This window comes from Larsenimonas rhizosphaerae, assembly GCF_023700005.1.
Lineage (GTDB): Bacteria > Pseudomonadota > Gammaproteobacteria > Pseudomonadales > Halomonadaceae > Larsenimonas > Larsenimonas rhizosphaerae.
In genome coordinates this window covers 1-56,065 of sequence record NZ_JAMLJK010000006.1, presented here as the reverse complement: position 1 = coordinate 56,065, position 56,065 = coordinate 1, and the positions used below count along the sequence as shown (strand labels likewise).

At 54.7% G+C, this 56,065-nt stretch carries 64 protein-coding genes and 4 tRNA genes (1 of these 68 cut by a window edge); 10 read left to right on the top strand and 58 right to left on the bottom strand.

The genetic code is table 11. The features are described from left to right. On the top strand, positions 1-10 hold the 3' portion of the coding sequence (gene rapA / locus NAT21_RS15110) for an RNA polymerase-associated protein RapA (RefSeq protein WP_250939718.1). The gene continues 2,933 nt to the left of window position 1, outside the view; only the last 10 of its 2,943 coding nucleotides appear in the window; its start codon lies off the left edge, out of view; the stop codon is at positions 8-10. Positions 11-30: 20 nt separating this feature from the next. Here the strand turns inward: rapA and NAT21_RS15105 are convergent, their stop codons facing one another. Continuing rightward, on the bottom strand, positions 31-930 hold the full coding sequence (locus NAT21_RS15105; protein WP_250939716.1) for a TIGR01777 family oxidoreductase: 900 nt from the start codon (positions 928-930) through the stop codon (positions 31-33). 139 nt (positions 931-1,069) lie between these two features. Here NAT21_RS15105 and NAT21_RS15100 point away from each other — a divergent pair, with 139 nt between their 5' ends. The 6 genes from NAT21_RS15100 (at position 1,070) to fabB (ending at position 6,959) form a co-directional block, all read left to right on the top strand. Further along, positions 1,070-2,080 carry an NAD(P)/FAD-dependent oxidoreductase gene (locus NAT21_RS15100; protein WP_250939714.1) on the top strand — a complete coding sequence of 337 codons (1,011 nt, stop codon included), beginning with the start codon at positions 1,070-1,072 and terminating at the stop codon, positions 2,078-2,080. A gap of 13 nt (positions 2,081-2,093) precedes the next feature. Beyond that, on the top strand, positions 2,094-2,474 hold the full coding sequence (locus tag NAT21_RS15095) for a sirohydrochlorin chelatase (RefSeq protein ID WP_250939712.1): 381 nt from the start codon (positions 2,094-2,096) through the stop codon (positions 2,472-2,474). A gap of 185 nt (positions 2,475-2,659) precedes the next feature. After that, entirely contained in the window at positions 2,660-3,586 is a 927-nt protein-coding gene (locus tag NAT21_RS15090; protein WP_250939710.1) for a MerR family transcriptional regulator, read from the top strand. Between the two features lie 45 nt (positions 3,587-3,631). Further along, complete coding sequence (gene phrB / locus NAT21_RS15085; RefSeq protein ID WP_250939708.1) at positions 3,632-5,041, top strand: deoxyribodipyrimidine photo-lyase; 1,410 nt, start codon at positions 3,632-3,634, stop codon at positions 5,039-5,041. A gap of 162 nt (positions 5,042-5,203) precedes the next feature. Further along, on the top strand, positions 5,204-5,719 hold the full coding sequence (gene fabA, locus NAT21_RS15080; protein WP_250939706.1) for a 3-hydroxyacyl-[acyl-carrier-protein] dehydratase FabA: 516 nt from the start codon (positions 5,204-5,206) through the stop codon (positions 5,717-5,719). A gap of 13 nt (positions 5,720-5,732) precedes the next feature. Continuing rightward, complete coding sequence (gene fabB / locus NAT21_RS15075) at positions 5,733-6,959, top strand: beta-ketoacyl-ACP synthase I (RefSeq protein WP_250939704.1); 1,227 nt, start codon at positions 5,733-5,735, stop codon at positions 6,957-6,959. Between the two features lie 73 nt (positions 6,960-7,032). Here the strand turns inward: fabB and NAT21_RS15070 are convergent, their stop codons facing one another. The 3 genes from NAT21_RS15070 to ssb all read right to left on the bottom strand — a co-directional run bounded on the left by NAT21_RS15070 (position 7,033) and on the right by ssb (position 9,402). After that, entirely contained in the window at positions 7,033-7,761 is a 729-nt protein-coding gene (locus NAT21_RS15070; protein ID WP_250939832.1) for a lysophospholipid acyltransferase family protein, read from the bottom strand. Further along, positions 7,761-8,639, bottom strand: coding sequence for a sugar nucleotide-binding protein (locus NAT21_RS15065; RefSeq protein WP_250939702.1), 879 nt, complete (start codon positions 8,637-8,639; stop codon positions 7,761-7,763). The genes NAT21_RS15070 and NAT21_RS15065 overlap by 1 nt, the downstream gene beginning before the upstream one ends. Positions 8,640-8,823: 184 nt before the next feature. Then, the gene (gene ssb, locus NAT21_RS15060; RefSeq protein WP_250939700.1) at positions 8,824-9,402 is read right to left on the bottom strand and encodes a single-stranded DNA-binding protein; all 579 of its coding nucleotides are present in this window, start codon (positions 9,400-9,402) and stop codon (positions 8,824-8,826) included. A 202-nt stretch (positions 9,403-9,604) separates the two neighbouring features. Between ssb and uvrA the strand changes: the two genes are divergently transcribed. Continuing rightward, positions 9,605-12,436, top strand: coding sequence for an excinuclease ABC subunit UvrA (uvrA, locus tag NAT21_RS15055; protein ID WP_250939698.1), 2,832 nt, complete (start codon positions 9,605-9,607; stop codon positions 12,434-12,436). On the opposite strand, the gene NAT21_RS15050 is transcribed toward uvrA, so the two are convergent. The 54 genes from NAT21_RS15050 to cyoA form a co-directional block, all read right to left on the bottom strand. Beyond that, on the bottom strand, positions 12,433-13,188 hold the full coding sequence (locus NAT21_RS15050; RefSeq protein WP_250939696.1) for an EAL domain-containing protein: 756 nt from the start codon (positions 13,186-13,188) through the stop codon (positions 12,433-12,435). The genes uvrA and NAT21_RS15050 overlap by 4 nt on opposite strands. 135 nt (positions 13,189-13,323) lie before the next feature. Next, positions 13,324-13,707 (bottom strand): 50S ribosomal protein L17, encoded by a 384-nt coding sequence (gene rplQ / locus NAT21_RS15045; RefSeq protein ID WP_250939694.1) that lies wholly within the window; start codon positions 13,705-13,707, stop codon positions 13,324-13,326. Between the two features lie 40 nt (positions 13,708-13,747). Further along, a complete protein-coding gene (locus NAT21_RS15040; protein WP_250939692.1) occupies positions 13,748-14,746 on the bottom strand; it encodes a DNA-directed RNA polymerase subunit alpha in 999 nt (332 codons plus the stop codon). A 51-nt stretch (positions 14,747-14,797) separates the two neighbouring features. Continuing rightward, a complete protein-coding gene (rpsD, locus tag NAT21_RS15035) occupies positions 14,798-15,418 on the bottom strand; it encodes a 30S ribosomal protein S4 (RefSeq protein WP_250939690.1) in 621 nt (206 codons plus the stop codon). A gap of 12 nt (positions 15,419-15,430) precedes the next feature. Beyond that, positions 15,431-15,817, bottom strand: coding sequence for a 30S ribosomal protein S11 (gene rpsK, locus NAT21_RS15030; protein ID WP_250939688.1), 387 nt, complete (start codon positions 15,815-15,817; stop codon positions 15,431-15,433). A 36-nt stretch (positions 15,818-15,853) separates the two neighbouring features. Further along, entirely contained in the window at positions 15,854-16,210 is a 357-nt protein-coding gene (gene rpsM, locus NAT21_RS15025) for a 30S ribosomal protein S13 (RefSeq protein ID WP_250939686.1), read from the bottom strand. Between the two features lie 130 nt (positions 16,211-16,340). Beyond that, positions 16,341-16,454 (bottom strand): 50S ribosomal protein L36, encoded by a 114-nt coding sequence (rpmJ, locus tag NAT21_RS15020; protein ID WP_250939684.1) that lies wholly within the window; start codon positions 16,452-16,454, stop codon positions 16,341-16,343. A gap of 29 nt (positions 16,455-16,483) precedes the next feature. Continuing rightward, positions 16,484-17,818 carry a preprotein translocase subunit SecY gene (secY, locus tag NAT21_RS15015; RefSeq protein WP_250939682.1) on the bottom strand — a complete coding sequence of 445 codons (1,335 nt, stop codon included), beginning with the start codon at positions 17,816-17,818 and terminating at the stop codon, positions 16,484-16,486. Beyond that, a complete protein-coding gene (rplO, locus tag NAT21_RS15010) occupies positions 17,819-18,253 on the bottom strand; it encodes a 50S ribosomal protein L15 (RefSeq protein WP_250939680.1) in 435 nt (144 codons plus the stop codon). 3 nt (positions 18,254-18,256) lie between these two features. Beyond that, on the bottom strand, positions 18,257-18,439 hold the full coding sequence (gene rpmD / locus NAT21_RS15005) for a 50S ribosomal protein L30 (protein ID WP_250939678.1): 183 nt from the start codon (positions 18,437-18,439) through the stop codon (positions 18,257-18,259). Positions 18,440-18,444: 5 nt separating this feature from the next. Then, positions 18,445-18,948, bottom strand: coding sequence for a 30S ribosomal protein S5 (gene rpsE / locus NAT21_RS15000; RefSeq protein WP_250939676.1), 504 nt, complete (start codon positions 18,946-18,948; stop codon positions 18,445-18,447). An 11-nt stretch (positions 18,949-18,959) separates the two neighbouring features. Then, positions 18,960-19,310: a 50S ribosomal protein L18 gene (gene rplR, locus NAT21_RS14995; protein WP_250939674.1), complete on the bottom strand. Its 351-nt coding sequence runs from the start codon at positions 19,308-19,310 to the stop codon at positions 18,960-18,962. 9 nt (positions 19,311-19,319) lie between these two features. After that, positions 19,320-19,850, bottom strand: a complete 531-nt coding sequence (rplF, locus tag NAT21_RS14990; RefSeq protein ID WP_250939672.1) for a 50S ribosomal protein L6 — start codon at positions 19,848-19,850, stop codon at positions 19,320-19,322. Positions 19,851-19,859: 9 nt separating this feature from the next. Then, on the bottom strand, positions 19,860-20,252 hold the full coding sequence (gene rpsH, locus NAT21_RS14985; RefSeq protein WP_250939670.1) for a 30S ribosomal protein S8: 393 nt from the start codon (positions 20,250-20,252) through the stop codon (positions 19,860-19,862). 24 nt (positions 20,253-20,276) lie between these two features. Continuing rightward, a complete protein-coding gene (gene rpsN / locus NAT21_RS14980) occupies positions 20,277-20,582 on the bottom strand; it encodes a 30S ribosomal protein S14 (protein WP_250939668.1) in 306 nt (101 codons plus the stop codon). Positions 20,583-20,591: 9 nt separating this feature from the next. After that, positions 20,592-21,131, bottom strand: a complete 540-nt coding sequence (gene rplE / locus NAT21_RS14975; RefSeq protein WP_250939666.1) for a 50S ribosomal protein L5 — start codon at positions 21,129-21,131, stop codon at positions 20,592-20,594. A gap of 18 nt (positions 21,132-21,149) precedes the next feature. After that, positions 21,150-21,467, bottom strand: coding sequence for a 50S ribosomal protein L24 (gene rplX / locus NAT21_RS14970; RefSeq protein WP_250939664.1), 318 nt, complete (start codon positions 21,465-21,467; stop codon positions 21,150-21,152). 16 nt (positions 21,468-21,483) lie between these two features. Then, positions 21,484-21,855, bottom strand: a complete 372-nt coding sequence (gene rplN, locus NAT21_RS14965; protein WP_250939661.1) for a 50S ribosomal protein L14 — start codon at positions 21,853-21,855, stop codon at positions 21,484-21,486. A gap of 44 nt (positions 21,856-21,899) precedes the next feature. Beyond that, positions 21,900-22,160 (bottom strand): 30S ribosomal protein S17, encoded by a 261-nt coding sequence (gene rpsQ / locus NAT21_RS14960; RefSeq protein ID WP_250939830.1) that lies wholly within the window; start codon positions 22,158-22,160, stop codon positions 21,900-21,902. A 1-nt stretch (position 22,161) separates the two neighbouring features. Beyond that, positions 22,162-22,353 carry a 50S ribosomal protein L29 gene (gene rpmC, locus NAT21_RS14955; RefSeq protein WP_250939659.1) on the bottom strand — a complete coding sequence of 64 codons (192 nt, stop codon included), beginning with the start codon at positions 22,351-22,353 and terminating at the stop codon, positions 22,162-22,164. Then, positions 22,353-22,766, bottom strand: a complete 414-nt coding sequence (gene rplP, locus NAT21_RS14950) for a 50S ribosomal protein L16 (protein WP_250939657.1) — start codon at positions 22,764-22,766, stop codon at positions 22,353-22,355. The genes rpmC and rplP overlap by 1 nt, the downstream gene beginning before the upstream one ends. Before the next feature lie 11 nt (positions 22,767-22,777). Then, positions 22,778-23,479 (bottom strand): 30S ribosomal protein S3, encoded by a 702-nt coding sequence (rpsC, locus tag NAT21_RS14945; protein ID WP_250939655.1) that lies wholly within the window; start codon positions 23,477-23,479, stop codon positions 22,778-22,780. Between the two features lie 11 nt (positions 23,480-23,490). Further along, on the bottom strand, positions 23,491-23,826 hold the full coding sequence (gene rplV, locus NAT21_RS14940) for a 50S ribosomal protein L22 (RefSeq protein WP_250939653.1): 336 nt from the start codon (positions 23,824-23,826) through the stop codon (positions 23,491-23,493). Positions 23,827-23,837: 11 nt separating this feature from the next. Beyond that, positions 23,838-24,113: a 30S ribosomal protein S19 gene (gene rpsS, locus NAT21_RS14935; RefSeq protein ID WP_250939651.1), complete on the bottom strand. Its 276-nt coding sequence runs from the start codon at positions 24,111-24,113 to the stop codon at positions 23,838-23,840. 23 nt (positions 24,114-24,136) lie between these two features. Continuing rightward, a complete protein-coding gene (gene rplB, locus NAT21_RS14930; protein WP_250939650.1) occupies positions 24,137-24,964 on the bottom strand; it encodes a 50S ribosomal protein L2 in 828 nt (275 codons plus the stop codon). Between the two features lie 16 nt (positions 24,965-24,980). Continuing rightward, the gene (gene rplW / locus NAT21_RS14925) at positions 24,981-25,280 is read right to left on the bottom strand and encodes a 50S ribosomal protein L23 (protein ID WP_250939648.1); all 300 of its coding nucleotides are present in this window, start codon (positions 25,278-25,280) and stop codon (positions 24,981-24,983) included. Continuing rightward, positions 25,277-25,885: a 50S ribosomal protein L4 gene (rplD, locus tag NAT21_RS14920; protein ID WP_250939646.1), complete on the bottom strand. Its 609-nt coding sequence runs from the start codon at positions 25,883-25,885 to the stop codon at positions 25,277-25,279. The genes rplW and rplD overlap by 4 nt, the downstream gene beginning before the upstream one ends. 13 nt (positions 25,886-25,898) lie before the next feature. Then, complete coding sequence (gene rplC, locus NAT21_RS14915) at positions 25,899-26,537, bottom strand: 50S ribosomal protein L3 (RefSeq protein ID WP_250939645.1); 639 nt, start codon at positions 26,535-26,537, stop codon at positions 25,899-25,901. 139 nt (positions 26,538-26,676) lie between these two features. Beyond that, entirely contained in the window at positions 26,677-26,988 is a 312-nt protein-coding gene (gene rpsJ / locus NAT21_RS14910; RefSeq protein WP_250939644.1) for a 30S ribosomal protein S10, read from the bottom strand. A gap of 163 nt (positions 26,989-27,151) precedes the next feature. Further along, positions 27,152-28,345: an elongation factor Tu gene (gene tuf, locus NAT21_RS14905; RefSeq protein ID WP_250939643.1), complete on the bottom strand. Its 1,194-nt coding sequence runs from the start codon at positions 28,343-28,345 to the stop codon at positions 27,152-27,154. Between the two features lie 29 nt (positions 28,346-28,374). Further along, positions 28,375-30,495, bottom strand: a complete 2,121-nt coding sequence (gene fusA / locus NAT21_RS14900; protein WP_250939642.1) for an elongation factor G — start codon at positions 30,493-30,495, stop codon at positions 28,375-28,377. 18 nt (positions 30,496-30,513) lie between these two features. Beyond that, on the bottom strand, positions 30,514-30,984 hold the full coding sequence (rpsG, locus tag NAT21_RS14895) for a 30S ribosomal protein S7 (protein ID WP_250939641.1): 471 nt from the start codon (positions 30,982-30,984) through the stop codon (positions 30,514-30,516). An 89-nt stretch (positions 30,985-31,073) separates the two neighbouring features. Then, positions 31,074-31,448 carry a 30S ribosomal protein S12 gene (gene rpsL / locus NAT21_RS14890; RefSeq protein WP_250939640.1) on the bottom strand — a complete coding sequence of 125 codons (375 nt, stop codon included), beginning with the start codon at positions 31,446-31,448 and terminating at the stop codon, positions 31,074-31,076. A gap of 146 nt (positions 31,449-31,594) precedes the next feature. Further along, complete coding sequence (rpoC, locus tag NAT21_RS14885) at positions 31,595-35,809, bottom strand: DNA-directed RNA polymerase subunit beta' (RefSeq protein ID WP_250939639.1); 4,215 nt, start codon at positions 35,807-35,809, stop codon at positions 31,595-31,597. Positions 35,810-35,892: 83 nt separating this feature from the next. After that, positions 35,893-39,969, bottom strand: a complete 4,077-nt coding sequence (gene rpoB / locus NAT21_RS14880) for a DNA-directed RNA polymerase subunit beta (RefSeq protein ID WP_250939638.1) — start codon at positions 39,967-39,969, stop codon at positions 35,893-35,895. A 241-nt stretch (positions 39,970-40,210) separates the two neighbouring features. Further along, positions 40,211-40,579, bottom strand: coding sequence for a 50S ribosomal protein L7/L12 (rplL, locus tag NAT21_RS14875; RefSeq protein WP_250939637.1), 369 nt, complete (start codon positions 40,577-40,579; stop codon positions 40,211-40,213). Between the two features lie 85 nt (positions 40,580-40,664). Next, positions 40,665-41,168 carry a 50S ribosomal protein L10 gene (gene rplJ, locus NAT21_RS14870; RefSeq protein WP_250939826.1) on the bottom strand — a complete coding sequence of 168 codons (504 nt, stop codon included), beginning with the start codon at positions 41,166-41,168 and terminating at the stop codon, positions 40,665-40,667. Between the two features lie 213 nt (positions 41,169-41,381). Beyond that, positions 41,382-42,074: a 50S ribosomal protein L1 gene (gene rplA, locus NAT21_RS14865; RefSeq protein WP_250939636.1), complete on the bottom strand. Its 693-nt coding sequence runs from the start codon at positions 42,072-42,074 to the stop codon at positions 41,382-41,384. 1 nt (position 42,075) lies between these two features. Next, positions 42,076-42,507 carry a 50S ribosomal protein L11 gene (gene rplK / locus NAT21_RS14860; RefSeq protein WP_250939635.1) on the bottom strand — a complete coding sequence of 144 codons (432 nt, stop codon included), beginning with the start codon at positions 42,505-42,507 and terminating at the stop codon, positions 42,076-42,078. 80 nt (positions 42,508-42,587) lie between these two features. After that, positions 42,588-43,121, bottom strand: coding sequence for a transcription termination/antitermination protein NusG (gene nusG / locus NAT21_RS14855; protein WP_250939634.1), 534 nt, complete (start codon positions 43,119-43,121; stop codon positions 42,588-42,590). An 8-nt stretch (positions 43,122-43,129) separates the two neighbouring features. Further along, a complete protein-coding gene (gene secE, locus NAT21_RS14850; RefSeq protein ID WP_250939633.1) occupies positions 43,130-43,498 on the bottom strand; it encodes a preprotein translocase subunit SecE in 369 nt (122 codons plus the stop codon). Positions 43,499-43,580: 82 nt separating this feature from the next. Then, positions 43,581-43,656: transfer RNA gene (locus tag NAT21_RS14845), tRNA-Trp, on the bottom strand. A 118-nt stretch (positions 43,657-43,774) separates the two neighbouring features. After that, positions 43,775-43,849, bottom strand: a tRNA-Thr gene (locus NAT21_RS14840). A gap of 5 nt (positions 43,850-43,854) precedes the next feature. Next, positions 43,855-43,928: transfer RNA gene (locus NAT21_RS14835), tRNA-Gly, on the bottom strand. Positions 43,929-43,968: 40 nt separating this feature from the next. Beyond that, positions 43,969-44,052, bottom strand: a tRNA-Tyr gene (locus tag NAT21_RS14830). Positions 44,053-44,154: 102 nt separating this feature from the next. After that, positions 44,155-44,994, bottom strand: coding sequence for a type III pantothenate kinase (locus NAT21_RS14825; protein WP_250939632.1), 840 nt, complete (start codon positions 44,992-44,994; stop codon positions 44,155-44,157). Further along, the gene (locus NAT21_RS14820) at positions 44,991-45,971 is read right to left on the bottom strand and encodes a biotin--[acetyl-CoA-carboxylase] ligase (protein WP_250939631.1); all 981 of its coding nucleotides are present in this window, start codon (positions 45,969-45,971) and stop codon (positions 44,991-44,993) included. The genes NAT21_RS14825 and NAT21_RS14820 overlap by 4 nt, the downstream gene beginning before the upstream one ends. Before the next feature lie 113 nt (positions 45,972-46,084). Beyond that, positions 46,085-47,098 carry a cytochrome d ubiquinol oxidase subunit II gene (gene cydB, locus NAT21_RS14815; protein WP_250939630.1) on the bottom strand — a complete coding sequence of 338 codons (1,014 nt, stop codon included), beginning with the start codon at positions 47,096-47,098 and terminating at the stop codon, positions 46,085-46,087. Then, the gene (locus tag NAT21_RS14810) at positions 47,095-48,513 is read right to left on the bottom strand and encodes a cytochrome ubiquinol oxidase subunit I (protein ID WP_250939629.1); all 1,419 of its coding nucleotides are present in this window, start codon (positions 48,511-48,513) and stop codon (positions 47,095-47,097) included. The genes cydB and NAT21_RS14810 overlap by 4 nt, the downstream gene beginning before the upstream one ends. A 307-nt stretch (positions 48,514-48,820) precedes the next feature. Then, positions 48,821-49,678 carry a heme o synthase gene (gene cyoE / locus NAT21_RS14805; RefSeq protein WP_250939627.1) on the bottom strand — a complete coding sequence of 286 codons (858 nt, stop codon included), beginning with the start codon at positions 49,676-49,678 and terminating at the stop codon, positions 48,821-48,823. A gap of 15 nt (positions 49,679-49,693) precedes the next feature. Continuing rightward, complete coding sequence (locus tag NAT21_RS14800; protein ID WP_250939625.1) at positions 49,694-50,029, bottom strand: cytochrome o ubiquinol oxidase subunit IV; 336 nt, start codon at positions 50,027-50,029, stop codon at positions 49,694-49,696. Continuing rightward, positions 50,029-50,649 carry a cytochrome o ubiquinol oxidase subunit III gene (gene cyoC / locus NAT21_RS14795; protein WP_250939622.1) on the bottom strand — a complete coding sequence of 207 codons (621 nt, stop codon included), beginning with the start codon at positions 50,647-50,649 and terminating at the stop codon, positions 50,029-50,031. Before cyoC ends, NAT21_RS14800 begins: the two co-directional genes overlap by 1 nt. Before the next feature lie 3 nt (positions 50,650-50,652). Continuing rightward, entirely contained in the window at positions 50,653-52,629 is a 1,977-nt protein-coding gene (cyoB, locus tag NAT21_RS14790; protein ID WP_250939620.1) for a cytochrome o ubiquinol oxidase subunit I, read from the bottom strand. Between the two features lie 2 nt (positions 52,630-52,631). Next, the gene (gene cyoA, locus NAT21_RS14785) at positions 52,632-53,543 is read right to left on the bottom strand and encodes a ubiquinol oxidase subunit II (protein WP_250939619.1); all 912 of its coding nucleotides are present in this window, start codon (positions 53,541-53,543) and stop codon (positions 52,632-52,634) included. 664 nt (positions 53,544-54,207) lie between these two features. On the opposite strand from cyoA, the gene NAT21_RS14780 reads away from it, so the two are divergent. Further along, on the top strand, positions 54,208-55,581 hold the full coding sequence (locus tag NAT21_RS14780; RefSeq protein WP_250939618.1) for an MFS transporter: 1,374 nt from the start codon (positions 54,208-54,210) through the stop codon (positions 55,579-55,581). Positions 55,582-55,688: 107 nt separating this feature from the next. Further along, the coding region (locus NAT21_RS14775; protein WP_250939617.1) for a hypothetical protein at positions 55,689-56,065 on the top strand (377 nt) is incomplete at its 3' end.

Here is a 56,065-nt window from a genome sequence, read left to right as displayed (position 1 = left end):
CCACCAATAAGGCAGTACCGAACCGGGCCATCAGGCCCGGTTCACAATGGCCTGAAGGGCCTTTTCAAGCGTCGGGTACTCAAAGGCAAATCCGGTATGCTCAAGGCGTGCCGGTGTCATTCTTGCCCCCGTCAGCAACAATCGGGACATTTCACCCATCGCGGTTTTCAACACAAATGCCGGTATGCGCCATGGCGCTGGTCGATGCAGCACTCGCGCCAAGGTTTTGGTGAACTCACGGTTGGTCACCGGATGCGGCGCACTGCTGTTGACCGGGCCTGACAAAGCCCCATCATTCAACAAATGCATGATGATACGGACCAGATCCGTTCGGTGAATCCAGGGCATGTACTGCGTCCCCGAGCCCAGCGTTGCCCCCAGCCCGCATCGATAAACCGGTAACATCGGCTTCAGCGACCCACCATCCCGATCCAGAACCAGTCCGATCCGAATAATGGCCGTTCTCACTCCCAATGCCTCGATACGCTGTGCAGCCGCTTCCCAACGGGCACACAGCTCATGGGCAAACTCCTGATGTGGAGGGGTCTGCTCGGTCACCACGGTGTCGCCCTGGTTGCCGTAATAGCCCATCGCCGACCCTGATATCAGCACCTGAGGCAAGGTGTCCCGCGCCTTGCACAAGGCTTCAAGCGACTCGGTAACACTGACCCGGCTGTCGACCAGGGTCTGCTTGCGCGATGCGGTCCACGGCCCACCGGCGATGGAGGCACCCGCCAGGTTGATGATGGCATCCAGCGGCGTATCCCTGAACGCCATCGCGTCCGAATGCGCCTCAACCTCTACGCCAATACGCTCGACAACAGATGCCGGTGTGCGCGACAGCACGTAAAGAGAATGCCCCTGTGCCTTCAAGGCCGGACACAGTGCCTGACCGACAAACCCGGTTGCACCGGTAATCAAAATATTCATGCTGCCTCCCGAAGGGCTTAAAGGGGTTGTCCCATTGCCAGACACTGTAGACCCCTGCCGTCATATTTTCTTGTACGGACTGGAATAAACCTGTACCAAACTGATACATTGAACCGATATTCAACCAGAGATACGGGTCATGATGCCGGTTCCACCCCGGATTGCGATCATCGGTGCAGGGCTTTCGGGACTGAGTGCTGCCACCACCCTTGCTGCGGACAGGCACAGCGTACAGGTGTTTGACAAGGCACGCGGCCCCGGCGGGCGTCTTGCATCACGCCACGACTCCGAAGGCGCCATCGATCTGGGTGCCCCCTGCTTCACTGCACGCAGCGATGCCTTCAAGGACAGAGTGGCGCAGTGGCTCAAGGCAGGTGTGATTGCGCCATGGCCGGTTTCGCCCTGGACACGCCGCGCCGATGGGCAACTCACTGCGTATTCGGCAGAACATCCGCGCTATGCAGCCACCCCGCGTATGAGCGCATTAACACGTCACCTGGCAGGCGGGCTCGACATCACCCTGTCAACGCGCATTACATCCATCGAAAGGATTGCCGACGAGTACTGGCTCACCTGCGAAGGCCTCGAGCGCTACGGCCCTTTTGGGCATGTTGTGCTGGCACTTCCCGCGCCGCAGGCTCAAGCGCTGTTGCCTGACGAAGAAACCGGATTGTTGTCGCAGTGTAACAGCGTCACTCTTGCACCCTCTTGGCATGCCCATTACCGGCTCGACGCTCCACTGGATGTTCCCTGGGACGCCCTGTTTTTCGAAAATGGGACGCTGTACTGGGCCTCTAGACAGGAAAGCAAGCCCGGCCGGGAGAGCGCTCCAACCCTTCGACTGATTGCTACACCGGAGTGGAGTCAGCAGCATCTGGAGCTGGCACCGGAAGACGTCGCTTGCCGCCTGAAGGCTGCCTTTATCGACATGAACATGATGCCTCGTCCGGCATTCAGGACAGCTGACGCCCACCGATGGCGTTTTGCACAGGCCACTCATTCTCTTTCACGGACATCCCCGCTCTGGAATGCACGTCATACGCTGGCGCTGTGCGGAGACTGGTGTGCGGGAAACAATGTCGAGGCGGCCTGGCTGGCCGGCCAGCGATGCGCCAGCGAACTCATCACTTACCTCACCTCTTCTTCGTGAAAGGAATTGCACAATGACTAAGGCATACATTCTGCTGGCCCATGGCTCACCAGACGAGCAGTGGCAGCAGCCGTTCCGCGATCTCGAGAAACGGCTTCAGACCCGGTCATCTGCGCAACTGCGCATGGCGTATATGGAGCTGTGTGATCCCCTGCTGGAAGATGTCGTCGCTGAGCTCCATCAGGGCGGCGCTCAGGACATCGATATCCTGCCGCTGTTTTTCGCGGTAGGCCGACATTTAAGAGAAGATGTGCCCGGACAGGTCGACGCACTTTCAATACGCTTCCCGACACTTGCCTTGAACCTGCTGCCACCGGTTGGACAACACCCGGCATTCACCGACGCCCTGATCCGTATTGTTGAAGAGGGAATTAGTGGGCAAAAGGTGGATTAATCTTGTACACTATTTGTATATTCATCTGCCACGTATAAGTTTCGCTTGTTTTATCTGGTATAGCGCATGACACAGCTCCTCAAGTTCAGGGCAAACAGCGCTCTGGCCAGGTAACATAGCCAGAGCGACGAATCGCTACTTATGACGCCAGGATGCAACGTTGTGTGAAAAGGAGGCATGGAACAATGAGCGACAATCCCGTTACCTCGGCAGGTGGGCCGTTATACCCCATTCGTGAAGTGTCTCGATTGACAGGCGTCAATTCAGTCACGTTACGCGCCTGGGAGCGCCGCTATGGATTGATCCAGCCACGACGCACTCCCAAGGGGCATCGCCTGTATGCACGAGATGATATAGAGCGAGTAGAACGTATTGTTCAATGGCTGAATCGCGGTGTGCCCGTAAGCCAGGTAGGCGACCTGCTGGATGGTGATGGCGTTCAGGAAGAGCTTGAACCCACTCCCCCCGTGACACCGGCAACGGATAACCCCGTCGGCATCGACTGGCATGACCAGGTTACAGATGCTTGTGCCCTGATCGAGCGGTTTGACGAAAAGGGTCTCGATCAGCTGTATACACATCTGTTTGGCCGCTACCCCACACTGACCGTACTCGAAAACGTATGGAAGCCGGTGGCTGATCATGTATCGCAGCAGGATGACGATGATGTATCGCGGTTGTTTCTCGAGTCATTTCTGCGCACCCGGCTCGCACTTCGCCTGTACTACAGTAATCTCGATGTCACTACCCCTAGGCTACTTCTGGCTCGACTGCCGGAAGAAAAGGACTCCCTGCACCTTCTTCTTGCGGCGACGCACCTGGGTGCCAGTGGTTTCCATGTGTCATTGATTGACAATGCCACCACAGACAACGTGCTGATCGGCCTGACTCAGCGTTGCCGCGCCGACGTCGTGATATTGACGGGAGGCGAACAGCAGCCGGCCGATATGGTAGACCGCCTCAAGGAACTGACGGCAGCAATGCATGTGCCCGTTTGCCTGTCCGGACCGGTCACTCGGCTGCATCGAAAGGCGCTTTCCTTCGGTGGACTGACATTACTGGACGACAACCCCGGTCATGGTGCGCGTACGGTAAGACAACTCGTCGACTGACCCGGCCAGACCTGAATTTTCGGACACTCTCAACAAGGAGGTTGAATGTCCGCTCGACAACTGGTGTGGTTCCGTACCGACCTGCGCACTCATGATAATTCGGCGCTGGCAGAAGCTGCACGCCAGGGTCCGGTCATCGCCGTGATTACCCTTACCCGCAAACAGTGGAAGGCTCATGGCCACGGGGATAACAAGCTTTCCTTCTGGTACCGAGGATTTTCTGCGCTGGCAGATGATCTGGATCAGTTGAATATCCCTCTCAAGGTATTGTCTCCCGACCAGTTCAGCGCATGCCCTGAAGCAGTACTCGAGCTGGCACAGTCACTCGACTGTCAGCAGCTGCATTTCAATAATGACTATGGCATTAACGAGCGTAACCGGGACGATGAAACCGTTCGACTGTTCAAGCAGGATGGGCGCACCGTTCAACGCTACGATGATGGCGTTATTATTCCTCCGGGCGACCTGCTGACTGGTAACGATGAGTATTACAAGGTCTTTACCCCATTCTACAAGGCGTGGCTGAAAGCCCTCGACCAGCAATCCCTCGACATTCACGAGGCGCCCTCTCGCCAGAAATCGCTGAAGTCCATTGACAGCGACAAGGTACCGGCACCGGACACCCCCGACGCCGTAGACAACTCGCTCTGGCCGGCGGGCACAGAGGAAGCGGAAGATCGCCTCGAGCGTTTTCTTGGCTCACGAGCCAGGCATTACAAGGACCGTCGCGATTTTCCCTTCGATCAGGCTACCAGCACCCTGTCCCCCTATCTGGCGCTGGGCATGATTTCGCCTCGCCAGTGCCTTACTGCGGCCATTCATAAAAACGGCGGCCATGCAGGCGATGGGGACAATAACCTGACCAGCTGGATCAGCGAGCTTGCATGGCGGGATTTTTACCAGCACGTTCTGGTCGGATTCCCGAAGGTGAGCAGGCATGAGCCCTTCAAGAGCGAAACACGCAACATCAAATGGCGCCAGAGCAAAAAGGACTTCAAGGCCTGGTGTGAAGGCAATACCGGCTATCCCCTGGTGGATGCCGCGATGAAGCAACTGGTTCAGACAGGCTGGATGCATAACCGTCTTCGCATGGTAACGGCCATGTTCCTGACCAAGCATCTGCTGATTGACTGGCGCTGGGGGGAAGCTTTCTTCCTTGAGCACCTGGTGGATGGTGAACTGGGAGCAAACAACGGAGGATGGCAGTGGTCAGCGTCAACCGGTACCGATGCCTGCCCCTATTTCCGGATCTTCAATCCGACCACACAATCAAAGCGGTTCGATCCGGCCGGGCGATTCATCATCCATTACCTGCCGGCCCTGAGTAACCTGTCTGAAAAGCATCGCCATGAACCTACGGCCTCACAGCGCCGCGAACTCCACTATCCAGAGACCATCGTGGATCATCGCGCTGCGCGTGAACGGGCGCTGGAGACATTCAAGTCCCTGAAATAAAGCTCACCTTAACCGTGAGCGTCGAAACCGGGAGTAATTGTGTGCGATAATGCAGGGAGTGTTTCACGCCGGGCAGGCACATAGTAACGTCTGCCTTCGTCAAGTAGACTAGGACGCGCTCCAGAGACAGAGCACAATCCTTACGATTCTCGGAACGAGTCAGTGACCAAGCAACACTCTTTTACACGCGATGAATTGCTGCAATGCAGCCAGGGTGAACTTTTCGGACCTGGCAATGCCCAGCTTCCCGCGCCGAACATGCTGATGCTTGACCGCATCACTCATATCCACGAGGAAGGCGGACAGTACGGCAAGGGCGAGCTGATTGCCGAGCTGGACATCAGGCCGGACCTCTGGTTTTTTGAATGCCACTTTCCTGGCGACCCGGTAATGCCCGGCTGTCTGGGACTGGACGCCATGTGGCAGCTGGTAGGCTTTCATCTTGGCTGGCTCGGCAACCCCGGGCGCGGACGCGCTCTGGGCTGTGGCGAGGTCAAGTTTTCAGGGCAGATTCTGCCTGAAGCAAGCAAGGTGACCTATCATATCAACATCAAGCGTGTTATCACGCGGCGCCTGATTCTTGGCATCGCCGATGGTACCGTCAGTGTTGATGGTCGCCCGATCTACCAGGCCAACGATTTACGTGTCGGCCTGTTCACTTCTACCTCGAATTTTTAACCGGGAGGCTCCCATGCGACGAGTGGTAGTCACCGGCCTGGGCATCGTATCCTGCCTGGGCAATGACCAGCATCAGGTTCTGGAGTCCCTCAAGCTCGGGCGCTCCGGTATTCGCTATCGTGAAGAGTACGCTGAGCGCGGCATGCGCAGCCATGTGGCCGGCGCCGTAGACATTGATATAGATGCCCACGTCGACCGAAAGCGACTTCGTTTTATGGGAGATGCGGCGGCCTATGCCTACATCTCTATGCAGCAGGCCATAGACGATGCCGGGCTGACACCGGAACAGGTGTCCAACCCGCGTACCGGGCTGATTGCCGGCTCGGGAGGCGCATCGTCTGCCAACCAAGTGGAAGCCGCTGATATCCTGCGTGAAAAGGGATTACGGCGTGTCGGCCCCTACCGTGTAACCCGCACCATGGGCAGCACGGTCTCCGCCTGCCTGGCAACACCGTTTGAAATCAAGGGTATCAACTACTCCATTTCTTCGGCCTGCTCCACATCCGCACACTGCATCGGCAGCGCCATGGAGCAGATACAGCTCGGCAAGCAGGATGTAGTCTTTGCCGGCGGTGGTGAAGAAGAGCACTGGACACTGTCCTGTCTCTTTGACGCCATGGGTGCGCTCTCCACCAGCTACAACGACACACCTGAACGTGCTTCGCGCCCTTATGATACGGCCCGCGACGGCTTTGTCATTGCCGGTGGTGGCGCCATGCTCGTGCTTGAAGAACTGGAGCATGCGCGGGCACGTGGTGCAAAAATCTACGCGGAGCTCACGGGCTACGGTGCCAACTCCGATGGCTACGACATGGTAGCGCCATCGGGTGAGGGAGCGGTTCGTTGCATGCAGCAGGCTATCGCCATGCTGGGTGACCAACACCCCAAAATTGATTACATCAATACCCATGGTACCTCTACACCGGTTGGAGACATGTCCGAACTCAAGGCCCTGCGTGCCCTGTTCGGTGATGACGTGCCGCCGCTGTCATCGACCAAATCGTTGACGGGCCACTCGCTTGGCGCCACGGGTGCACAGGAAGCCATTTACTCCCTGCTGATGATGCAGAATGACTTCATCTGCGCGTCTGCCAATCTGGATGAACAGGACCCTGATGCCCAAGGCTTTGATATTGTCAGCACATGCCGTGAGACAACATTGAACCGAGTCCTGTCAAACAGCTTCGGATTTGGTGGAACCAACGCATGCCTGATCTTTGATCGGTATCAGGACGCCTGAAGTCTACGGTAGACCAAAAAAAGCCGGTGCTTTTCAGCACCGGCTTTTTAGTGTCAGAACACAACATGCACCTTCAACCCGGAGGTGTATAAGGCACCGAAGAAATACGCTCCAGCTGATCATCGACCCATTCTTCCACTTCCGCCATGATTTCCTTGGCGGTACGACCCGAGGTATCGATAGGCGCACCGATCACAACGGTAATCATGCCAGGCTTCTTGATAAAGGTCTTTCCTGGCCAGCACTCCCCAGCATTGTGTGCCACAGGCACCACGGGAACGCCTGTATTACAGGCAATCACAGCGCCGCTTTTATTGAAACGCTTTCGCTCGCCGGCATTGACGCGCGTCCCTTCAGGAAAGATAAGGACTGACATCCCGCTCTTTAATCGCTCCACACCAACGGAAAGCACGGCACGCAGCGCCACTGAGGGCTTGGAACGATCCAGCGGTATAGGCTGCAACAGCCGAAGCCCCCAGCCAAAAATAGGCAGGTTCAGCAGCTCACGCTTGATTACAGTACACATCGAATGCTTGATGGTTTGTAAAAACAGGGTTTCCCACTCGCTTTGGTGATTGGATACAAGGACACACGGCCCATCCGGCAGTCTTCCCTGATGCTCCACCTGAAAGCGTACGCCACAGGTCATTCGTAGCCATCGAACCGTCACGTAATTATAGGTATTCAGCACGGCAAAGCGTTTTCGCAGAGGAAACAGCCTCGCGATGGGTGCCATTATTACGCCAAAAAAAAGAATGGCCAGAAAATAGCCACAGTAGAACACAAGACTTCGACACCACATCACGGTTGAGACACACCCTGTTGATTTTGAGTTTCGCACCACTGCATCAGCAGACGTTCCAGCTCGATACGCCAGGGCCGCTGATGGATCCCGAACGTATCCAGCAGCCGCTGGCAGCTCAGCACGCGTCTGAGTGGCTGATCGTGATGATGACTCAGAGGCTTCACGTCGCCAAAATCAGCCGGCAGTCCCTGCCCTTCCAGTAGTGTCACCAGCTGCGTACGTACGACACCGCAGAAGGCATACAGGCTGACAGGTTCGATACCAGATAAATGATAACTACCCCAGCTATCTGCTCCGTATTTGAGCTGCATCAGGATACCAATCATGGCCATGGCCAGTGACTCTGCCGACGCTGGGCCAACGACAACATCTTCAGGCACGCGCACGTCATTCCCGCCTGCCAGCGTCGCAATAATATCCGGTAACCAGGCATGCTCGCCATCCAGCGCAAACAGGGGGCCGACACGAAGGATGATATGATGGGGAAGCTCTTCACGGACCCGCATTCCAGCCTCAACCAGACGGCGGAGCCCCTTGTCGATCGGATCCGGCACCAGACTTTCACTGATGGGGGTCGGGCTACCGGCCTCGAACATTTCATCACTGACGCACCAGACCAGCGGCAGGTTCTGTGCCACGCAGTGCGACAGTACCTCTTCCACCAGAGCAGCATGGGCCACCACCTCAGCCGGTGTAGCCGAGGCAGGATGAGACAGCGGCGGAACAATCACGGCATCACACTGCTCAAACACCCACCCCTTCTGCTGCAGCGCAGAGATTTCATGAGTCTCAACGACAATATCGGCGCGCCTGCGTCCCTCTCGGGCCAGCGCACGGCTAAGGCAATGGGATGCTCCAAGAACGAGAAATTTCACACAATCCCTTTTATTGACGGTTCCAAACGACAAGGCTGTCATACGCCCAGGACATGAAAACTCCTACTATACGCCGCTGCATCAGCACTGTCGTTAGCCATCAGGCCCCGCACAAGCTGCTCGCATTGATGCAAAAAGGCCATGCCGGAAGCATGGCCTTTTCACTACGGCATATCCCTGTTCATCAGAACGGGATCTCGTCATCAAAATCGTCAAACCCGCCCGGCTGAGGAGCATTGTTCTGTGCCGGTGCCGGCTGAGCCGGAGCTCGCTGACCGGAAGGCTGATTGCCCTGCTGGCCATAGTTGCCCTGGCCACCCCCCTGTTGACCGTAATTGCCCTGAGGTGCCGGCTGCTGGCGAGCGGGCTGCTGGTTCTGGCCATACCCACCACCCTGCCCCTGATCGTAATCGCCACCCTGGCCTCCACGACCATCAAGCATCTGCATGTCGTTGGCCACGATTTCAGTGCTGTAACGATCCTGCCCATTCTGATCCTGCCACTTGCGTGTTTGCAGGCGGCCTTCAATATAGACCTTGGAGCCTTTCTTGACGTACTGCTGGGCGACTTCAGCCAGTTTGTTGAACAGCACGACACGGTGCCACTCGGTACGCTCCTGACGCTGACCGGTCTGGCGATCATTCCAGGTATCAGACGTTGCCAGGTTAAGATTCGCGACCGCGGTACCGGACGGGGTAAAGCGCACTTCCGGATCCTGACCCAGATTGCCGATCAAAATAACCTTGTTTATTCCACGAGCCATGAAGGCCTCCATCGTTACTGGCGCCCCGCGCCATCATGGTGAACTTGCTGCCGCGCCGCGCTGAGCGGCTACCTAAATCAACCTGTCAGTTTATCATCACTGACATATAAACGCGCCCTTCGTAAAGATTACCTGCCCGGCTTTGCTGCCTAGTGCCTCCCCCTCCTATACTGGAGGTTTTACCTCGGCCGAGAAGCGATTTATGGACCAGATTCTGGTACGCGGTGCTCGCACCCATAACCTGAAAAACATTGATGTAGATCTTCCTCGCGACAGGCTGATTGTCATTACCGGGCTTTCCGGCTCAGGCAAGTCCTCGCTGGCCTTTGATACGCTCTATGCCGAAGGGCAACGGCGCTACGTTGAATCCCTCTCAACCTACGCACGCCAGTTTCTATCCATGATGGAAAAACCGGACATTGACCATATTGAAGGTCTGTCCCCCGCCATCTCGATCGAACAGAAATCCACATCACACAACCCACGCTCCACCGTAGGGACCATCACCGAGATCTATGACTATCTGCGACTGCTCTATGCCCGCGCTGGTACACCACGCTGCCCCGAGCATGGCACGGATCTTTCGGCGCAAACCATTTCGCAGATGGTGGACCAGGTCGTTGCCCTGCCGGAAGGCACCCGCGCCATGTTACTGGCCCCAGTGGTCAGTGGTCGCAAGGGTGAACATCTCCAACTGATTGCCGAGTTACGCTCTCAGGGCTTTGTTCGGGCCATGATCGACGGCCAGATTCTGGAACTTGATGATGTCCGCACACTGGAAAAGAACAAGAAGCATGATATCAGCGTGGTGGTTGACCGGCTGAAAGTACGTGAAGACATTCAGCAACGTCTGGCAGAGTCCTTTGAAACCGCTCTGAACCTCTCTGATGGCAGCGCGCTGCTTCATTTCATGGATGGCGAACAGGAAGATCTGGTATTTTCATCGCGATTTGCCTGTCCTGTCTGCGGTTACTCGATTTCAGAGCTTGAACCGCGAATGTTTTCCTTCAACAATCCTGCCGGGGCATGCCCCAGCTGTGACGGTCTGGGCAACCACCAGTTCTTTGATCCGGAAAAGTTGATCCGTCAACCGGAGCTGTCGTTGGCTGAAGGGGTCATCAAAGGCTGGGACAGGCGCAGCGTGTACTATTTCTCGCAGCTTGAAGCTGTAGCCAAGCACTATGGCTTTGCACTCGAAACGCCCTGGAATGAGCTCGACAATGCAGTGCAGCGTACAGTGCTTCATGGCAGCGGCCGGGAAGAAGTGCCGTTCAGCTATGTCAACGACCGTGGTCGTAAGATAGAGCGAAAGCATGCCTTTGAAGGCATTTTGCCCAACATGGAGCGACGCTATCGCGAAACCGAATCGAACATGGTCCGTGAAGACCTGGCCAAACTGCTGTCAATACAACCCTGCCCGACCTGTCATGGCACCCGGCTACGCAAGGAGGCTCGCCATGTATTTGTGGCAGAACGGCCGTTGCCTGACATCGTGCGCGACCCCATTGGTGAGTGTCTGACATTCTTCGAGCAACTGGAATTGCCTGGACGCAAGGGTGAAATCGCACTCAAGATTCTTAACGAAATTACCAGCCGACTTCAGTTTCTAGCCAACGTCGGTCTCGACTACCTGACACTTGAACGAAGTGCCGACACCCTTTCAGGCGGTGAGGCGCAGCGCATACGCCTGGCCAGCCAGATCGGTGCAGGCCTTGTAGGTGTCATGTATATACTGGATGAACCCTCGATCGGACTGCACCAGCGCGACAATGACCGCCTTCTGAAAACCCTTGAGCGGCTTCGCGATCTAGGCAATACCGTCATCGTGGTCGAGCATGACGAGGATGCCATCCGGGCGGCAGACCACGTCGTTGATATCGGGCCAGGCGCCGGCGTGCATGGTGGCAAAATCGTGTCGCAGGGCACACCAGAGCATATTATTCAGGATACGAGCTCATTGACCGGCCAGTATCTATCCGGACAACGCCGAATCGAGATCCCCCCCCATCGAAAGCCGGCACATCCCGACCAGCAGCTTCACCTACGGGGGGCCAGCGGCAATAACCTGACCGATGTAGACCTTACCCTGCCACTGGGCATGTTTGTCTGTGTGACCGGGGTCTCCGGCTCAGGCAAGTCAACCCTGATCAACGGCACCCTGATGCCCATCGCGGCGCGTGAGCTGAATCGGGCCACCACTCTCAAGCCGGCGCCCTATACCTCCATTGAAGGCCTGGAGCTGCTGGACAAGATCATAGATATCGACCAAAGCCCGATCGGGCGGACACCTCGCTCGAACCCGGCGACTTATACCGGCATCTTCACACCCATTCGTGAATTATTTGCAGGTACGGAAGAAGCTCGCTCACGTGGCTACAAGCCTGGCCGCTTTTCCTTCAACGTAAAAGGCGGCCGGTGCGAAGCCTGTCAGGGAGAGGGGCTGATCAAGGTCGAGATGCACTTTTTACCGGATATCTACGTCCCTTGCGACGTCTGCAAGGGGAAGCGGTATAACCGCGAGACACTGGATATTCAGTACAAGGGCAAGAATATTCACGAAGTGCTGGAAATGACAATTGAGGACGCACTGACATATTTCAGTCCCGTACCGGCAATTGCCAGACGGCTTCAAACGCTGATGGATGTCGGCCTGTCCTACGTCAAGCTGGGCCAAAGCGCTACCACCCTCTCAGGCGGTGAAGCTCAGCGCGTCAAGCTTGCTCGGGAACTGGCCAAACGGGATACCGGCAAGACGCTGTACATTCTTGATGAGCCCACAACAGGATTGCACTTCGAGGACATCAGGCAGTTACTGGGCGTATTGCATCGCCTGCGTGATCAGGGCAATAGCGTGGTAGTGATCGAACACAATCTGGACGTCATTAAAACCGCAGACTGGCTGATTGACCTTGGGCCCGAAGGTGGATCGGGCGGTGGTCGAATTATCGCAGAGGGAACGCCGGAACAGATTGCAGCAACGAAGGCATCCTATACCGGCCATTTCCTTCGTCCATTGCTGGAGCGTGGCTACTAGCAGCCCACCCAGTCAGGCCAGTAGACATCAGGCAGCCCATCAACTGCTGGCCTGGCAAAAAAATATCCCTGCTGAAGACGGATGCCACGCTGATAGAGCCAATGGGCATCCTCTTCGGCTTCGACACCTTCCGCCACAACGTTGATGTGCTCAGCCGATGCAAGAGACAGCATCGCATCAACGATATTCTGTTTAGTCGTACTGCCGCAAACCCCTCCTATCAATGAGCGATCCAGCTTCAGATAGTCCGGGTGCATATAGGTCAACGTCTCAAGGTTTGAATTGCCTGCGCCAAAGTCATCCAGCGCTACAGCCAGCCCCATCTGGCGATACATCGAAACGATATGCGCCAGATGTGCCTGATCCCTGACATGTTCGGTTTCAGTAATCTCGAAAATGATATTACGTAGATCCCAGCCGAGGCGGCGCGCAGTGGCAATGGTAGACGCGAGACAGGCCTCGGGCTCATAAACAGCATTGGGCATGAAATTGATGGACACTGGAACCGTGCTGCCAAGGGCAGCAATTTGCCTGAGTGACTGTGTGCGGCAGCGCTGATCAAATTGATAAATATTCTTTTCATCGACTTGAGCCAGTACATCGCCGGCACCCTCACCATTTACACCCCTTACCAGGGCTTCATGAGCATGCACATGACCACTGCCAAGATCCACAATGGGCTGAAATGCCATGACAATGTCAAAACCCAGGGGCTGATGACACAGGCACTGTGCCGGAGCTACACATGACATGCACGTTTCCTGTCCAGTGAAGAAGATAATCCCTGCAGGATAATATCGACAAACAGTACTTCAACTGTAAAAGAGAAACACCAGCGCACAAAAAAACCGGCCACAAGGGCCGGTTTATTGAAATAACACAAGGTGTTATTCGTCGTTGTCGCTCTCGACAACGGGACGGTCAACCAGTTCAACATAAGCCATCGGCGCATTGTCACCAGCGCGGAAACCGCACTTGAGGACACGTACGTAACCGCCAGGGCGATTCACGTAGCGAGGACCGAGGTCGTTGAACAGCTTGCCTACCGCTTCTTTGGAGCGAGTACGATCGAATGCCAGACGACGATTAGCGACGCTGTCATTCTTTGCCAGGGTAATCAGCGGCTCGATATGACGACGCAGTTCCTTGGCTTTAGGGAGTGTGGTTTTGATCACTTCGTGCTCGACCAGTGACACACACATGTTCTTGAACATGGCATGACGGTGCGAGCTGGTACGATTCAGGTGACGACCACTCTTACGATGACGCATGGTTGTGATTCCTTACCAGTCTTGGACTCGAGTCACCCGTTCAGGCGGAGGCCTTGTCGTCTTTCAAACTCGCGGGCGGCCAATTATCAAGCCGCATGCCGAGAGACAGGCCACGAGCCTCAAGTACATCCTTGATTTCATTCAAGGACTTTTTACCGAGGTTCGGCGTTTTCAGAAGCTCTACTTCAGAGCGCTGAATCAGGTCACCGATGTAATAAATATTCTCGGCCTTGAGACAGTTGGCGCTGCGAACGGTCAACTCGAGATCGTCTACAGGGCGAAGCAGAATCGGATCGATTTGCTCTTCTTCCTCTTCAACCTCTTGCTCTTTATCGGCTTCGAGGTCAACGAAAGCTGCAAGCTGCTCTTGCAAGATTGTAGCGCTGCGACGAATAGCTTCTTCCGGGTCGAGCGTGCCATCAGTTTCCAGATCGATAACAAGCTTATCGAGGTCCGTACGCTGTTCGACACGGGCGGCCTCAACGGAATAAGAGACCCGACGCACAGGGCTGAAGGTAGCATCCAGCTGCAGGCGACCGATGGGGCGAGACTCGTCTTCAGCCTGAGTACGCACGTCTGCTGGCTCATAGCCACGTCCACGTGCGACATGAAGCTGCATCTTGAGCTCGCCACCATCATTGAGGTGAGCAATGACGTGATCCGGATTAACGATATCAATGTCGTGATCGACAACGATATCACCGGCCGTCAGCACACCCGGCCCCTTCTTGCTCAGCGTGACAGATGCTTCATCACGTCCGTGCATTCTGAACGCCACATCCTTGAGATTCAGAAGAATCTCAATGACGTCCTCCTGGACCCCTTCTACCGCGCTGTACTCATGCAAGACGCCTTCGATCTCGGCTTCCACGACCGCACAACCAGGCATGGAAGACAAGAGGATACGACGCAATGCGTTCCCCAAAGTGTGGCCAAAACCACGCTCGAACGGTTCGAGAACAATCTTGGCGTGGTTGGCATTGATTTCTTCGACCTTGATATCACGGGGGCGAAGAAACTCGGTCACTGAACGCTGCATAAGAACACCTTTAAGGCTGCCAAACGGATACTCTTCGTTGCGGCTTTGGGATTACTTGGAGTACAGCTCAACGATAAGATTCTCGTTGATGTCGGCAGACAAATCGCTACGCTCCGGAAGGGACTTGAAGGAACCTTCCATTTTCTTGCTGTCCACATCGATCCAGGACACGTCACCACGGTTCCCGGCAATCTGCAGGGCACTCTGGATACGAGACTGATTCTTGGACTTTTCACGAACAGCAATCACGTCACCCGGCCGTACCTTGTAAGAAGCAACGTTAACTGTCTTGCCATTGACGGAAATCGCCTTGTGGCTGACCAGCTGACGCGCCTCGGCTCGGGTAGACCCGAAGCCCATACGATAGACGACATTGTCCAGACGGGTTTCAAGCAGCTGAAGCAGTACTTCACCTGTTGCGCCCTTCTGACGAGCGGCCGCTTTGTAGTAATTGCGGAACTGTTTTTCAAGTACGCCATACATGCGGCGAACTTTTTGCTTCTCACGAAGCTGCATGCCGTAGTCGGAAAGACGTTGACGGCGCTGGCCATGCTGGCCCGGGGGCTGTTCGGACTTGCACTTCTTCTCGAACGGGGTAACGCCACTTTTCAGAAAGAGGTCAGTACCTTCACGACGAGAAAGCTTGCAACTTGGTCCTGTATAACGTGCCATAAGTCCTTCTCCTTAAACGCGGCGTTTCTTAGGCGGACGGCAACCGTTGTGGGGAACGGGTGTCGCGTCTGTGATGCTTTGCACGCGGAAACCGGCGGCATTCAATGCCCGCACGGCGGACTCACGGCCTGGGCCCGGGCCCTTGACCAGCACGTCGACGTTTTTCACACCATACTCGGCTGCAGCAGTCGCTGCACGTTCGCTTGCTACTTGAGCAGCGAACGGGGTGCTCTTGCGAGAACCACGAAAACCCGACCCACCGGCAGTGGCCCAGGAGAGCGCATTGCCCTGGCGGTCTGTGATCGTAACGATCGTGTTGTTAAAAGAGGCATGGATGTGGGCGATAGCGTCCACAACCTGCTTTTTAACCTTTTTGCGATTAGTACGCGGGTTAGCCATGTTGATGTTTCCTGATGTCAAACGCCGGAACGTGCGTTATTTGCGAATCGGTTTACGCGGACCTTTACGGGTACGCGCATTCGTCTTCGTGCGTTGTCCACGCATCGGAAGACTGCGACGATGGCGCAGACCACGATAGCAACCCAGGTCCATGAGACGCTTGATGTTAAGCGTAATCTCACGGCGAAGATCGCCTTCTACGATATATTTGCCGACTTCACTGCGCACCTCATCAAGTTTTTCAGCAGACAGTTCGCCTACCTTGGAACTTGCTTCGATGCCGACAGCTGCGCAGATTTGCTGCGCGCGAGTCCGGCCGATCCCGTAGATGTAAGTCAGCGAGATCGCCGCATGCTTGTTGTCCGGGATATTGACGCCTGCAATACGGGCCATCAGCTTTCTCCGACTATTGAGCGGCTTGCTCGGTTGATAAGTCTATAAAAAGGCGCGACAGTATATCCCTTATTGCCCGGATGGGCAAGGATAACCGCCGCACCTCTTATAACGAACAGTGACTGGGCAATTAACCCTGACGCTGTTTGTGACGAGGCTCATCGCAGATTACGCGAACCGCGCCACGACGCCGAATAATCTTGCAGTTTCGGCAAATCTTTTTTACAGAGGCTCGAACTTTCATCGTTCACTCCAAGTTGCTCAGCTGGTGCATCAACGCATCATACTGCCGCTGCCGTACCCCTTGAGGTTGGCCTTTTTCATCACCGATTCATACTGGTGAGACATAAGGTGCGACTGCACTTGAGCCATGAAATCCATAATCACCACAACAACGATCAACAGGGACGTGCCACCGAAGTAGAACGGAACCTGCCACGCCACCATGAGGAATTGAGGCATCAGGGATACAAGCGTGATGTAAAGTGCGCCAAATAGCGTGAGTCGCGTCATCACCTTGTCGATGTAACGCGTGGTTTGCTCACCTGGCCGAATACCGGGCAGGAAGGCACCGGATTTCTTCAAGTTATCGGCCACGTCCTTCGGATTGAAGACGAGAGCCGTATAAAAGAAGCAGAAGAATACTACGGCAACAGCAAAAAGCAAGATGTAAAGCGGTTGGCCTGGGCCCAGAGCCTGAGATACGGTCTGAAGCCATTCCATTCCGGATCCCTGGCCGAACCACTGACCAATGGAAGCCGGGAACAGCAGGATACTCGAGGCAAAGATCGGTGGAATAACACCCGCCATGTTGACCTTCATCGGGAGATAGCTGCTTTGGCCCGCATACATCTTGTTGCCGACCTGACGACGCGGATAGTTGACCTTGATACGACGCTGCCCACGTTCGATGAACACAACGAAAGCAACGGTAGCAATGGCCAGCGCACCCAGCGCCAGCAAGGGAAGCACGTTCCATGCACCATCATTTCTGGCAAGCTCGAAAGACTGTCCCAGCGCACTGGGAAGCCCTGCAACGATGCCTGAAAAGATGATCAGGGAAATACCGTTACCGATACCCTTCTCGGTAATCTGCTCGCCTAGCCACATAAGGAAGACGGCACCGGCCACAAATGTTACGACAGCAGTGAAATAGAAACTGATGTCGGCACTGTAGGCGACTCCATTTCCGACCAGACCTACTGCCATACCGATCGACTGAACCAATGCAAGAACGACCGTGGCGTAACGGGTGTACTGACTGATCTTGCGACGGCCAGCCTCCCCCTCCTTTTTCAGCTGTTCAAGCTGAGGAGAGACCACGGTCAGGAGCTGCATGATAATCGACGCGGAAATGTAGGGCATAATGCCCAGCGCGAAGATGCTCATTCGCTCCAGCGCACCCCCTGAGAACATATTGAACAGACTCAGGATGGTGCCCTGGTTTTCCCTGAACAGGGCAGCAAGCTGGTCAGGATTGACGCCGGGAACGGGAATGTGGGCACCTAGGCGATACACCACAATCGCAAGAAACACGAAGCGAAGGCGAGCCCAAAGCTCGCTCAAGCCACCTTGCGCGTTCGCCGGCATTTTTCCTGACTTCGCCATTTAGTCCTCTACCTTGCCGCCGGCAGCTTCAATCGCAGCACGGGCACCCTTGGTGACCTTGAGACCGCGAACAGTAACTGCCTTGTTCAGTTCACCGGAAAGAATGACCTTTGCAAACAGGGTCGAATCCTTCAGGACGTTGGCTTTCTTCAGGCTGTCCAGATCGGCCACATCGCCTTCGACCAGACCGAGTTCAGCAAGACGGATCTCTTCAGACTTGAGCGCCTTGTGAGATGTAAAGCCGAACTTGGGCAGACGACGCTGCAGCGGCATCTGACCGCCTTCAAAACCAGGCTTGACAGACCCGCCAGAGCGGGACTTCAGACCCTTGTGACCGCGACCGCCGGTCTTGCCAAGGCCGGAACCGATACCGCGTCCGACACGTTTGGCAGCCTGCTTGGAACCCGGAGCCGGGCTAAGCGTATTCAGTTTCATGGATTACTCTCCCTCAACACGTACAAGGTAATTAACCTTGTTGATCATACCGCGTACGGCAGGGGTGTCTTCCAGTTCAACAGTGTGATTGATGCGGCGAAGTCCAAGGCCACGCATGGTGGCCCTGTGCTTTTCAAGAACGCCGATCGTGCTGCGAACCTGGGTGATTTTGATAGTAGCTGCCATGGTCATTACCCCGTAATAGCTTCGACGGAGAGGCCACGTTTCGCAGCAATGTCTTCGGGAGAGCGCATGGACGCCAGACCCTTGACAGTTGCGCGAACCACGTTCACCGGATTGGTGGAGCCGTAGCACTTGGCCAGAACGTCATGAACACCGGCCAGTTCCAGTACGGAACGCATGGCACCACCGGCAATGATTCCAGTACCTTCGGAAGCTGGCTGCATGTACACCTTGGACGCACCATGGTTGGCACGTACAGGATACTGCAGGGTATGGCCTTTCAGCTCAACCTTGACCATGTTGCGATGAGCCTGGTCCATGGCTTTCTGGATAGCAACAGGCACTTCACGTGCCTTGCCGCGACCGAAGCCGACCTTGCCCTTGCCGTCACCAACGACAGTCAGAGCGGTGAAACCGAAGATACGGCCACCCTTGACTACCTTGGCAACACGGTTGATCTGAACCAGCTTTTCCTGCAGATCACCGTTTGCTTTCTGTTCATTATTCGCCATCGTAGAACCCTTTAGAATTGCAGACCGCCTTCACGAGCCGCGTCGGCAAGAGCCTTTACGCGACCGTGAAAACGGAAACCGGAACGGTCAAAGGCTACGTCAGTAATGCCGGCTTCCTTGGCACGCTCGGCCAGAAGAGTACCGACCTTGGCGGCAGCCTCGATATTGCCGGACGCGCCATCACGCAGCGAGCTGTCCAGCGTAGATGCGCTCGCCAGTACCTTGCCACCGTCGGCAGAAATGATCTGCGCGTACATATGACGGGGCGTGCGATTGACGCACAGGCGGTCGATGCCCAGCTCGCGGATCTTGGCACGCGTGCGGCGGGCGCGACGGAGACGGGATTCTTTCTTCGCGTTCATAACCCTGCCCTATTTCTTTTTGGCTTCTTTACGGCGAACCTGTTCGTCGCCATAACGAATACCCTTGCCCTTGTAAGGTTCCGGCGGACGGAACGCACGAATCTCGGCTGCAACCTGACCGAGACGCTGCTTGTCCGCACTTTTCAGAACGATAACGGTGTTTTTGGGCGTTTCGGCCGTTACACCTTCAGGCAGCTTGTACTCGACCGGGTGGGAAAAACCGAGTGTCAGATTCAGCGTGTCTCCGCTGACCTGAGCACGGTAACCCACGCCATTGATTTCAAGGGTGCGGGTGAAGCCGGTGGTTACACCAACGACCATATTGTTGACCAGAGCACGGGTGGTCCCGGCCATGGCCCAGCTTTTGGCTGACTCGCTGGGCTTGAAGGTCAACTGGTTGTCTTCCTGACCGACAACCACTTCGTTGTGGATAGCTATCTCAAGCTGACCCTGACTGCCTTTAACAGTCAGCTTGTTACTGTCGAGGTTAACCTCAACACCGTTAGGCAGTGTAACGGGATACTTTGCGATCCTGGACATTCATCACTCCTAGAATACGGTGCAGATAACTTCACCGCCAACGCCGGCCTGGCGCGCAGCGCGATCAGTCATGACACCCTGGGACGTGGAAACAATCGCCACACCCAGACCGTCAGACACACGCGGCAACTCGTCCTTGCCCTTGTAGATGCGAAGGGAAGGCTTGGAAACACGCTGAAGATGCTCAATGACCGGGCGACCTTCAAAGTACTTGAGGGTCACAACCAGCTGAGGCTTCTCTTCACCTTCCACCACGGAATCCGCGATATAGCCTTCTTCTTTCAAAACGCGAGCCACTTGCACTTTCAACTTCGAAGACGGCATGGAAACCGTCTCCTTGGTGGCGGCTTGCGCATTGCGGATGCGGGTAAGCATATCCGCTAGAGTGTCTTGCATGCTCATATAGTGCGCTCCTGATTAACGTGATTACCAGCTGGACTTGGTCAAACCGGGCACGTCACCACGCATGGCTGCTTCACGCAACTTGTTACGACCAAGGCCGAACTTGTTGTAGAAACCATGGGGACGGCCGGTGATACGGCAGCGATTACGCTGACGCACCGGGCTGGAATCACGCGGCAGCTTCTGTAACTGAAGCTGGGCTTCGAAGCGCTCTTCTTCAGATGAATTAACATCCAGGATAACGGCCTTGAGCTGAGCGCGCTTGGCAGCATACTTTTCTACCAGTTTGGTACGCTTCAGTTCACGCTCAACCATGCTCTTTTTAGCCATGACTCAACCTTATTTCTTGAACGGGAAGCTAAGCGCGCTCAGCAGCGCACGGCCTTCCTCGTCAGAGTTGGCACTGGTAGTGATCGTGATATCCAGACCACGAACCCGATCGACCTTGTCATATTCGATTTCCGGGAAAATGATCTGCTCACGGACACCCATGGAGTAGTTGCCGCGACCATCGAACGACTTGGGGTTCAGACCACGGAAGTCACGAACACGCGGAATCGCAATGTTAACGAGACGATCGAGGAATTCCCACATACGTTCGCGACGCAGTGTCACCTTCACACCAATGGGCCAACCTTCGCGGACCTTGAAGCCAGCAACGGATTTGCGCGCCTTGGTAATGATGGGCTTTTGACCGGACAGCTTTTCGAGATCCGCAGCAGCGTTCTCGATCAGCTTCTTGTCGCTGGTCGCTTCACCGACACCCATGTTCAGTGTAATTTTTGTGATGCTTGGAACCTGCATCACACTGTCATAGCCAAAATGCTCCTTGAGCTTGGCTTTGACCTCGTTTTGATACTGCTCTTTCAAATTCGCCATGTTGCCACCCGAGTCGCGTTAGGCGTCGATCTGCTTTTGCGTCGACTTGAAGATACGGACCTTGGTACCGTCATCTTGCACCAGAAAGCCGACCCGATCCGCCTTGCCTGTCTCCTGGTTGAAGATAGCGACATTGGAACCGTGGATCGGAGCTTCGCGCTCGACGATACCCCCTTGAGTACCCAGCATCGGGTTTGGCTTGGTGTGACGTTTAACCATATTCACACCAGCTATGACAAAGCGGCCATCGTGCAGTACACGTTTAACGGTACCACGTTTGCCCTTGTCTTTTCCGGCGATGACGATCACTTCGTCGTCACGTTTGATCTTGCGCATATTTCCGCCTCGCTCCTTACAGCACTTCAGGCGCCAAGGAAATGATTTTCATGAACTTTTCAGTACGAAGTTCACGAGTCACCGGCCCGAAGATACGAGTACCAATGGGCTGCTCGTTGGTGTTATTCAACAGAACGGCTGCATTTCCATCGAAGCGGATCAAAGATCCATCCGGACGACGAACACCGCTGCGTGTACGAACGACCACGGCCTTCAAGACCTGGCCTTTCTTGACACGGCCGCGCGGAATAGCTTCCTTGACCGTAACTTTGATGACGTCGCCAACACGTGCATAACGGCGATGGGACCCGCCCAGCACCTTGATGCACTGGACACGGCGAGCGCCGCTATTGTCCGCAACATCCAGCATTGTTTGCGTTTGAATCATTGGTTTTCTCCAAACCTATTGACTGCACGGGAGAGCCCAGGGGATTACCCCTTGGACTGCTCTACCACTTCGACCAGAGTCCATGCTTTCTTTTTGGAAAGCGGACGACACTCTTCAATTGAAACAGTATCGCCAAGACGTGCCTGGTTGGTTTCGTCATGGGCGTGCAGCTTCGTGGAGCGCTTCATGTACTTCCCGTAAATGGGATGGCGCTCACGACGCTCGATCATTACAACGACGGATTTCTCCATCTTGTCGCTCACTACCTTGCCAGTGAGCCGGCGTGCTTTCTTTTCTTCAGCCATCTCAGTCACCTGACTTCTCATTGAGCGTGGTCTTGACGCGTGCGATGTCGCGACGGACCTGCTTGAGCATATGCACCTGGGTCAACTGACCGGTGTTTTTCTGCATCCGCAGGTTGAACTGCTCGCGGAGAAGCTCCAGCAACCGACCCTGAAGCGACTCGACAGACTGTTCACGAAGTTCTTGTGCTTTCATCACATCACCGTCCGTTTAACAAAGGTGGTGGATATCGGCATTTTCTGTGCTGCGAGCGTGAATGCTTCACGCGCGAGGTCTTCAGAAACGCCTTCGATCTCGTACAACACCTTGCCAGGCTGGATCTGGGCTACCCAATATTCAACTGAGCCTTTCCCTTTACCCATACGGACTTCGAGCGGCTTGTTGGAGATCGGCTTGTCCGGGAAAACGCGGATCCAGATCTTGCCGCCACGTTTTACGTGACGGGTAATTGCACGACGACCGGCTTCGATCTGACGTGCCGTAATACGACCACGACCCGTGGCCTTGAGACCAAACTCGCCGAAGCTCACATCGCTACCGCGATGCGCCAGACCGCGGTTGCGGCCCTTCTGCTGCTTACGGAACTTTGTACGTTTGGGCTGTAACATCGACTACCCCCTTACCTTGAACCTTTCTTCTTGGGTGATGAAGGCTGCTGCGGCTGCTTCTGCTTGGCACGCACCTCTTCGATCCCGCCAAGGATTTCGCCTTTGAAGACCCATACTTTCACGCCGATAACGCCGTAAGTGGTATGTGCTTCGTACGTCGAGTAGTCGATGTCTGCACGCAGCGTATGAAGCGGCACGCGACCTTCGCGATACCATTCAGTACGTGCGATTTCAGCACCACCAAGACGACCTGACAGCTGCACCTTGATACCCTTGGCGCCGAGGCGCATCGCATTCTGTACCGCGCGCTTCATGGCACGACGGAACATGACGCGGCGCTCAAGCTGACCAGCGATATTCTGTGCAACCAGCTGGGCGTCCAGCTCGGGCTTGCGAATTTCCTCGATGTTGACATGCACAGGCACGCCCATCATCTCGGTCAGTTCGCGACGAAGACGATCGACGTCTTCCCCTTTCTTGCCAATCACGATGCCCGGACGAGCAGTATGAATGGTGATACGCGCATTGTTGGCCGGACGCTCGATCTGAATACGGCTAACAGAAGCGTTCTTCAAACGCTCTTCAAGAAAACGACGAACCTTGAGATCGTTGTTCAACTTGTCTGCATAAGCACCGCCCTCGGCGAACCAGACTGACGTATGGTCCTTGACGATCCCGAGGCGAATGCCAATTGGATTTACTTTCTGACCCATCTGGTCGACTCCTACTTCTCAGCTACCTTGACGGTGATGTGGCAAGTGCGCTTCAGGATCCGGTCCGCGCGACCTTTCGCTCGCGGGCGGATACGCTTGAGCGTCGTGCCCTCATCGACACAGATAGTCGAGACTCGCAGCTCGTCAATGTCCATGCCGTTGTTTTCTTCAGCGTTCGCAATCGCTGACTGCAGAACCTTCTTCACCAGAGTTGCCGCTTTTTTCGGTGAAAAAGTAAGCAGATCGATAGCTTCTGCAACCGGCTTGCCCCGTACCTGATCAGCAACCAAACGAGCTTTCTGAGCAGAGAGACTAGCGCCGCGCAATTTAGCAGCTACTTCTTCCATTTCTTTGCTCCTTACCGCTTGGCTTTCTTGTCTGCCGCGTGGCCGCGGTAGGTACGGGTGGCAGCAAATTCGCCGAGCTTGTGACCGACCATCTCTTCAGAGACATAGACCGGTACATGCTGACGACCATTATGGACAGCGATGGTGAGTCCAACCATATTCGGCAGGACCATTGAACGACGCGACCAGGTCTTGATTGGTTTACGGTCGTTCTTTTCCACAGCCGCCTCGACCTTCTTCAAAAGATGAAGGTCAATAAAAGGACCTTTCTTCAATGAACGTGGCACAGCCGTTACCCCTTAATATCCTGTTACTTGGCTTTCCGGCGACGGACAATAAGCTTGTCAGTACGCTTGTTCTTGCGCGTCTTGTGACCCTTGGTCGGCATGCCCCACGGACTAACCGGGTGACGACCGCCACTGGTGCGACCTTCACCACCGCCGTGCGGGTGGTCAACCGGGTTCATCGCGACGCCGCGAACGGTCGGGCGAACCCCTTTCCAACGTTTGGCACCGGCCTTGCCCAATTGACGCAGGCTATGCTCGGAGTTGCCTACTTCACCCAGGGTGGCACGACACTCGGACAATACACGACGCATCTCGCCTGAACGCAGACGAATGGTGGCGTAGTTGCCTTCCCGTGCAACCAGCTGAGCGCTTGCACCGGCACTGCGGATCATCTGAGCGCCCTTGCCAGGCTTCAGCTCGATGCAGTGGATGGTAGAGCCCACAGGGATATTACGAAGCGGAAGCGTATTACCACGCTTGATCGGTGCGTTGACACCAGACTCAAGCCGATCACCTGCCACTACGGCTTTCGGTGCAATGATGTAGCGACGCTCGCCGTCTGCATATTTCAGAAGAGCAATATTGGCGCTGCGGTTGGGATCATATTCGATCCGCTCAACAGTTGCCGGAATGCCATCCTTGGTCCGTTTGAAATCGATCAAACGGTAATGCTGGCGATGACCACCACCCACGTGACGTGTGGTGATACGGCCATAATTGTTACGACCACCGTTGCGATGCTGTGCTTCGAGCAACGGAGCGTAAGGACGTCCCTTGTGCAAGGACTCGTCTACAATCTTAACCTTGTGACGACGACCTGCGGACGTTGGTTTAGTCTTGACTACTGCCATGATCCGTTCTCCTGCCTCACTCGTTACCGGTGAAGTCTTCAAGAGTTTCGCCCTGGGCCAGTGTTACATAGGCCTTGCGATACCCTTTACGACGACCTTCGCCACGAACGCTGCGCTTGACCTTGCCTTTCATGTTCAGGACCTGAACGCCGGCGACCCGAGTTTCAAACAGGGATTCAACAGCTTTCTTGATCTCTGGTTTGGTCGCATCAGCGGCCACCTTGAACACGTACTGGTTGCTCTTCTCTGCAGCGAAGGCTGCCTTTTCGGTCATGTGCGGACCGAGCAGCACTTTGAAGATGCGTTCCTGGTTCATGCCAACTTCTCCTCGAACTTCCGCAGTGCTGCAACAGTCATCAGCACCTTGTCATAGGCGACCAGACGAACAGGATCAGCAGCAGCTACATCGACAACGTCAATGTCTTGAACATTACGCGCAGCCAGGAACAGATTCTGATCGACATCTTCAGTGACGATAAGAACCTTCTCGAGATCCAGTTCCTTGAGCTTGCCAACCAGCTGCTTGGTCTTCGGCGCATCAACGCTGAAGGACTCAACAGCCACAAGGCGATCCTGACGGACCAGCTCGGAGAGAATGGAGCGCATGGCCGCACGGTACATCTTGCGGTTGACCTTCTGCGAGAAGTCCTGAGGACGCGCCGCAAAGGTAACACCGCCCGAGCGCCAGATCGGAGAACGGATAGTACCGGCACGAGCACGGCCAGTACCTTTTTGACGCCACGGCTTCTTGCCTCCGCCGCTGACATCACTACGGGTTTTCTGTGCACGGGTACCCTGGCGACCACCTGCCAGATAGGCAGTTACCACCTGATGAACCAGTGCTTCATTAAACTCTTTACCAAAGGTCGCTTCAGAGAGCTCTACAGCTCCAGCGCCTGTTCCAGCAAGATTCAGATTCATTGGAAACTACCCCTCAGCGAGCTTTGACGGCATTGCGTACAACAACGTCGCTGCCTGGTGCACCGGGAACGGCGCCCTTGACGAGCAACAGGTTGCGCTCAGCGTCTACACGCACGATTTCAAGACCCTGCACAGTGCTGCGCACATTACCCATCTGACCCGCCATCTTCTTGCCTTTAAAGACACGACCGGGGGTCTGACACTGGCCAATGGAGCCTGGTGCACGGTGAGAAAGGGAGTTGCCGTGAGTCATGTCCTGGGTGCGGAAATTCCAGCGCTTGACAGCACCGGCAAAACCCTTGCCCTTGGACGTGCCGGTCACGTCAATCATCTGACCAGCTTCAAAGAGGGATACGGTGAGCTCACCACCAACTTCAGGCGCTTCTTCGCCATCCGCCAGGCGGAACTCGGACAGGGACCGTCCAGCCTCGACACCTGCTTTCGCGAACTGGCCGCGAACAGATTCAGAAAGGTGCTTGGCTTTACGGGAACCAGAAGTCACCTGGATCGCACGGTAGCCATCGACTTCAAGAGTCTTGACGGCAGTTACGCGATTAGGGTCAACTTCGATAACGGTTACAGGCACAGACGTGCCGTCTTCGGTGAAGACGCGGGTCATACCGCTCTTCTTGCCGACTAAACCGATCGTCATGTTCAGTCTCCTATAGTGTACGGGGCTATCACCCGCTATGGCTGCCCTTTCCAGAGCATTCCACTAGCACATTGTATGGCGTCATCCCGACGCGGTGGTTTCGCTCTATTTGCGAAGACCAAAGTGACTAGTGTGGTGGTTAATCAACTTTAATTTGAACGTCAACACCAGCAGCCAGATCAAGCTTCATCAAGGCATCGACAGTTTTCTCTGTCGGCTCGACGATATCCAGCACACGCTTGTGTGTACGAATTTCATACTGGTCACGCGCATCCTTGTTGACGTGCGGTGAAACCAGAATGGTGTAACGCTCGCGATTGGTTGGCAGCGGGATCGGCCCACGAACCTGTGCACCAGTACGCTTGGCAGTTTCAACAATTTCCTGAGCGGACTGATCAATCAGGCGATGGTCGAACGCTTTCAACCGAATGCGAATTTTTTGGTTCTGCATTAGCCCTGAACTCCAACGGATTAAGGCGACCTGACGACTATAACCTGGCCGCCCGCCTACGCATTAAAAGGATGCGCATTATAGGCAGACCAACTATGAGTGTCAAACACACATGACAAAGGGGCTCGAGACGAGCCCCCTTATTTATACCCGAGTAACGAAATTACTCGATGATTTTAGCTACAACGCCAGCGCCAACGGTACGGCCGCCTTCACGAATTGCGAAACGCAGACCGTCTTCCATGGCGATCGGAGCGATCAGAGTAATAACCATCTGGACGTTGTCGCCCGGCATTACCATCTCAACGCCTTCCGGCAGCTCACAGGTTCCGGTCACGTCGGTGGTACGGAAGTAGAACTGCGGACGATAGCCCTTGAAGAACGGCGTATGACGGCCACCTTCTTCCTTGGACAGGATATAAACTTCGGACTCGAACTTGGTGTGCGGCTTGATGGTGCCGGTCTTGGCCAGAACCTGACCACGCTCGACGTCATCACGCTTGGTGCCACGCAGCAGCGCACCAACGTTCTCGCCTGCACGACCTTCGTCGAGCAGCTTACGGAACATCTCAACACCGGTAACGGTAGTCTTGGTAGTGTCGTGAATACCGACAACTTCGACTTCATCACCAGTCTTGACGATACCGCGCTCGATACGACCGGTAACAACAGTACCACGACCGGAGATGGAGAAAACGTCTTCGATCGGCATCAGGAACGGCTGATCGATGGCACGTTCCGGCTCCGGAATGTACTCGTCAAGCGCCTTGATCAGGCTGGCAACAGCAGTAGTACCCATGCCGTTGTCGTCCTTGCCTTCAAGCGCCATCAGTGCAGAACCGATGATGATCGGCGTGTCATCGCCCGGGAAGTCGTATTCGTTGAGAAGCTCACGAACTTCCATTTCGACCAGCTCGAGCAGCTCTTCGTCATCGACCATGTCTGCCTTGTTCAGGAAGACAACGATGTACGGAACGCCAACCTGACGAGAAAGCAGGATGTGCTCACGAGTCTGCGGCATGGGGCCGTCAGCTGCGGAACATACCAGGATAGCGCCATCCATCTGCGCAGCACCGGTGATCATGTTCTTGACGTAGTCAGCGTGCCCAGGGCAGTCAACGTGCGCGTAGTGACGCTCTTCAGACTGATACTCGACGTGTGCCGTTGCGATGGTAATACCACGCTCGCGCTCTTCAGGAGCGTTATCGATGGTATTGAACTCACGCCAGTCACCACCGAAAACTTCGGCAGATACGCGAGTCAGAGCCGCTGTCAGCGTCGTTTTACCGTGGTCAACGTGACCGATGGTGCCGACGTTTACGTGCGGTTTGGAACGTTCAAATTTTTCCTTAGCCACTGCTATAACCTCTTTACTTGACTAAACGGTTATCCGTTTTGGTTGATAACGGCTTCGACGACGCTGTTGGGCGCCTCATCGTACTTCGCAAACTCCATGGAGTAGCTTGCGCGGCCCTGGGTCTGTGAGCGCAGATCGGTTGCATAACCGAACATCTCGCCCAGCGGGACCATTGCACGAATGATCTTGCCTGAAGACGAGTCATCCATGCCCTGGACCAAACCACGGCGACGGTTGAGGTCGCCCATAACGTCACCCATGAAATCTTCAGGGGTAACTACTTCAACCCGCATCATAGGCTCGAGAAGTACCGCCCCAGCCTTGCGAGCGCCTTCCTTGACCGCCATGGAAGAGGCAATCTTGAAAGCGTTTTCGTTGGAGTCAACGTCGTGGTAGGAACCGTCGAACAGCGTGACCTTGACGTCAATCATGGGATAGCCCGCGATGACACCATTTTGAAGCTGTTCAAATGCACCTTTCTCGACAGCAGGGACGTACTCTTTCGGTACGACACCACCAACGATTTCGGAATTGAACTTGAAGGTCATTTCCTCATCTTCACCCTTGTCCTCTGCGGTCAGGGGCTCGATGCGAAGGTATACATGACCAAACTGGCCGCGACCACCGGACTGACGAACAAACTTGCCTTCCTGCTCGACACCAGTACGAATGGTTTCACGGTAAGCCACCTGAGGCTTGCCGATATTGGCCTCGACCTTGAACTCGCGACGCATACGGTCAACGATGATGTCCAGGTGCAGCTCACCCATACCGGAAATGATGGTCTGACCAGTCTCTTCATCAGTCTTGACACGGAAGGACGGATCCTCCTGAGCCAGCTTGCCAAGCGCCACACCCATTTTTTCCTGGTCAGCCTTGGATTTAGGCTCAACCGCTACGGAAATGACGGGATCCGGGAATTCCATACGCTCAAGAATGATCTTGTCATTGATGTCGCACAGGGTATCACCGGTAGTAACGTCCTTGAGACCGATGCAGGCAGCGATATCGCCTGCATATACTTCCTTGATCTCTTCACGCGAGTTGGAGTGCATCTGAACGATACGACCAACACGCTCTTTCTTGGACTTGACCGAGTTGAAAATGCTGTCGCCAGACTTCAGCACGCCCGAATAGACGCGAATGAAGGTTAACGTACCAACAAACGGGTCAGTGGCGATCTTGAAGGCCAACGCCGCAAACGGCGCAGAGTCATCAGCTTCACGCGTTTCGATGGTGCCGTCCTTGTCGTCAAGCTCACCTTCGATGGCCTTGACTTCAGTCGGAGACGGCATGTATTCGATAACGCCGTCCAGCACAGCCTGTACGCCCTTGTTCTTGAAGGCGCTACCACAGGTAACGAGAACAATTTCGTTGGCCAGCGTACGAGTACGCAGACCGGCCTTGATTTCCTCGATGGTCAGCTCACCTTCTTCAAGGTACTTCTCCATCAACTCATCAGAGCCTTCAGCTGCAGCCTCGACCATCTCTTCGCGGAACTTCTCGGCAGTTTCCTGCAGGTCGGCAGGAATATCTGCCAACTCGTAGTTCATGCCGAAGTTATCTTCGTCCCAGACAATGGCTTTCATCTGGATAAGATCGATTACGCCCTTGAACTCATCCTCTGCACCCCAGTTGATCTGGATCGGCACAGTGTTGGCGCCAAGGCGCTCCTTCAGCTGATTTACAACCATGAAGAAGTCAGCGCCCGCACGGTCCATCTTGTTGACGAACACCATGCGGGGAACTTCATACTTGTTGGCCTGACGCCAGACGGTTTCAGTCTGCGGCTGAACGCCGGAAGAGCCACACAGTACGACAACAGCGCCATCAAGAACACGCAGGGAACGTTCGACTTCGATAGTAAAGTCAACGTGTCCTGGTGTATCGATGATATTGATACGGTGTTCATCAAACTGCTTGCTCATGCCCTGCCAGAAACAGGTTGTTGCAGCAGAGGTGATGGTAATACCACGCTCCTGCTCCTGTTCCATCCAGTCCATGGTGGCTGCGCCTTCATGAACTTCGCCTACCTTGTGAGACAGGCCGGTATAGAACAGTACACGTTCGGTCGTCGTAGTCTTACCAGCGTCGACGTGTGCAACGATACCAATATTACGGTAACGCTTAAGTGGTGTCTTACGTGGCACGATAGTCAGTCCTATGGTTTAGAAGCGGTAATGGGAGAAAGCCTTGTTGGCTTCTGCCATGCGATGCACGTCTTCACGCTTCTTGACAGCGGCACCCTTGCCTTCCGCCGCATCCAGGATTTCCCCGGCCAGACGTTGCACCATGGTTTTTTCGCCACGGTTACGCGCAGCATCAACCATCCAGCGCATGGCAAGCGCATGGCGACGCGACGGGCGTACTTCTACAGGCACCTGGTAAGTAGCACCACCCACACGGCGAGACTTGACCTCAACCATGGGCTGAATGGTTTCCAGAGCCTTTTCAAACATGTCCAGCGGCGCCTCATTGGAGCGTTCGGCAACGCGATCCAGTGCACCATAAACGATGCGCTCGGCCGCAGATTTTTTGCCGCTGATCATCAGGTGGTTCATGAATTTCGCGAGACGGGTGCTTCCGAATTTCGGATCCGGCAGAATCTCGCGTTTTGCAACAATGCGCCTTCTAGGCATGACAAGCCCTCACGTTAAAGAGTCCTTCAGGTAACCTCGGAACAACGCCAGGGCGCGTCCGACCTTACTCTTATCAGACCGGAATTGAATTAGGATTTAGGACGCTTGGTACCGTATTTGGAACGGCCCTGCCTACGATTCTGAACACCGGAAGTATCCAGCGCGCCACGAACGGTGTGGTAACGCACACCCGGCAAATCCTTTACACGACCGCCGCGGATCAGCACAACAGAGTGCTCCTGAAGGTTGTGACCTTCACCGCCGATATAGGACGTGACCTCAAACCCGTTGGTCAAACGAACACGACAGACCTTACGCAGGGCCGAGTTCGGTTTTTTCGGGGTGGTGGTATATACACGTGTGCAGACACCACGCTTTTGTGGGCAGGCCTGCAGCGCGGGTACATCGCTCTTGGCGATGGGGCGCTTGCGCGGCTTGCGCACGAGCTGGTTAACAGTTGCCATTTCTCACTCCAATGAGGTTTTTGACACTAAGGCAGTGAGCAAGGCTGAGCCTTGCCCACTGTTAAAGGCTGCGAATTTTAGGGTTTCAAGGCAAGGGGAGTCAAGCCCGGTGCTGCAGACAAGGTGCCTGCAGCACGTTAAAAGCCTTAAAAATCGTCATCAGCATCCAGTGCCGTCAGATGCTCGCCCAATTGCTGCTCTACATCCAGAGCCGAAGGATGCAGATGGCGCTCTGAATCCTCACGCCGACGACGGCGCTCGGCATGGTGTGCCAGACCTGTTCCGGCAGGAATCAGACGACCTACCACTACGTTTTCCTTCAGGCCGCGAAGATAATCGCGCTTGCCGGTCACGGCAGCCTCGGTCAATACGCGCGTGGTTTCCTGGAACGAGGCGGCAGAGATGAACGACTCGGTAGCCAGCGATGCCTTGGTAATACCCAGCAGCACGCGCGAGAACTTGGCCGGGAAGCGATTTTCCGCTTCAGCTGCCGCATTCACTTCCTGAACACGATCAATATCAACCTGGTCGCCCGGTATAAGGTTCGTATCGCCGGCATCCAGAATCTCTACCTTGCGCAGCATCTGACGCACGATAACTTCGATGTGCTTGTCATTGATGCCAACACCCTGCAGACGATAAACGTCCTGAATCTCGACCGTAATATACTTGGCGAGCTCCTCGACCCCCAGCAGGCGCAGAATATCATGCGAGTTGCTTGGACCATCGGAAATAACCTCGCCCTTCTCGACCGTCTCGCCCTCGAAGACGCTGATCTGACGCCACTTCGGAATCAGCATCTCAAAGGCATCGCCTTCGGAAGGTGTGATCATCAAGCGACGCTTGCCCTTGGTCTCCTTGCCGAAGGTAACGGTACCGGAAATCTCCGCCAGAATGGCCGGCTCTTTCGGCTTACGCGCTTCGAAAAGGTCCGCTACACGCGGCAGACCACCGGTGATGTCCTTGTTACCGGACGCCTCAACCGGAATACGGGCAACAACTTCGCCGACATCGATAGGTGCGTTGTTATCCACCGATACGATTGCATTACCCGGCAGCAGGTACTGAACCGGCGTATTCGAGCCTGGCAAGGAAATGGACTCACCCGCTGCGTCCTGCAGCATGATCATTGGACGCTTGTCCCGACCTGCTGCTGGACGGTTTCCGCTTTCGATTATCTCGATCGAGGAGAGCCCCGTCATCTCATCCACCGTGCGGTTCATGGTCAGGCCTTCTTCCATGTCCGTGAACTGCACCCGTCCGGCTACTTCCGCGATAATCGGGTGGGTGTGCGGATCCCACTTGGCAACGATCTGACCAGGCTCGACCGGGTCGTAATCCTTGACGGAAAGCTCGGCACCATAAGGCAGCTTGTAGTACTCACGCTCACGACCATGGTCATCGGCGACGGCCAGAGCACTGGAGCGCGATACCACGATCAGCTTGCCATCAGCACGCTCAACCGACTTGATGTTGTGCAGGCGGACACTGCCACCGTGCTTGACCTGAACACTGTCGACCGCGGACGCCCGTGAAGCGGCACCACCGATGTGGAACGTACGCATCGTCAGCTGGGTACCCGGCTCACCGATGGACTGGGCTGCAATAACACCAACCGCCTCGCCCACGTTCACCAGATGGCCACGCGCCAGATCACGTCCGTAGCAGTTGGAGCACACGCCGTGACGGGTATTACAGTTGATGGTACTGCGGACAACAATCTCGTCCACACCCATGGTTTCCAGGTTACTGCACCATGCTTCGTCCAGCAGCGTACCGCGAGGGATCAGCACATCCTGGCTTTTGGGATCAACAACATCCTGCGCCACGACACGACCCAGCACACGCTGCGCCAGAGAAACGATGATGTCACCACCCTCGATTACCGGGTGCAGCGTTACGCCATCTTCCGTGCCGCAATCATGCTCGGTAATGACCAGATCCTGTGCCACGTCTACCAGACGGCGTGTCAGATAACCGGAGTTGGCCGTTTTCAGTGCGGTATCCGCAAGACCCTTACGAGCCCCGTGCGTCGAGATGAAGTACTGAAGTACGTTCAGACCTTCACGGAAGTTGGCAGTGATCGGCGTTTCGATGATGGAGCCATCCGGCTTCGCCATCAGACCACGCATACCCGCCAACTGACGAATCTGGGCAGCACTACCACGTGCACCGGAATCGGCCATGATGAAGACACTGTTGAAGGAATCCTGCTCAACCTCGTTTCCTTCGCGATCTGTCACGGTTTCCTTGGAAATACCCGTCATCATCGCCTTGGCCACCTTGTCGTTGGCCTTGGACCAGATATCGATGACCTTGTTGTACTTCTCGCCGGCAGTTACCAGACCGGAGGAGAACTGCGCCTCGATTTCCTTGACCTCTTCCTCGGCAGCTTCAATGATCGCCTTCTTGGAATCGGGAATAACGAAATCATTGACACCGATGGATGCACCAGACCAGGTCGCGAGGCGGAAGCCGGTATACATCAACTGGTCAGCAAAGATGACCGTTTCCTTCAGGCCTACCTGGCGGTAGCCCGAGTTGATCAACTGGGAAATCGCCTTTTTCTTCATCGGGCGATTGACCAGTTCGAAGGACAGTCCCTTCGGCAGAATTCGGAACAGCAGCGCTCGACCGACCGTGGTTTCCTTGATGGAAGTTACCGGCAGGAACTCGCCACCGTCCTCTTCGGCCAGCCACTCGGTCAAGCGCACCTTGACGCGGGCATGCAGCTCAACGCTTTGCGTACCGAATGCGCGCTCAAGCTCATTCAGGTTGGCAAATACCATACCTTCACCCCTGGCGGCGATTTTTTCGCGCGTCATGTAGTAAAGGCCAAGCACCACGTCCTGAGACGGGACGATAATCGGCTCACCATTGGCAGGTGACAGCACGTTATTGGTCGACATCATCAGCGTACGCGCTTCCAGCTGGGCTTCCAGCGTCAACGGTACGTGAACAGCCATCTGGTCACCATCAAAGTCAGCGTTGTAAGCCGCACACACCAGCGGGTGCAGCTGAATCGCCTTGCCTTCGATCAGAAGCGGCTCGAAGGCCTGGATACCCAACCGGTGCAGCGTCGGCGCACGGTTAAGCATAACCGGATGCTCACGAATGACATCGGCCAGGATATCCCAGACCTCGGGCACTTCACGCTCAACCATCTTCTTCGCAGCCTTGATCGTGGACGCATGGCCCAGCGACTGCAGCTTGGAATAGATGAAAGGCTTGAACAGCTCAAGTGCCATTTTCTTCGGCAGACCACACTGATGCAGACGCAACTGCGGACCAACCGTGATAACGGAACGGCCAGAGTAGTCAACGCGCTTGCCCAACAGGTTTTGACGGAAACGACCCTGTTTACCCTTGATCATGTCGGCAAGGGATTTCAGAGGACGCTTGTTGGAACCGGTAATGGCACGACCACGACGGCCGTTGTCCAGCAGCGCATCCACAGACTCCTGAAGCATGCGCTTCTCGTTGCGCACGATGATATCCGGCGCATTGAGGTCGAGCAGACGCTTCAGACGGTTATTACGGTTGATCACGCGACGATAAAGGTCGTTCAGATCAGACGTCGCAAAACGACCGCCATCCAGCGGCACCAGCGGACGCAGATCCGGCGGCAGCACCGGCAGCACTTCCATGATCATCCAGCCCGGCTTGTTACCGGATTTCTGGAAGGCTTCCATCAGCTTCAAACGCTTGGAAAGCTTCTTGATCTTGGTTTCGGAGTTGGTCTGCGGAATTTCTTCACGCAGCTGCTCCACTTCTTCGTCCAGCTCGATGTCGGACAGAAGCGCCTGCACTGCCTCGGCACCCATACGAGCATCGAAATCGTCGCCAAATTCTTCGAGAGCCTCGAAATACTGCTCATCGTTAAGAAGCTGACCGCGCTCAAGCGTTGTCATGCCTGGATCAATGACGACAAAGGACTCGAAGTAAAGAACACGTTCGATATCACGCAGGGTCATGTCGAGTAGCATGCCGATACGAGACGGCAGCGACTTCAAAAACCAGATATGTGCGACAGGGCTAGCCAGTTCAATATGGCCCATACGCTCGCGGCGAACCGCGGCCTTGGTAACTTCGACACCACATTTTTCACAAATGATGCCACGGTGCTTCATGCGCTTGTACTTGCCGCAGAGGCACTCGTAATCCTTTACAGGGCCGAAAATCTTGGCACAGAACAGGCCATCGCGCTCGGGCTTGAAGGTCCTGTAGTTAATGGTTTCGGGCTTTTTGACTTCGCCGTAGGACCACGAGCGAATCATGTCCGGTGACGCCAGCGTAATTTTTATGGCATCAAATTCGTCGGACTGTGCCTGCGATTTGAGAACTTTGACCAAATCTTTCATGGGGGTCGGCTCCGTTGCGGAGTTGTCATGAGCGGGAGGGTAATACCCCTCCCGCGGACCAACAAAGGGATCGAAGAAAAGCCTTAGCCTTCCAGCTCGATATCAATACCCAGCGAGCGAATTTCCTTCACAAGAACGTTGAAGGATTCCGGCATGCCTGGTTGCATGCTGTGATCACCATCAACAATGTTCTTGTACATCTTGGTACGCCCTTCGACGTCGTCAGACTTGACTGTCAGCATTTCCTGCAGGGTGTAGGCAGCGCCATAGGCTTCCAGCGCCCACACTTCCATCTCACCGAAGCGCTGACCACCGAACTGCGCCTTGCCGCCCAGCGGCTGCTGAGTAACGAGCGAGTAGGAACCAGTGGAACGAGCATGCATCTTGTCATCAACCAGGTGGTTGAGCTTGAGCATATACATGTAACCCACGGTTACCGGGCGATCAAACTTCTCGCCGGTACGCCCGTCAAACAGCTTCATCTGGCCGGAATCCGGCAGATCAGCCAGCCTCAGCAGACCCTTGATCTCATGCTCCTTGGCACCATCAAAGACCGGCGTGGCAATCGGCACACCCTTGGACAGATTGCGGGCCAGTTCGATGATGTCGTTATCGTCGAGTTCATCGAGAGTTTCCTGACGGCCACCACTTTCGTTGTACACGCGCCCAAGGAATGCACGAATTTCGCTGAGCTGCTGCTCACGCGCATCACGAAGCATACGGTTGATCTTTTCGCCCAGACCCCACGCTGCAAGACCAAGGTGCGTTTCAAGGATCTGACCGACGTTCATTCGCGACGGTACACCCAGCGGGTTAAGCACCACGTCCACCGGCATACCGGTCTCGTCGAACGGCATATCTTCCACCGGCATGATCGCGGAGATAACACCCTTGTTACCGTGACGACCAGCCATCTTGTCACCCGGCTGAATGCGACGACGCACTGCAAGATAGACCTTGACGATCTTGAGAACGCCCGGCGCCAGATCATCACCCTGGGTCAGCTTGCGCTTCTTGTCTTCGAAGCGCTCGTCCATTTCCTTGCGACGATTCTGAAGCTGTTCATCAGCCTGAGCCAGCAGCTCATTGAGCGACTCGTCCTGCATCCGCAGCTTGAACCACTGCTGACGCGGCAACTCGTTCATGTACTCGTCATCAATGATGTCGCCCTTGCTCAGGCGAGGACCACCATTGACCGGCTGGCCACACAGGGTGCGCTGCAGACGCTCGAACGTGGCATCTTCTGCAATACGATAGGTTTCCTGAAGGTCCTTGCGCACCTCATCAAGCTGCATCTGCTCGATGGCCAGTGCACGAGTATCCTTCTCGACCCCGTCGCGCGTGAAGACCTGAACGTCGATAACCGTGCCCTTCATGCCGGTAGAGGCACGCAGGGACGTATCCTTCACATCGGAAGCCTTCTCGCCAAAGATGGCCCGCAGAAGTTTTTCCTCAGGTGTCAGCTGGGTCTCACCTTTCGGCGTGACCTTACCCACCAGGATATCGCCCGGATGAATTTCGGCACCGATATATACGATCCCCGAATCATCCAGCTTGGAAAGTGCAGACTCGCCCACATTGGGAATGTCCGCCGAGATTTCCTCGGATCCAAGCTTCGTATCACGGGAAACGCAGGTCAGCTCCTGGATATGAATTGTGGTAAAGCGATCTTCTTCCACAACCCGCTCGGAAATGAGGATGGAATCCTCGAAGTTGTATCCGTTCCACGGCATGAAAGCCAGGCGCATGTTCTGGCCCAGGGCAAGATCGCCCATGTCGACAGAAGGGCCATCCGCCAGAATGTCGCCCACGGAGACCTGATGACCCGGACGCACGATCGGACGCTGATTCATGCAGGTATTCTGGTTGGAACGCACATACTTGGTGAGGTTGTAAATATCAACACCCGCTTCACCACCAATGATCTCGTCTTCATTGACACGAATGACGATACGCTTGGCATCCACGGAGTCCACTACGCCACCACGACGCGCAACGGCACATACGCCGGAGTCACGTGCCACGAAACGCTCCATGCCCGTGCCCACCAACGGCTTTTCAGCCTTCAGTGTCGGAACAGCCTGACGCTGCATGTTCGAGCCCATCAGGGCGCGGTTGGCATCATCGTGTTCAAGGAACGGAATAAGTGCAGCAGCAACGGAAACAACCTGCCGCGGCGATACGTCCATCAGTGTCACCTTGTCAGGTGTCATGAAGGTTGTTTCACCCTTGTGACGTACCTGAACCAGGTCATCGATCAGGTTACCCTGCTCATCTACCGTGGCAGATGCCTGAGCGATGATGAAGTCGCCTTCCTCAATCGCAGACAGGTTCACGACATCATCGGTCACCTTGCGGTCAATGACCTTGCGATAGGTTGTCTCGAGGAAACCATAGCTGTTGGTGCGCGCGTAGGTCGCCAGAGAGTTGATCAGACCGATGTTCGGACCTTCAGGCGTCTCGATCGGGCACAGGCGACCATAGTGCGTTGCATGTACGTCACGCACTTCAAAGCCGGCACGCTCACGCGTCAGACCACCCGGCCCAAGCGCGGAAACACGACGCTTGTGCGTCACTTCCGACAGCGGGTTGTTCTGATCCATGAACTGGGACAGCTGACTGGAACCGAAAAATTCCTTGACGGCTGCGGCAACCGGCTTGGCATTGATCAGATCCTGCGGCATCAAGCCTTCACTTTCCGCCATGGAAAGGCGCTCACGCACTGCACGCTCGACACGCACCAGGCCAACGCGGAACTGGTTTTCGGCCATTTCACCAACACTACGAATACGACGGTTACCCAGGTGGTCGATATCATCGACTTCACCCACGCCGTTACGAATGCTGATCAGCTCACGCAATACATCGACAATGTCTTCATGAGTCAGAATGCCTTCACCCTCGTCGCCCTCACGGCGAAGACGACGGTTGAATTTCATCCGACCGACTCCGGACAGGTCGTAGCGATCTGCCGAGAAGAACAGGTTATTGAACAGGGTTTCAGCCGCATCCTTGGTCGGCGGCTCGCCCGGACGCATCATGCGATAAATCTCGACCAGTGCTTCAAGCTGCGAGCTGGTAGTATCGATCTTGAGCGTATCGGAGATGAACGCCCCGGTATCCAGATCATTGGTATACAGGACTTCAAAGCGTGTAATACCGGCCTGCCCGATTTTTTCAAGCAGCTCCGGAGTCAACTCGACATTACACTCGGTGATCAGCTCACCGGTGTTCGGGTCAACCTGATCCTTGGCAAGCGTCTTGCCAAAGAGGTATTCCATCGGCACGTCAAGGCGGTCAATGCCGGCCTTCTCGAGCTGACGGATATGTTTTTGTGTAATACGGCGCCCTTCTTCGACGATCAACCCACCTTCGTTGTCGCGAATGTCAAAGCTGGCAGTCTCACCGCGCAGACGCGCAGGAACCAGCTCGACAGAGAAACCGGATTTTTCAATGTTATAAACGGTCGTATCGAAGAAACGATCAAGAATTTCTTCAGAGGAGAAGCCCAGAGCACGCAGCAACACGCTCGCCGGCAGTTTGCGGCGACGGTCAATACGAACAAAGACGTTATCCTTGGGATCAAACTCGAAATCGAGCCAGGAACCACGGTACGGAATAACCCGTGCAGAGTACAAAAGCTTCCCGGAGGAGTGGCTTTTGCCCTTGTCGTGATCAAAAAAGACGCCAGGGCTTCTGTGCAGCTGAGAAACGATTACCCGCTCGGTGCCATTGACAACGAAAGTACCGTTTTCCGTCATAAGGGGGATTTCCCCCATATAGACTTCCTGCTCCTTGATGTCCTTGATCGCCTTGTTCGATGATTCCTTATCGTAAATGATCAGGCGAACCTTGACCCGCAACGGCGCTGAATATGTTACGCCGCGCTGCTGACATTCCTTGACATCAAAGGCAGGTGTCCCGAAACGATAACTGACGTACTCCAGGGCTGCATTGCCTGAAAAACTCTCGATCGGAAACACCGAATGGAAAGCGGCATGCAGACCGATATCACGACGCTGCTCAGGCGTCATTTCCTGCTGAAGGAAATCGTGATAGGAGTCAAGCTGGATGGCCAGCAAGTAAGGCACATCCATCACTTGCGGCAGTTTGCCAAAATCCTTGCGGATGCGTTTTTTCTCAGTGTATGAGTAAGCCATCTGTATTCCCCAGCTTGTTCACCATGAGTGACCGGCACGGTCGGCACGCCGCGACAGGACCCTACCTGTCAGGCGCCAACGGCAAGCCATGTGCTCGCCGTTGAGAGATTCGTCCGACAACCCACACTATAACGTTAGTTGACGCTTGAGTTTGTCGGGTAACAACAGAAAAAGGCTGGCGGCGGAGTTCCGCCACCAGCCGTAGACGCTTAAGCAGCGTGCAACGCTGTAACCACGAGGATTACTTGAGTTCCACGGAAGCGCCTGCTTCTTCAAGCTTCTTCTTGGCTGCTTCGGCGTCGTCCTTGGACATGGCTTCCTTGATGGTAGCCGGTGCGCCGTCGACAGCACCCTTGGCTTCTTTCAGGCCAAGACCGGTGATTTCACGAACAACCTTGATGACGTTGACTTTCTTCTCGCCAGCGCTGGTCAGAACGAGGTCAAATTCGGTCTGTTCTTCAACAGCAGCCTCAGCCGCCGCCGGACCTGCAGCTACAGCAGCTGCTGCAGATACGCCGAACTTCTCTTCCATTGCTTCGATCAGTTCGACAACTTCCATGACAGACATTTCAGCAACTGCGTTGATGATGTCTTCTTTGTTCAATGCCATGATTCTCTAATCCTAAATCTTTGCGGAGCATCGTGTGCTCTAACGAATGAATGGTCACACTGCGTCAGAAGGTAAATGCCTGCCATCAGGCAGCAGCTTCTTCCTTTTGATCACGCAGCGCAGCCAAAGTACGAACCAGCTTGCCAGCAGATGCTTCCTTCATTACCGACATCAGTTTTGCAATCGCTTCGTCGTAAGTCGGCAGAGTAGCCAGACGATCGATATCAGATGCGGCGATGAATTCGCCTTCGTACGCCATTGCCTTGACTTCAAAAGCCGGCTGCTTCTTGGCAAATTCCTTGAACAAGCGAGCGCCAGCGCCCGGGTGTTCCATGGAGAAAGCCAGCAGGGTAGGACCAACAAATGACTCATTGAGGCATTCATAGGTAGAACCTGAAAGAGCACGGCGGGCCAGGGTGTTACGAACAACACGCAACTGGACACCATTGTCGCGGGCCTGTTTGCGCAGATCAGTCATCGCGCTTACAGTAACACCACGAGAGTCGGCAACAACGACGGAGAGCGCAGCGCTGGCGGTTTCGCTGACTTCAGCAACAATTGCCTTTTTGTCTTCGAGACCTAATGGCACTTTCTTCACTCCTTCGTACCCGTCCTGTAAATCGGACGGCAGGGTTACCATCTATCTCCACCTGATACAGCCGGTGAAGTATGAATGATGGTCAGTGCAGAACACTGGCACCATCTGCGCAGGCATGCTCAGCACATTAAGCCTTGGCACCTGCGGTCTTTGACGGCACCCCGCACGGAATACGGGGACCGCAAAGGTTCTTCCAGCCCGGATTTACGCCCAGGAGGAATGATCAATTGTAAGGCCGGGACCCATCGTCGAGGACAGGGAGACCTTCTTAAGGTAAACACCCTTCGACGTGCTGGGCTTGAGCTTCTTGAGCTCGGCAACCAGCGCATCCAGGTTACCCTCAATATCAGCAGCACTGAAATCGACCTTACCGATACCGGCGTGAATGATGCCGTTCTTGTCTGTACGGAAACGCACCTGACCAGCCTTGGCATTCTTGACAGCCGTGGCGACATCAGGAGTAACCGTACCCACCTTCGGGTTTGGCATCAGGCCGCGCGGACCGAGAATCTGACCCAGCTGACCAACAACACGCATGGCATCAGGAGCAGCAACAACAACATCAAAGTCCATGTTGCCCTTTTTGATGTCATCGGCAAGCTCTTCCATGCCAACGATGTCTGCACCAGCTTCTTTAGCTGCATCTGCCGCAGCACCCTGGGCGAAAACAGCGACGCGAACATCGTTGCCTGTACCGTTGGGCATGACGGTGGCGCCACGAACAACCTGATCGGATTTACGCGGGTCAACGCCAAGGTTGACAGCCACTTCGACCGATTCCTTGAACTTCACGGAAGACAGCTCACTCAGAAGAGTAACGGCTTCTTCAATGGTGTACGTTTTGGCCGGGTCCACTTTCTCGCGGATTGACTTGACGCGCTTACTCAGTTTAGCCATCTCAGAGTCCCTCCACGTTCAGACCCATACTACGGGCACTACCAGCGATGGTACGTACAGCAGCGTCAAGATCAGCAGCTGTCAGATCAGGTTCCTTGGCACGAGCAATTTCTTCGAGCTGCTCACGCGTCACGGTACCGACCTTGGTCTTGTTCGGAACGCCGGAACCAGACTTGATACCTGCTGCCTTCTTGAGCAGAACGGCCGCCGGCGGGGTCTTGGTAACGAACGTGAAACTACGATCAGAATAAACCGTAATGACTACAGGCGTCGGCAGGCCCACTTCAAGATTCTGCGTCTCAGCGTTGAACGCCTTGCAGAACTCCATGATGTTGACACCGTGCTGACCCAGCGCCGGACCTACGGGCGGACTCGGGTTAGCCTTGCCGGCTGCAACCTGCAGCTTGATATATGCTTGGACTTTCTTCGCCATGTTGGCCTCCAGTTGGGTGGTAGCGCCTCAAAAAGGCTCCCCTAGGTGCCTGCCCTATCAGGACAGACGTTTGAGCAATCTCAGTCTTTCTCGACCTGAGAAAACTCCAGTTCTACCGGCGTTGAACGACCGAAAATCAATACGCTTACCTGAAGACGGCTTTTCTCGTAATTGACTTCCTCGACCACACCATTGAAATCCGCGAAGGGACCATCGGTCACACGAACGGTCTCACCGGCGTCAAACATGGTTTTCGGACGAGGACTGTCATTACCGTCCTGAACGCGCTGCAGAATCGCATCTGCTTCACGCGGCGTAATGGGAGCAGGCTTCTCCGGCGTACCGCCGATGAAACCCATGACACGTGGCGTCTCATTAACGAGGTGCCAGGTCTGATCGTTCATGTCCATTTCAACAAGGACATAACCGGGATAAAACTTGCGCTCGCTCTTGCGACGCTTGCCGTCACGCATTTCGACGACTTCTTCAGTAGGCACCAGAATCTCACCGAAGAGATCCTCCACCTCATACATGCGAACGCGCTCTTTAAGGGCGCGCATTACATATTTCTCAAAACCGGAATAAGCGTGAACGACGTACCAGCGCTTAGCCATGAAGCCTCCTAACCAATGATTCCCGATACCGCCCAACCGAAGAAGGTGTCGATCAACCACAACACCAGCCCGACCAGCAATACCGCGGCAAGCACAATAGCCGTGGTCTGGAACGTCTCTTGCCGAGTAGGCCAGACAACACGCTGAATCTCCTTGCGGGAATTTTTCGCAAGCGCTGAAAGCTCGCGCCCCTGTTTGGTCAACAGAGCCACGAACACAGCCATCAGACCGAGCGCGGTTATACCCAGCACGCGGTACAGAATAGCCTGATCAGAAAAATAGGAATTCCCGATAACAACAGCTGCCACAAGGACCACAACAACCGCCCACTTGAATACATCGTGGCGCGACTCTTGCACCTCAGCCTCTTGACTCATGGAAAAACTCCCCAGGGCGTGCGACAGCCGATCAATTCACATTGGAACATATACAGGAAGTGCCTACTCTTGCTTTCAAGAGTGGCAGGCCAGGAGGGAATCGAACCCCCAACCTGCGGTTTTGGAGACCGCTGCTCTGCCAATTGAGCTACTGGCCTATCTATATTGCTTTAAGGTGCACAAAAAGTGCGGCCGATATGTTATCCGATAGCCACACTATTAACAACCCCAAAAAGCAAAACTTTGACAGGAATACCCATAAATCATGGCGACTTATGGAGCTCATGGACGGAATTGAACCGTCGACCTCACCCTTACCAAGGGTGTGCTCTACCCCTGAGCTACATGAGCCTATCTGGAGCGGGCAGCGGGGATCGAACCCGCATCATCAGCTTGGAAGGCTGAGGTTCTACCATTGAACTATGCCCGCCTATCCAATCTTGCCCAATAGGCAAAACCTGCTGACTAAATGGTGGAGGGGGAAGGATTCGAACCTTCGAAGCTCTCGCGGCAGATTTACAGTCTGCTCCCTTTGACCACTCGGGAACCCCTCCAACTGGCGACGCATTTTAAATCAAATTAATGCGTTGTCAACCCTTTTTATATCAACTGCTTGCACAGCGCGAAGGGCTCACCTCAAGACGCGGCGAATTGTGTCAAAGCAGCGTGGAGAAAGCAACCCCTGCTCGAATTTTTTCAAGGAGAGGAACGCTCGGCACTGCCGGTGCACCACTCATGCGACCCGCCCGCTCGGCACTGGTCATGGGATAAAGCACTTCCAGCCCGCCATATACCATATCGGGCCAAAGCCCATGAGGCACGGACAGTGCGGCCGACACAACGCGCGCATCCCCTCCGGTCAATAGCAATGGCAGAGCAACCCCCTGCTCATCACAAACATCGCAATAAATGCGATGAATAGCACTGACAGCCGCCATGAAGACGCCATGATTGACCGCATCCGTAGTATTACGGCCTGGCGCATGAAGGCGTGCCACCTCCACCTCAGGGTCAATGCGAACATGTCGCGTCCCGAGCTTCAGGCTTTCTTTCATGAGCCGTAGACCAGGAATGATATACCCTCCCAGGTGCTGCCCACCGGGAAGTACAAAATCAATCGTGATCGCGCTACCGCAATCCACTACACAACATCCGCCAGTCAACTGGTACCCGGACAACGCCCCCAGCCACCGATCTACTCCCAGCCGCGCCGGCACATCGTAGCCGCATGTCACGCCTGCTGCCTCGGCAGCAGGCCGTGCCACATGAACGGTGGGAACTCGCCTTCGCAACAGGGAGACGGTTTCACGCAGAACATCACTGTGTGCCACACTGGATATTCTGACGCGTTCAATCACATTAAGATCAGGTATATCTGCTCCAGGCTGCCATTGATCACGCGTCCACACTGCACCCCGCGAGCGAATTTCACTGGACAGGGGATCCTTCAGGCGCCACTTTGACAGCGTATTACCAATATCCAGATCAAGAATCATGGCGTATCTCGCACGCTGATCTCCCCTCCCATAAGCCACTCGGACTGACCCTCGACGGCCACCTCCAGCCGGCCGGACCCATCCACACTTCCCGCCACTCCCTGACGTTGATGCTCCCCCTGATGAATGGTCACGCGCCGACCTGCGAACGCGTGCCACTCATTCCAGCGCGGCTGCCATGCAGCAAAGCCTTCCTGGGCAAACAAGGGCATCATGACCAGAAGTCGATTCAACAGAGCAGCCACGAGCACATTACGACCCAGCGCCTCATTGTATTGCCTGATCCCGGCTACCGGCTGCACGGACTCGATCGTGGACAGATCAGGCTTGTCCATATTTAGCCCTATCCCAGCCACCACATCACAGGGCCCTTCAACATCCCCCCGTATTTCGACCAGAATACCCCCCAGCTTGCGATACTCTCCCTGGCAGCTGATCAGAATATCGTTGGGCCATTTGAGCTCGGCCGGCACACCAATCTCTCTCAACACCTCGGCAATGGCCACACCGATGGCAAGGCTTAATCCTTCAAGCGAAGCCACACCACAACTAAACCGCCAGCCCAGTGATAAATAAATACCCTGCCCCCAGCGACTGCTCCATGCCCTTCCCCGCCGGCCTCGGCCAGCAGTCTGCACTTCAGCCAGCGCCACCTCTGCATGCCCGGCACCCTGGGTAAAACGATCAAGCAACAGCGCATTGGTCGACGGAATCGATTCTTCCACAAACAAACGGGACAATAGGCGCCTGGCGTCTCGATCCAGCTCGTTGACGATCGCAGCACCCTCGAGGGGGCTGGCACTGCTGGATACGCGATACCCCCGCCCACGAACGGCCTCCAGAGGAATGCCTTGCTGCTCCAGCTTTTTCAAATGTTTCCAGATAGCTGTACGCGACACACCGAAGCGCTCTCCCAGCTCTTCTCCGGAGTGGTATTGCCCATCGCACAACAGACGAAGCAGTTCACGCGTGGTCATTGGGCCAAACCTGTTTCGGTAAAACCGCCATTCTAGCCAAAAGCCATGCTAAATGGCGAAAACAAAAAAAAGGGGCGCTGATTGCGCCCCTTTATTATCACCACCTGAAACCATCAATGATGGTAGCCCTCACCAATACGTACCTTTCCGCGAAAGACCCTATAGCTGTAAAAGGTATACGCCATGATCACGGGAATCAGCACACAGTAACCCACGATCAAAAAGCTCTGACTCTTGGATGAAGATGCCGCCTCCCATACCGTAATTGAAGGCGGAATGATCAACGGGAAGAAACTGATGACTAGACCAACAAGCCCCAGTACGAACAAGGCAATACTCTTGACGAATATGAGCCGCTCATGACGCTCGATGATTCCCTTGATGATGCTGTACACCAGCAGCAGAAACAGAATCGGCATTACGGCAAGCCACAGCATGTTGGGCATCGTAAACCAGATATCAAATATCCGTGAGTTGGCCAATGGGGTCCATATGGACACCACTGCCATGGCAACGGCCAGCAGGATGGCAAAAGGACGAGCCAGATAATAGAAGCGGCGCTGCAGCCCCCCTTCCGTCTTGACGATCAACCATGATGCGCCCAGAAGCCCGTACCCGAGCACCAGCGCCAGACCGGTAAACATGGAGAAGGGAGAAAGCCAGTCAAATGCTCCACCTGAATACTGGCGATCCACCACATTGACCCCCTGAATGATGCCGCCGAGCACCACCCCCTGGGAGAAGGTGGCTATCATCGAGCCGCCGCTGAAAACAGCGTCAAAAAACGGCCGGGACCGTGTCGATTTGAACCGAAACTCAAACGCAATTCCCCGAAATATCAACGCCAGCACCATCAATATCAAAGGCAGATACATGGCTGGAAGATAAACGGCATAAGCCAGTGGAAAGGCTCCGTAGAGCCCCGCGCCACCAAGAATCATCCAGGTCTGGTTACCATCCCAGACCGGCGCCACCGAATTCATCATCACATCCCGGTGATCGTCAGGCTTCACGAATGGAAACAGAATACCGACACCCAGACTGAAACCATCCATTACCACGTACATCGCGATGGCAAAGCCGATCAAAAAAAGCCAGATTACCGGCAGGTCGAACTCAAAGCTCATGAGTGGCGCTCCTCTGTATCATCAAGATCATGCTCCACCGCCGAGAATGAGCGCTTGGGCTGACGCTCGTGTCCCGGACCACCTTCAGGGATTGCCCCCATCGGCTCCATACGCACCAGCTTCGTGATGTAATACACACCAATGCCAAAGATAATCGCATAAACCACTACAAAGCCGCTCAAACTGGCAGCAACGCTACCTACATGGAGTGGAGATGCAGCATCCACGGTACGCATCAGGCCGTAGATGACCCAGGGCTGACGCCCACCTTCCGTAGTAACCCATCCGGCCACCAGTGCAATAAAGCCTGCTGGCAACGTGTAGACGGTCAAACGATGGAACCAGCGGCTCTCATACAACTTGTGGCGCCAACGCAGGAACAGGCCCAGCACCCCCATGCCAAGCATCGCTACTCCCAGACCAACCATTATTCGAAACGACCAGAAGACGAGGGGAACATCCGGCCACTCGTCACGCGGAAAACTCTTCAACCCACGAATCTCGCCGTGTAATGAGTGCGTTAGATAAAGACTGGCCACATTTGGTACTTCAAGGGCGTAATGGGTCGTTGCCGAATCCATGTCGGGCATACCAAACAGGGTAAGAGGCACCCCTGTTTCACCCGGCTGTGGCCCCCAGTAACCCTCCATGGCTGCCAGCTTGGCCGGTTGGTGCTCAAGCGTATTCAACCCATGCGCATCCCCGACCATGATCTGGATAGGCAAGGCAACCACCGCCATCCACATGGCCATGGAAAACATCTTGCGCGCGGCAGGATCCGTCCGGTCACGCAGCAGGTGATATCCACCCACTCCGCCAACCAGAAAGCTGACAGAAATAAAGGCAGCAAGCACCATATGGAGCAAGCGATAAGGGAAGGACGGATTGAAAATAATCTGCAGCCAGCTGACAGGCTCGAAACGGCCATCGATTATTTCAAACCCTGCAGGCGTCTGCATCCAGCTGTTGGATGCAAGAATCCACGTCGCTGAAATCAAGGTGCCGATAGCCACCATGCAGGTTGCAAAGAAATGAAGGCGCTTGCTGACCCGGGACTCACCAAACAACATGATGCCCAAAAAGCCGGCCTCGAGGAAAAAGGCGGTCAGTACTTCATAGGTAAGCAGGACTCCGGTTATATCGCCGGCCTTTTCCGCAAAACCGCTCCAGTTGGTACCGAACTCGTAAGCCATGACGACACCGGAGACAACGCCAAGCCCGAATGCCACAGCAAAAATACGGATCCAGAAGCGATAAAGATTGTGGTAAACCTCTTTACCGGTTTTCAGCCACAAGCCTTCCAGTACCATCAAATAACTGGCCAGACCGATGGAAAATGCCGGGAATATAATATGAAAAGAGACCGTGAACGCGAATTGAAATCGCGCCAGGTCCAGAGCCTCCAATCCAAGCATAAGTCATCTCTCCCCCGCAGGGTGTTAGTACGGTCAGGAGAACATAGGCCAAGCGAAGGGCAAAGGAAAACAAGTGCGTCATCATGACACATAACAACGAGGCGTTCTGGAAGACACCGTAAGCGTCTTCCATCTTCTTTCACAAAGACCTGGTAACAAAAACCAGGCACTGTGATTATCACTTCACACAATAACCTTATATAAAGTAAGACTTCTTTTGCCGCCTGACAACCACTTTCATACTGGAGGTATAAAAAAACCCGAATACAATCAGTATCCGGGTCATCCATGCAGGCTCATGCAGGCATCAGTGCGACGTATAGTCGACCCCCATGGCCAGGCTCAGCACCATCACAATAATAATGGAAAAGAAAAACAGTCGTTTTGCCCACTGTTTATCATTTGTTGCGGCTTTGGGGCATACCGCCAGGTAAAGCCAGTAAGCCCCAAGAACGAACGCGACAATAAAATAAAGCCAGCCGGTATACCCAAACCATGTCAGGGACAGTGCGGATATCCAGAAAGCCACAATGTAAGCCGTGATGTGACGCTTGGCCTTTGCAACACCACCGTGAACCGGAAGCACCGGGATGGAGGCAGAAGCGTAATCATCATACCGGAAGATGCCGATCGCATAGGAATGGGGCATCTGCCACAGGCTGAAAATAACCAGCAAGCAGAAAGCGGCAACATCAAACTGACCCGATACGGCGCAATATCCGATGACCGGCGGACAGGCCCCCGAGATACTACCAACCAGCGTACCGTGCACGGAGCCACGCTTGAGCCACAGCGTATAAAGAACGACGTAAACGAAGAATCCAAGGAAGGCGAATATGACGGCTACAGCGTTGGCAAATGCCCACAGCAACCATACTCCCGCCAACCCAAGGCCAGCGGCATAGGGAAGACATATCTGCGGGGAAATGAGCCCCTGAACAAGGACCCGCTTTTCCGTACGCTCCATCCGACAATCAATATCTCTATCAACATAGTTGTTGATAACGCAACCCGAAGCGATCACCAGTGATACGCCCAACAGGGTCGCGATAAAAAGGGGCCAATCCGGGCTTCCTTGAGAAGCCAGGAAAAAGCCCCCTGTTACAGATATCAAATTGCCAAAGATAATGCCCGGCTTCGTTATCTGAACATAGTTTTTAAACATTCAGTCAAAGGCTTCTCAGCGCACCATCATGTTGAAATTAAGGTTCAACATGATCCAGAGCGACCCGATGACCAGAATGACAACCATGATAAGTGTGTAGATGAACGCCATTACATTCCATTGCTGTTCCGAAGAACGATTCATGTGCAGGAAGTAAACCAGGTGCACAAACAATTGAATGAAGGCCAGCACAAAGATACTGATTGCTGTAGTGGCCTTTGAGAACGAACCACTCATCACCATCCAGAAGGGAATGACTGTCAGGATGACTGACAGCACAAACCCGACGATGTAGGACTTGACCGTCCCATGGCTGGCGCCACCATGTGTTGTATGCTCTGAATGTGCCATTACAACGTCCCCAGCAGATAGACAACGGTGAATACAAAAATCCAGATAATATCCAGGAAGTGCCAGAACAGACTCAGATTCATCATCCGAGTGTTGTTGGCAGTATTCAGGCCATTTTTCTTGATTTGCACCATCATGACCACGAGCCAGATCAAACCACAGGTCACGTGAAGTCCATGGGTACCCACCAGAGTAAAGAAGGCCGACAGGAAGGCACTGCGATCCGGTCCATACCCTTCAACAATCAGATGATGAAACTCATAGATTTCCATGATGATGAAAGAAAGGCCCAGCAGGGCTGTAATAGCCAGCCAGCGCAGCACTGGTGCAGAGTCACCCTTGTGGGAGGCAATGGATGCCATGCCAAAGGTAAAACTACTTACCAGAAGAATCATGGTTTCGACCAGCACAAATGGCAGCTCGAAGATATCTGCGCCCGTCGGGCCACCTGCATAGCTGTTTGCCAGCACTGCAAAGGTAGCAAAAACAGTGGCAAACAGGATGCAGTCGGTCATTAGATAGACCCAGAAACCCAGAACCTTGGCATCTGATGCATCGTGGTGCTCGTGCTCATGCCCGGAGGCATGAGCGTCATGTTGATTCAAAGCTTCAGTCGACATAGTTCACGCCTGATTTGCCATGTTTTTGAGATGCTCGGACTCGATACGCTCTACTTCTTCAGCCGGCACGTAGTAATCAATATCTTCATTGAACATGCGAGCAAGTACAGCCACCAGACCGCCCGCGAGTCCAACAATAGCCAACCACCAGATATGCCAGATCAATGCAAACCCCATCACCAGGCTAAAAGCGCTGATAATCAGGCCGGCAGCGGTATTCTTGGGCATATGTATTTTCTGGAAACCCTTCGGCTTGCTGTAGGCATCCTTGTTTTCCTTCATGTCCCAGAAAGCGTCGCGTTCCTTGATAACAGGCGTATGCGCGAAGTTATAGAACGGGGGGGGTGAAGAAGTGGACCATTCAAGCGTACGGCCACCCCACGGATCGCCCGTGACATCACGATTCTTGTCGCGCTGCCTGATACTGACAACGATCTGCAGCAGCTGGAAGAAAATACCAAAGGCAATAACCACGGCACCGATTGCTGCAACGATCAGGTACGCCTGCCATTCCGGGTTGTCATAGTGGTTCAGACGGCGAGTCATACCCATGAAGCCCAGAACATAAAGCGGCATGAAGGCCAGATAGAACCCGACGAGCCAGCACCAGAAGGAATACTTGCCGATACGCTCATTGAGCGTGAAGCCAAAGGCTTTCGGGAACCAGTAGACAAAGCCGGCAATATAACCAAAGACCACGCCACCGATAATAACGTTATGAAAGTGAGCAATCAGGAACAGGCTGTTGTGCAGGACAAAGTCAGCGCCCGGTACAGCCAGCAGCACCCCTGTCATGCCACCGATGGTAAAGGTCACCAAAAAGCCCAGCGTCCAGAGGATTGGCGTGGTGAATCTGACACGCCCCTGATACATCGTGAACAGCCAGTTGAAGATCTTCACACCAGTCGGGATCGAGATAACCATTGTCGCGATTCCGAAGAACGCGTTGACGTTACCGCCGGCGCCCATGGTGAAGAAGTGGTGCAACCACACAATGAAGGACAGGAAACCGATCGCTGCTGTGGCGTATACCATGGAGGTATAACCGAAAAGACGCTTGCTGCTGAACGTTGCTGTCACTTCGGAGAAGATACCGAAGGCCGGCAGGACAAGGATATAAACCTCGGGGTGACCCCATGCCCAGATCAGGTTGACGTACATCATCATGTTGCCGCCGAGATCATTGGTAAAGAAGTGCATACCAAGATAACGGTCAAGCGTCAGCAGACCCAGTGTAGCGGTCAGGATCGGGAAGGCAGCCATGATCAGGATGTTGGTGATGAGTGCCGTCCAGGTGAAGATCGGCATTTTCATCAATGACATGCCGGGCGCACGCATCTTGAGGATGGTGATGAAGAAGTTGACGCCTGTCAGCAGGGTACCGATACCTGATATCTGCAGACTCCAGATATAGTAATCAACCCCGACGCCCGGACTGAACTTGATGCCGGAAAGTGGCGGATAGGCCAGCCAGCCGGTTTTCGCGAACTCGCCCACACCCAGAGACAGGTTGACAAGCACGACCCCTGCAAAGAACAGCCAGAAGCTAAGGGAGTTCAGGAACGGAAACGCGACATCGCGCGCACCGATCTGAAGAGGCACCACGATGTTCATCAGACCAATCATGAACGGCATGGCCATGAAGAAGATCATGATGACGCCGTGAGCAGTGAAGATCTGATCGTAATGGTGTGGCGGCAGATACCCTTCGGCACCACCCGTTGCGATCGCCTGCTGAGTACGCATCATGATCGCATCGGAGAAGCCACGCAGCAGCATGACCATGGCAACAATGATGTACATCACGCCCAGGCGCTTATGGTCGACAGACGTCAGCCACTCATGCCACAGGTAACCCCACTTTCGAAAATAGGTAATGGCTGCCACCAGGGCAAGACCACCAAGCACGATAAACCCCATGGCGCCCATGATGATGGGCTCATGATAGGGGATCGCTTCAAGCGTCAGTTTTCCGAACATGTTCACTCCTCGGCACCGTGATGTTGCATACCTTCGTGACCGCTGCCAGCCTGCATCGCCCCACCCATGTATTTATGGATGATGCTGGTAAACAGATTGGGAATAACGGTTGAATAGTACTCTACGGGTGCATCCTCGCTAGGTTTGGCCAGTTTGTCGTAAGCGGATTGATTCAGCTGCTTCGGCGATTGCTGAACCTGATTGACCCATGCCTGGAACTGCTCTCGGGAATCGAGCGCCCGGGCATTGAATTTCATGCCGGAAAAACCGGAGCCGCTGTACTGTGCCGAAATCCCGGGGTAATCACCCGGCTCGCTGGCCAGCAGGTTGACCTCGGTCTGCATACCGGCCATGGCATAGATCTGCGATCCCAGATGCGGAATGAAGAACGAGTTCATGACCGTGTCGGAGGTAACCTGAAACTCGATAGGGACATTGGCCGGGAAGGCAACCTCGTTGACAGTAGCAATTTGCTGTTCCGGATAAATGAAGAGCCACTTCCAGTCCAGAGCCACCACTTCAATGGTCAACGGCTCCTCATCGTAGCCTTCCAGTGCCTTGAACGGGTCCAGAGAGTGCGAGGTCTTCCATGTGATCGTTGCCAGCACAAGGATAATGACGCACGGAATGCCCCAGACCACCGCCTCGATCTTGTTCGAATGAGACCAGTTGGGGGAATACGTAGCATCCTTGTTGGAGGCACGATACTTCCACGCAAAAAGAACTGTCATCACGATAGCGGGGATAACCACTATCAGCATCAGCAATACAGCTATGACAATAAGGTTTCTTTGTTCGACACCTATTGGCCCCTTGGGATCAAGGATGGCCGAGTCACACCCGCTCAACAGCGCGGCCGTGCCTGCTAACAGGGCCAACTTTTTAAAAAAGTCAGGGTAGCTCGATTTTCTCATCTCACACTCTCTTGAACGGCCTGCACGATCAACTCACTTTCACTGAGACCTCATGCCTTTTACAGAGGTTACCTCCCCCTGCCCCTACGCGCCCAAATAGCAGTAGACAGCGAACCGAAAGCGCCTGCCACATTATAAAGGCAGGCCAGGCTGTTACTTTTATAAGGATGCCGTACATGACTTTCGCACCCGGAATATCGTTGGCGACGATTCAAAACGCATACCTGCATCAGGAAAGGGCCGCTTTACGAAATAACCGTTATTGCAGTTAAACATGCACACCCAGGATAAACGGCTGGTACATCGCTGCGCTTATCCTGTTACGCCTGAAAGGCCATAACCCGGGATTGGCCCTTGCAAGAACAGTATCAGCGCCGGCATGAGATCTTTCTTGCCGACGTTTTTTGCCCTTCAAGGAACAAACAACAGGATTTAGAGTCCCAACCCTAGTTCCGTGCCATATTATAGGCAGGGCCTTTCTTCCTACAAGCGTAAGAAGCGATATATAATGGCTTCTTCTACCTGGCAAAGGCCGAAAAACAGTAGTTTACGACCTTCCCGCCCTTGGCGGCGCGACATTATGACACACTTTGATGTCCGACCCTATCACCCCCAGGCTGCTGCCATTACTGTATTACTCACTACCATCACCCTGAAGTGATCCATGAAAAAAGCTGCATTACTGCCCAGCGAAATAAGGGCTATCTCGGGATTATCGTCACTTTACGCCGTGCGGATGCTCGGCCTGTTCATGATCCTTCCCGTCCTGTCGCTTTACAGCCATGACCTCAGTCATGCCACCCCGGCCCTGATTGGCCTTGCCCTGGGAATTTATGGATTGACCCAGGCATGCCTGCAAATTCCATTCGGTATGCTGTCCGATCGATTTGGCCGCAAGATCATCATTGCCTCAGGCCTCTTACTATTCATTGTCGGCAGTGTTGTTGCAGCCTGTTCAAGCTCGATCGAAGGCGTTATCGCAGGGCGCGCATTACAGGGAAGCGGCGCTGTAGCGGGCGCCATCATGGCGCTACTTGCTGATCACACGCGCGAAGAGGTCCGGACTACTGCCATGGCGACCATTGGCATGAGCATCGGTATAGCCTTTGCCATTGCCATGGCTGCAGGCCCCCTGGTGGCACGATTCTCAGGATTATCCGGAATTTTCTGGATAACGGCATGTCTGGCCACAGCAAGTCTGGTCGTACTCTGGAAACTTGTCCCGTCAGCTCCGCCGCGCGCGCATCATGATGTAGGCCTCAATGGCCAGCAAATCAAAAAGGTGGTCAGTGACATCAATCTACTGCGCCTTGATTATTCCATTTTTTCATTGCACCTGATTCTGACGGCCTGCTTTGTAGCCGTCCCCTTGAAGCTGAAGGCTCTCGGCATTGCTCCGGCTGATCATGGCATGGTCTATCTACCCGTCATGGCTTCTGCGTTTGTGGCCATGGTGCCATTGATCATTATCGCCGAGAAATACCATAAGATGCGGCCGGTATTCATTGGCACTGTCATTAGTCTTGTGGTGGTACTTCTCATCATGGCTGAACTGCCGAACCATAGCTGGTGGCTTCTTGCGCTGCTCTGGCTCTTTTTTATCGCGTTTAATCTAATGGAGGCCACACTCCCCTCCATGATCAGTAAAATCGCACCTGCGGGCGCCAAGGGAACGGCTATGGGCCTTTACTCAACCAGCCAGTTTCTTGGCGCCTCAGCCGGGGGAATGGGCGGCGGCCTGGTTGCCAGTTATTTTAGCAGTGATGCCGTCTTCCTTTTCTGTAGCCTGGCCGCAGCCATATGGCTGATAGCTATCTGGAAGATGCCAGCGCCCCGCCACCTCTCCAGTGAGATCCGCGCCCTTTCCGATACGGAAGCCGCAGCACCCGAAGCAACAAGGCAGCAACTCTTGTCCATGCCCGGTGTAGTGGAGGCATTTGTGGTTACCGAAGAGAAGACAGCGTACCTCAAGGTTGAACGCGCGGCCTTTGAGGCCGGAACCGACTCCCCCTCATCCACCTCTACTGCGACGCGATAACTTTCGCCCTTCCAGATTCCGGCATATTGAATAAAGCCGGGTCATGCCAACTGCATGACCCGGCTTTATTATGAGCGCATCACATGGATCCAATCGAATAGAGGGCAATGGCTGAATATACGATCACGTATAACGCAACCAGCTTCACTTCTTTCTATTCCAGCATTTCCCTTACCCACGTGCGAGACAGGAAGCAGGAAGCAGGAAGCAGGAAGCAGGAAGCAGGAAGCAGGAAGCAGGAAGCAGGAAGCAGGAAGCAGGAAGCAGGAAGCAGGAAGCAGGAAGCAGGAATTATCCGGGGCGGCATCACTTTCCTGCACGATTTTTTACACAGCCGGGCGGCCGACGCCGCTGTTTTTTTAGCCATAAAAAAAAGCCCCTGGTCGTATGACCGGGGGCTTTGGTATAGATGCCTGACGATGACCTACTCTCGCATGGAGAAGCTCCACACTACCATCGGCGCTAAGCTGTTTCACTTCCGAGT

What these genes read in the sequence shown, in the direction of transcription:
- NAT21_RS15105 (WP_250939716.1), bottom strand. Translation starts at nt 930, where the DNA reads ATGAATATTTTGATTACCGGTGCAACCGGGTTTGTCGGTCAGGCACTG.
- NAT21_RS15100 (WP_250939714.1), top strand. Translation starts at nt 1,070, where the DNA reads ATGATGCCGGTTCCACCCCGGATTGCGATCATCGGTGCAGGGCTTTCG.
- rpsE (WP_250939676.1), bottom strand. Translation starts at nt 18,948, where the DNA reads ATGGCGAATAATGAACAGAAAGCAAACGGTGATCTGCAGGAAAAGCTG.
- NAT21_RS15090 (WP_250939710.1), top strand. Translation starts at nt 2,660, where the DNA reads ATGAGCGACAATCCCGTTACCTCGGCAGGTGGGCCGTTATACCCCATT.
- rpoC (WP_250939639.1), bottom strand. Translation starts at nt 35,809, where the DNA reads ATGAAAGATTTGGTCAAAGTTCTCAAATCGCAGGCACAGTCCGACGAA.
- secE (WP_250939633.1), bottom strand. Translation starts at nt 43,498, where the DNA reads ATGAGTCAAGAGGCTGAGGTGCAAGAGTCGCGCCACGATGTATTCAAG.
- ssb (WP_250939700.1), bottom strand. Translation starts at nt 9,402, where the DNA reads ATGGCTCGTGGAATAAACAAGGTTATTTTGATCGGCAATCTGGGTCAG.
- cydB (WP_250939630.1), bottom strand. Translation starts at nt 47,098, where the DNA reads ATGAGCTTTGAGTTCGACCTGCCGGTAATCTGGCTTTTTTTGATCGGC.
- cyoA (WP_250939619.1), bottom strand. Translation starts at nt 53,543, where the DNA reads ATGAGAAAATCGAGCTACCCTGACTTTTTTAAAAAGTTGGCCCTGTTA.
- NAT21_RS15040 (WP_250939692.1), bottom strand. Translation starts at nt 14,746, where the DNA reads ATGCAGCGTTCAGTGACCGAGTTTCTTCGCCCCCGTGATATCAAGGTC.
- rplW (WP_250939648.1), bottom strand. Translation starts at nt 25,280, where the DNA reads ATGAACCAGGAACGCATCTTCAAAGTGCTGCTCGGTCCGCACATGACC.
- rpmC (WP_250939659.1), bottom strand. Translation starts at nt 22,353, where the DNA reads ATGAAAGCACAAGAACTTCGTGAACAGTCTGTCGAGTCGCTTCAGGGT.
- rplB (WP_250939650.1), bottom strand. Translation starts at nt 24,964, where the DNA reads ATGGCAGTAGTCAAGACTAAACCAACGTCCGCAGGTCGTCGTCACAAG.
- rplF (WP_250939672.1), bottom strand. Translation starts at nt 19,850, where the DNA reads ATGTCCAGGATCGCAAAGTATCCCGTTACACTGCCTAACGGTGTTGAG.
- NAT21_RS15050 (WP_250939696.1), bottom strand. Translation starts at nt 13,188, where the DNA reads ATGTCATGTGTAGCTCCGGCACAGTGCCTGTGTCATCAGCCCCTGGGT.
- NAT21_RS14825 (WP_250939632.1), bottom strand. Translation starts at nt 44,994, where the DNA reads ATGATTCTTGATCTGGATATTGGTAATACGCTGTCAAAGTGGCGCCTG.
- phrB (WP_250939708.1), top strand. Translation starts at nt 3,632, where the DNA reads ATGTCCGCTCGACAACTGGTGTGGTTCCGTACCGACCTGCGCACTCAT.
- nusG (WP_250939634.1), bottom strand. Translation starts at nt 43,121, where the DNA reads ATGGCTAAGCGCTGGTACGTCGTTCACGCTTATTCCGGTTTTGAGAAA.
- rplO (WP_250939680.1), bottom strand. Translation starts at nt 18,253, where the DNA reads ATGAAACTGAATACGCTTAGCCCGGCTCCGGGTTCCAAGCAGGCTGCC.
- rpsK (WP_250939688.1), bottom strand. Translation starts at nt 15,817, where the DNA reads ATGGCTAACCCGCGTACTAATCGCAAAAAGGTTAAAAAGCAGGTTGTG.
- rpsG (WP_250939641.1), bottom strand. Translation starts at nt 30,984, where the DNA reads ATGCCTAGAAGGCGCATTGTTGCAAAACGCGAGATTCTGCCGGATCCG.
- rpsH (WP_250939670.1), bottom strand. Translation starts at nt 20,252, where the DNA reads ATGAGCATGCAAGACACTCTAGCGGATATGCTTACCCGCATCCGCAAT.
- rplR (WP_250939674.1), bottom strand. Translation starts at nt 19,310, where the DNA reads ATGAACGCGAAGAAAGAATCCCGTCTCCGTCGCGCCCGCCGCACGCGT.
- rpsN (WP_250939668.1), bottom strand. Translation starts at nt 20,582, where the DNA reads ATGGCTAAAAAGAGCATGGTTGAGCGTGAACTGAAGCGTACCAAACTG.
- uvrA (WP_250939698.1), top strand. Translation starts at nt 9,605, where the DNA reads ATGGACCAGATTCTGGTACGCGGTGCTCGCACCCATAACCTGAAAAAC.
- rplQ (WP_250939694.1), bottom strand. Translation starts at nt 13,707, where the DNA reads ATGCGTCATCGTAAGAGTGGTCGTCACCTGAATCGTACCAGCTCGCAC.
- cyoB (WP_250939620.1), bottom strand. Translation starts at nt 52,629, where the DNA reads ATGTTCGGAAAACTGACGCTTGAAGCGATCCCCTATCATGAGCCCATC.
- rpmJ (WP_250939684.1), bottom strand. Translation starts at nt 16,454, where the DNA reads ATGAAAGTTCGAGCCTCTGTAAAAAAGATTTGCCGAAACTGCAAGATT.
- rpoB (WP_250939638.1), bottom strand. Translation starts at nt 39,969, where the DNA reads ATGGCTTACTCATACACTGAGAAAAAACGCATCCGCAAGGATTTTGGC.
- rpsQ (WP_250939830.1), bottom strand. Translation starts at nt 22,160, where the DNA reads ATGGCTGAAGAAAAGAAAGCACGCCGGCTCACTGGCAAGGTAGTGAGC.
- rpsJ (WP_250939644.1), bottom strand. Translation starts at nt 26,988, where the DNA reads ATGCAGAACCAAAAAATTCGCATTCGGTTGAAAGCGTTCGACCATCGC.
- rplX (WP_250939664.1), bottom strand. Translation starts at nt 21,467, where the DNA reads ATGCGCAAGATCAAACGTGACGACGAAGTGATCGTCATCGCCGGAAAA.
- cyoE (WP_250939627.1), bottom strand. Translation starts at nt 49,678, where the DNA reads ATGTTTAAAAACTATGTTCAGATAACGAAGCCGGGCATTATCTTTGGC.
- rplN (WP_250939661.1), bottom strand. Translation starts at nt 21,855, where the DNA reads ATGATTCAAACGCAAACAATGCTGGATGTTGCGGACAATAGCGGCGCT.
- NAT21_RS15095 (WP_250939712.1), top strand. Translation starts at nt 2,094, where the DNA reads ATGACTAAGGCATACATTCTGCTGGCCCATGGCTCACCAGACGAGCAG.
- NAT21_RS15070 (WP_250939832.1), bottom strand. Translation starts at nt 7,761, where the DNA reads ATGTGGTGTCGAAGTCTTGTGTTCTACTGTGGCTATTTTCTGGCCATT.
- rplE (WP_250939666.1), bottom strand. Translation starts at nt 21,131, where the DNA reads ATGGCGAATTTGAAAGAGCAGTATCAAAACGAGGTCAAAGCCAAGCTC.
- rplC (WP_250939645.1), bottom strand. Translation starts at nt 26,537, where the DNA reads ATGACGATCGGTTTAGTCGGCAAGAAGAGCGGTATGACCCGCGTCTTC.
- rpmD (WP_250939678.1), bottom strand. Translation starts at nt 18,439, where the DNA reads ATGGCAGCTACTATCAAAATCACCCAGGTTCGCAGCACGATCGGCGTT.
- rpsM (WP_250939686.1), bottom strand. Translation starts at nt 16,210, where the DNA reads ATGGCCCGTATTGCAGGCGTCAATATCCCGGACAACAAGCATGCGGCG.
- NAT21_RS14780 (WP_250939618.1), top strand. Translation starts at nt 54,208, where the DNA reads ATGAAAAAAGCTGCATTACTGCCCAGCGAAATAAGGGCTATCTCGGGA.
- rplA (WP_250939636.1), bottom strand. Translation starts at nt 42,074, where the DNA reads ATGGCTAAACTGAGTAAGCGCGTCAAGTCAATCCGCGAGAAAGTGGAC.
- rplL (WP_250939637.1), bottom strand. Translation starts at nt 40,579, where the DNA reads ATGGCATTGAACAAAGAAGACATCATCAACGCAGTTGCTGAAATGTCT.
- NAT21_RS14800 (WP_250939625.1), bottom strand. Translation starts at nt 50,029, where the DNA reads ATGGCACATTCAGAGCATACAACACATGGTGGCGCCAGCCATGGGACG.
- rplV (WP_250939653.1), bottom strand. Translation starts at nt 23,826, where the DNA reads ATGGAAGAAGTAGCTGCTAAATTGCGCGGCGCTAGTCTCTCTGCTCAG.
- rpsC (WP_250939655.1), bottom strand. Translation starts at nt 23,479, where the DNA reads ATGGGTCAGAAAGTAAATCCAATTGGCATTCGCCTCGGGATCGTCAAG.
- rpsL (WP_250939640.1), bottom strand. Translation starts at nt 31,448, where the DNA reads ATGGCAACTGTTAACCAGCTCGTGCGCAAGCCGCGCAAGCGCCCCATC.
- NAT21_RS14810 (WP_250939629.1), bottom strand. Translation starts at nt 48,513, where the DNA reads ATGCTTGGATTGGAGGCTCTGGACCTGGCGCGATTTCAATTCGCGTTC.
- rplD (WP_250939646.1), bottom strand. Translation starts at nt 25,885, where the DNA reads ATGAATCTGAATCTTGCTGGAACAGGCGCTGGAGCTGTAGAGCTCTCT.
- NAT21_RS14820 (WP_250939631.1), bottom strand. Translation starts at nt 45,971, where the DNA reads ATGACCACGCGTGAACTGCTTCGTCTGTTGTGCGATGGGCAATACCAC.
- fabB (WP_250939704.1), top strand. Translation starts at nt 5,733, where the DNA reads ATGCGACGAGTGGTAGTCACCGGCCTGGGCATCGTATCCTGCCTGGGC.
- cyoC (WP_250939622.1), bottom strand. Translation starts at nt 50,649, where the DNA reads ATGTCGACTGAAGCTTTGAATCAACATGACGCTCATGCCTCCGGGCAT.
- rplK (WP_250939635.1), bottom strand. Translation starts at nt 42,507, where the DNA reads ATGGCGAAGAAAGTCCAAGCATATATCAAGCTGCAGGTTGCAGCCGGC.
- secY (WP_250939682.1), bottom strand. Translation starts at nt 17,818, where the DNA reads ATGGCGAAGTCAGGAAAAATGCCGGCGAACGCGCAAGGTGGCTTGAGC.
- rpsD (WP_250939690.1), bottom strand. Translation starts at nt 15,418, where the DNA reads ATGGCACGTTATACAGGACCAAGTTGCAAGCTTTCTCGTCGTGAAGGT.
- rplP (WP_250939657.1), bottom strand. Translation starts at nt 22,766, where the DNA reads ATGTTACAGCCCAAACGTACAAAGTTCCGTAAGCAGCAGAAGGGCCGC.